At 68.3% G+C, this 57,671-nt stretch carries 42 protein-coding genes and 2 pseudogenes (2 of these 44 running past the window's edge); 15 read left to right on the top strand and 29 right to left on the bottom strand.

Annotated features, from left to right (window positions below; all coding sequences use genetic code 11):
- Both GWK61_RS03050 and GWK61_RS03045 read left to right on the top strand, forming a co-directional pair.
- Window positions 1-1,029, top strand: the final stretch of a protein-coding gene (locus tag GWK61_RS03050; protein ID WP_194904624.1) for an RHS repeat-associated core domain-containing protein. It extends 5,556 nt beyond the left edge of the window; 1,029 of the gene's 6,585 nt are visible here — the last part of the coding sequence; the start codon falls outside the window, past its left edge; it ends in the stop codon at window positions 1,027-1,029.
- Between the two features lie 64 nt (window positions 1,030-1,093).
- Entirely contained in the window at window positions 1,094-5,791 is a 4,698-nt protein-coding gene (locus GWK61_RS03045; RefSeq protein WP_194904621.1) for a beta-sandwich domain-containing protein, read from the top strand.
- Here GWK61_RS03045 and GWK61_RS03040 read toward each other — a convergent pair.
- From GWK61_RS03040 to GWK61_RS03020, 5 genes and pseudogenes are all read right to left on the bottom strand, one after another.
- Window positions 5,766-7,985: a tetratricopeptide repeat protein gene (locus tag GWK61_RS03040; RefSeq protein WP_194904619.1), complete on the bottom strand. Its 2,220-nt coding sequence runs from the start codon at window positions 7,983-7,985 to the stop codon at window positions 5,766-5,768. The two genes, GWK61_RS03045 and GWK61_RS03040, sit on opposite strands and share 26 nt — an antisense overlap.
- 37 nt (window positions 7,986-8,022) lie before the next feature.
- Window positions 8,023-8,262: pseudogene (locus GWK61_RS60540) on the bottom strand (helix-turn-helix domain-containing protein); the annotation flags it as partial.
- A gap of 1,381 nt (window positions 8,263-9,643) precedes the next feature.
- Window positions 9,644-12,211 carry an RICIN domain-containing protein gene (locus tag GWK61_RS03030; RefSeq protein WP_194904618.1) on the bottom strand — a complete coding sequence of 856 codons (2,568 nt, stop codon included), beginning with the start codon at window positions 12,209-12,211 and terminating at the stop codon, window positions 9,644-9,646.
- Between the two features lie 277 nt (window positions 12,212-12,488).
- Window positions 12,489-13,220: a hypothetical protein gene (locus tag GWK61_RS03025; protein ID WP_194904616.1), complete on the bottom strand. Its 732-nt coding sequence runs from the start codon at window positions 13,218-13,220 to the stop codon at window positions 12,489-12,491.
- 151 nt (window positions 13,221-13,371) lie between these two features.
- Window positions 13,372-14,136, bottom strand: a complete 765-nt coding sequence (locus GWK61_RS03020; RefSeq protein ID WP_194904614.1) for a cytochrome P450 — start codon at window positions 14,134-14,136, stop codon at window positions 13,372-13,374.
- On the opposite strand from GWK61_RS03020, the gene GWK61_RS03015 reads away from it, so the two are divergent.
- The 4 genes from GWK61_RS03015 (at window position 14,126) to GWK61_RS03000 (ending at window position 19,535) form a co-directional block, all read left to right on the top strand.
- A complete protein-coding gene (locus GWK61_RS03015; RefSeq protein ID WP_194904612.1) occupies window positions 14,126-14,329 on the top strand; it encodes a hypothetical protein in 204 nt (67 codons plus the stop codon). The genes GWK61_RS03020 and GWK61_RS03015 overlap by 11 nt on opposite strands.
- Window positions 14,330-15,124: 795 nt before the next feature.
- On the top strand, window positions 15,125-16,564 hold the full coding sequence (locus GWK61_RS03010) for a glycosyltransferase family 2 protein (protein ID WP_194904611.1): 1,440 nt from the start codon (window positions 15,125-15,127) through the stop codon (window positions 16,562-16,564).
- A gap of 71 nt (window positions 16,565-16,635) precedes the next feature.
- Window positions 16,636-17,853, top strand: coding sequence for a glycoside hydrolase family 113 (locus GWK61_RS03005; protein ID WP_194904608.1), 1,218 nt, complete (start codon window positions 16,636-16,638; stop codon window positions 17,851-17,853).
- Window positions 17,850-19,535 (top strand): ArnT family glycosyltransferase, encoded by a 1,686-nt coding sequence (locus tag GWK61_RS03000; protein ID WP_194904606.1) that lies wholly within the window; start codon window positions 17,850-17,852, stop codon window positions 19,533-19,535. The genes GWK61_RS03005 and GWK61_RS03000 overlap by 4 nt, the downstream gene beginning before the upstream one ends.
- Window positions 19,536-19,646: 111 nt before the next feature.
- Here GWK61_RS03000 and GWK61_RS02995 read toward each other — a convergent pair whose 3' ends face one another.
- The 4 genes and pseudogenes from GWK61_RS02995 to GWK61_RS02980 form a co-directional block, all read right to left on the bottom strand.
- Complete coding sequence (locus tag GWK61_RS02995) at window positions 19,647-19,910, bottom strand: hypothetical protein (RefSeq protein ID WP_194904604.1); 264 nt, start codon at window positions 19,908-19,910, stop codon at window positions 19,647-19,649.
- An 881-nt stretch (window positions 19,911-20,791) separates the two neighbouring features.
- The gene (locus GWK61_RS02990) at window positions 20,792-21,529 is read right to left on the bottom strand and encodes a hypothetical protein (RefSeq protein WP_194904660.1); all 738 of its coding nucleotides are present in this window, start codon (window positions 21,527-21,529) and stop codon (window positions 20,792-20,794) included.
- A 178-nt stretch (window positions 21,530-21,707) separates the two neighbouring features.
- Window positions 21,708-22,608 (bottom strand): annotated as a pseudogene (locus GWK61_RS61480) (IS5 family transposase); the annotation flags it as partial.
- Between the two features lie 301 nt (window positions 22,609-22,909).
- The gene (locus GWK61_RS02980; RefSeq protein ID WP_194904602.1) at window positions 22,910-23,320 is read right to left on the bottom strand and encodes a hypothetical protein; all 411 of its coding nucleotides are present in this window, start codon (window positions 23,318-23,320) and stop codon (window positions 22,910-22,912) included.
- 501 nt (window positions 23,321-23,821) lie between these two features.
- Here GWK61_RS02980 and GWK61_RS02975 point away from each other — a divergent pair.
- Entirely contained in the window at window positions 23,822-25,288 is a 1,467-nt protein-coding gene (locus GWK61_RS02975; RefSeq protein WP_194904600.1) for an MFS transporter, read from the top strand.
- A 452-nt stretch (window positions 25,289-25,740) separates the two neighbouring features.
- A complete protein-coding gene (locus tag GWK61_RS02970; protein ID WP_194904598.1) occupies window positions 25,741-26,946 on the top strand; it encodes a thiolase family protein in 1,206 nt (401 codons plus the stop codon).
- 40 nt (window positions 26,947-26,986) lie between these two features.
- Here GWK61_RS02970 and GWK61_RS02965 read toward each other — a convergent pair whose 3' ends face one another.
- From GWK61_RS02965 to GWK61_RS02940, 6 genes are all read right to left on the bottom strand, one after another.
- On the bottom strand, window positions 26,987-27,529 hold the full coding sequence (locus tag GWK61_RS02965) for a DUF5134 domain-containing protein (protein ID WP_194904596.1): 543 nt from the start codon (window positions 27,527-27,529) through the stop codon (window positions 26,987-26,989).
- A 15-nt stretch (window positions 27,530-27,544) separates the two neighbouring features.
- Complete coding sequence (locus GWK61_RS02960; protein WP_194904594.1) at window positions 27,545-28,537, bottom strand: MDR family oxidoreductase; 993 nt, start codon at window positions 28,535-28,537, stop codon at window positions 27,545-27,547.
- 65 nt (window positions 28,538-28,602) lie between these two features.
- The gene (locus tag GWK61_RS02955; protein ID WP_194904588.1) at window positions 28,603-30,165 is read right to left on the bottom strand and encodes an AMP-binding protein; all 1,563 of its coding nucleotides are present in this window, start codon (window positions 30,163-30,165) and stop codon (window positions 28,603-28,605) included.
- 105 nt (window positions 30,166-30,270) lie between these two features.
- Complete coding sequence (locus tag GWK61_RS02950) at window positions 30,271-31,125, bottom strand: enoyl-CoA hydratase/isomerase family protein (protein WP_194904586.1); 855 nt, start codon at window positions 31,123-31,125, stop codon at window positions 30,271-30,273.
- Window positions 31,125-33,125 (bottom strand): primary-amine oxidase, encoded by a 2,001-nt coding sequence (locus tag GWK61_RS02945; RefSeq protein WP_194904585.1) that lies wholly within the window; start codon window positions 33,123-33,125, stop codon window positions 31,125-31,127. Before GWK61_RS02945 ends, GWK61_RS02950 begins: the two co-directional genes overlap by 1 nt.
- A gap of 72 nt (window positions 33,126-33,197) precedes the next feature.
- Window positions 33,198-34,613 carry an aldehyde dehydrogenase family protein gene (locus GWK61_RS02940; RefSeq protein WP_194904583.1) on the bottom strand — a complete coding sequence of 472 codons (1,416 nt, stop codon included), beginning with the start codon at window positions 34,611-34,613 and terminating at the stop codon, window positions 33,198-33,200.
- A gap of 101 nt (window positions 34,614-34,714) precedes the next feature.
- Between GWK61_RS02940 and GWK61_RS02935 the strand changes: the two genes are divergently transcribed.
- Both GWK61_RS02935 and GWK61_RS02930 read left to right on the top strand, forming a co-directional pair.
- Window positions 34,715-35,284 (top strand): TetR/AcrR family transcriptional regulator, encoded by a 570-nt coding sequence (locus GWK61_RS02935; RefSeq protein WP_194904580.1) that lies wholly within the window; start codon window positions 34,715-34,717, stop codon window positions 35,282-35,284.
- Between the two features lie 94 nt (window positions 35,285-35,378).
- Window positions 35,379-36,797, top strand: coding sequence for an amidase (locus GWK61_RS02930; protein WP_194904579.1), 1,419 nt, complete (start codon window positions 35,379-35,381; stop codon window positions 36,795-36,797).
- A 120-nt stretch (window positions 36,798-36,917) separates the two neighbouring features.
- Here GWK61_RS02930 and GWK61_RS02925 read toward each other — a convergent pair whose 3' ends face one another.
- The 9 genes from GWK61_RS02925 to GWK61_RS02885 all read right to left on the bottom strand — a co-directional run bounded on the left by GWK61_RS02925 (window position 36,918) and on the right by GWK61_RS02885 (window position 47,539).
- Complete coding sequence (locus GWK61_RS02925) at window positions 36,918-37,514, bottom strand: TetR/AcrR family transcriptional regulator (RefSeq protein WP_194904577.1); 597 nt, start codon at window positions 37,512-37,514, stop codon at window positions 36,918-36,920.
- Window positions 37,515-37,581: 67 nt separating this feature from the next.
- A complete protein-coding gene (locus GWK61_RS02920; protein ID WP_194904575.1) occupies window positions 37,582-38,367 on the bottom strand; it encodes an ABC transporter ATP-binding protein in 786 nt (261 codons plus the stop codon).
- Window positions 38,360-39,346 (bottom strand): ABC transporter ATP-binding protein, encoded by a 987-nt coding sequence (locus tag GWK61_RS02915; RefSeq protein WP_194904573.1) that lies wholly within the window; start codon window positions 39,344-39,346, stop codon window positions 38,360-38,362. Before GWK61_RS02915 ends, GWK61_RS02920 begins: the two co-directional genes overlap by 8 nt.
- On the bottom strand, window positions 39,343-40,203 hold the full coding sequence (locus GWK61_RS02910; RefSeq protein ID WP_194904571.1) for an ABC transporter permease: 861 nt from the start codon (window positions 40,201-40,203) through the stop codon (window positions 39,343-39,345). The genes GWK61_RS02915 and GWK61_RS02910 overlap by 4 nt, the downstream gene beginning before the upstream one ends.
- Complete coding sequence (locus tag GWK61_RS02905) at window positions 40,200-41,150, bottom strand: ABC transporter permease (protein ID WP_323747390.1); 951 nt, start codon at window positions 41,148-41,150, stop codon at window positions 40,200-40,202. The genes GWK61_RS02910 and GWK61_RS02905 overlap by 4 nt, the downstream gene beginning before the upstream one ends.
- A complete protein-coding gene (locus GWK61_RS02900; RefSeq protein ID WP_194904569.1) occupies window positions 41,147-42,817 on the bottom strand; it encodes an ABC transporter substrate-binding protein in 1,671 nt (556 codons plus the stop codon). The genes GWK61_RS02905 and GWK61_RS02900 overlap by 4 nt, the downstream gene beginning before the upstream one ends.
- Window positions 42,818-42,897: 80 nt before the next feature.
- The gene (locus GWK61_RS02895; protein ID WP_323747389.1) at window positions 42,898-44,547 is read right to left on the bottom strand and encodes a CocE/NonD family hydrolase; all 1,650 of its coding nucleotides are present in this window, start codon (window positions 44,545-44,547) and stop codon (window positions 42,898-42,900) included.
- Between the two features lie 303 nt (window positions 44,548-44,850).
- Entirely contained in the window at window positions 44,851-46,245 is a 1,395-nt protein-coding gene (locus tag GWK61_RS02890; protein WP_194904567.1) for an APC family permease, read from the bottom strand.
- A 439-nt stretch (window positions 46,246-46,684) separates the two neighbouring features.
- Window positions 46,685-47,539 carry a PaaX family transcriptional regulator gene (locus GWK61_RS02885; RefSeq protein WP_323747388.1) on the bottom strand — a complete coding sequence of 285 codons (855 nt, stop codon included), beginning with the start codon at window positions 47,537-47,539 and terminating at the stop codon, window positions 46,685-46,687.
- A gap of 130 nt (window positions 47,540-47,669) precedes the next feature.
- On the opposite strand from GWK61_RS02885, the gene GWK61_RS02880 reads away from it, so the two are divergent.
- From GWK61_RS02880 to GWK61_RS02860, 5 genes are all read left to right on the top strand, one after another.
- The gene (locus GWK61_RS02880) at window positions 47,670-48,620 is read left to right on the top strand and encodes an SDR family NAD(P)-dependent oxidoreductase (protein ID WP_323747387.1); all 951 of its coding nucleotides are present in this window, start codon (window positions 47,670-47,672) and stop codon (window positions 48,618-48,620) included.
- Window positions 48,617-49,501: an amidohydrolase family protein gene (locus GWK61_RS02875; RefSeq protein WP_194904564.1), complete on the top strand. Its 885-nt coding sequence runs from the start codon at window positions 48,617-48,619 to the stop codon at window positions 49,499-49,501. The genes GWK61_RS02880 and GWK61_RS02875 overlap by 4 nt, the downstream gene beginning before the upstream one ends.
- Window positions 49,502-49,517: 16 nt before the next feature.
- A complete protein-coding gene (locus GWK61_RS02870) occupies window positions 49,518-51,053 on the top strand; it encodes an acyl-CoA synthetase (protein WP_194904562.1) in 1,536 nt (511 codons plus the stop codon).
- A gap of 39 nt (window positions 51,054-51,092) precedes the next feature.
- Window positions 51,093-51,548: a MaoC family dehydratase gene (locus GWK61_RS02865; protein ID WP_194904560.1), complete on the top strand. Its 456-nt coding sequence runs from the start codon at window positions 51,093-51,095 to the stop codon at window positions 51,546-51,548.
- Between the two features lie 175 nt (window positions 51,549-51,723).
- Window positions 51,724-52,497, top strand: coding sequence for an IclR family transcriptional regulator (locus GWK61_RS02860; RefSeq protein ID WP_194904558.1), 774 nt, complete (start codon window positions 51,724-51,726; stop codon window positions 52,495-52,497).
- A gap of 105 nt (window positions 52,498-52,602) precedes the next feature.
- Here the strand turns inward: GWK61_RS02860 and GWK61_RS02855 are convergent, their stop codons facing one another.
- The 5 genes from GWK61_RS02855 to GWK61_RS02835 form a co-directional block, all read right to left on the bottom strand.
- Window positions 52,603-53,658 (bottom strand): lipase family protein, encoded by a 1,056-nt coding sequence (locus GWK61_RS02855; protein ID WP_194904556.1) that lies wholly within the window; start codon window positions 53,656-53,658, stop codon window positions 52,603-52,605.
- 1,390 nt (window positions 53,659-55,048) lie between these two features.
- Entirely contained in the window at window positions 55,049-55,660 is a 612-nt protein-coding gene (locus GWK61_RS59240) for a TetR/AcrR family transcriptional regulator (RefSeq protein ID WP_194904554.1), read from the bottom strand.
- A 183-nt stretch (window positions 55,661-55,843) separates the two neighbouring features.
- A complete protein-coding gene (locus tag GWK61_RS02845) occupies window positions 55,844-56,698 on the bottom strand; it encodes an alpha/beta fold hydrolase (protein ID WP_194904552.1) in 855 nt (284 codons plus the stop codon).
- Window positions 56,699-56,787: 89 nt separating this feature from the next.
- The gene (locus tag GWK61_RS02840) at window positions 56,788-57,534 is read right to left on the bottom strand and encodes an SDR family NAD(P)-dependent oxidoreductase (protein WP_194904550.1); all 747 of its coding nucleotides are present in this window, start codon (window positions 57,532-57,534) and stop codon (window positions 56,788-56,790) included.
- 43 nt (window positions 57,535-57,577) lie between these two features.
- On the bottom strand, window positions 57,578-57,671 hold the end of the coding sequence (locus GWK61_RS02835) for an SDR family NAD(P)-dependent oxidoreductase (RefSeq protein WP_194904547.1). The gene runs 626 nt beyond the window's last position; only the last 94 of its 720 coding nucleotides appear in the window; its start codon lies off the right edge, out of view — the gene reads right to left on this strand; the stop codon is at window positions 57,578-57,580.

Raw genomic sequence — 57,671 nt, 5'->3', positions numbered from 1 at the left:
GGCGCGCGTGAGTACGACCCGTCGACCGGCCGCTTCCTGAGCATCGACCCGGTGCTGGAGGCCAAGTCGCCGCGGCAGCTCGGCGGCTACGCCTACGCCGCGAACAATCCGGTGACCAGCAGCGACCCGACGGGTCTGGACGACTGGTGGGCCGACCCGCTGCAGAACCCGGGTGTCAGCTACGACGTCGCCCAGAGCCACGGCTATGCGGGCAACTGCCAGTACACATACTGCGACACCATCTTCGACCACCCGTTCTCCCGGTGGGGGAACGACCCCTCGACCTACCACTATCCAAGCTGGTGGCCTGCGCCGTTCAACCCCTCGGCCAACCGGCAGACCTACACCGACGTCCTGAAGAAGTTCTTCGACGGGCAGATCCCGGAGGGAGCACGGCAGGGCTTCATCAGCACCGACGCCTCCGCGCCCGGCAACGGCATCATCCTGGTCCGGTTCTTCATCTCCACGGGCCGGATCCTGGGCGTCGGCCACGGCGACGACCGGGGCTTCACCGACGACCCGGGAGCCAGCAGCCGGGTGGTCATCGCCTGGAACACCGACACCGGACAGGTCAGCATGACCGGCCAGCGGAGCTGTATCGACTTCTACTGCCATGCGGCCCGGGACATCAACGGACCCGGCAGCCTCAACAGCCTGACCGTCACGACCTCGTGGGGGCAGGAGGGCAGCGACGGCGGGCACGCCGGGTTCACCGCGAACGTGCACGCCACCGACGGTGTCGCCAACTTCGGCGGCTCGATTCACGGCCGGGTCGGGCTGGACATCAGCCCGCAGGGCGTCATCTCGTTCCAGTACGCCGGCACGGTCTACCCGTCCATCGAGGCGTATCAGTATCCGTCGAACGGCGAGTCGGTCCAGAATCTGGGCCAGGCCCGGGAGAAGCCCGGCGGCAACCCCTTCGCCGGTGAGATCGGTCCGCTGTTCGGCCTGCACGACGGGTCCCGGCGGATGAGCTACTACGAGGGCGTCGGGTCGCAGGAGCCGAACCTGGTCTTCCTCGCACCCTGATCCCCCCGGCCTTCCCCGCATCTGCCCATCCCCGTCCTTCGAACAGAGAGATCCGCAGACCACTGTGTCCAAGTCCAAGAAACTGAAGAGCCGGGCTGTGGCCGCGGCCGTGCTCGGGCTGGCGCTGACCGGGGTCGCCCCGGCCGCGCCGGCCGGGGCGGCGGCCGGGTGGCAGCTCCAGCCCGGTGCGACGGCCCAGGGCGTCCGACCAGCACCAGCACCCGCACCCGCAGCGCCTGCGATCCCGGCCGTACAGACAGCTCAGAGCCGTGCCTCGGCCGCCGCGCGGGCATCCGGGAAACCGGTCGTCGTCGGCGCCGACACCGACGCCGCCTCGCAGGTGCGGGCGAACCCCGACGGCACCTTCACCCTCACCGAGAGCACCTCGCCGGTCCGGGCCCTGCGCGACGGGGTCTGGGTCGCCATCGACCCGACGCTCTCGCGGCGGCCCGACGGCTCGGTCCAGCCCGCCGCCACCGCGACCGGCGTCGTCTTCTCCGGCGGCGGCAAAGGCCCGATGGCCGAGCTGACACAGGACACGAAGACCCTTTCCTTCAGCTGGCCCACGCCGCTTCCGGCGCCGACTCTGGCCGGTCCGGTCGCCACCTACGCAGACGTGCTGCCCGGCGTGGACCTGCGGTTGACCGCGAACTCCGCGGGCTTCTCCCAACTACTGGTGGTGCACGACGCTCAGGCAGCGAAGAACCCCACGCTGCGGATGCTGACTTTGACGACGTCGGAGTCCGGCGTCAGCGTCGCCGGAACTCCAGACGGCGGTGCGGTCGCCACCGATGCGCAGGGGAACACCGTCTTCCACGCCGATCGGGCGACGATGTGGGACTCCTCGCAGGCGGTTCCCGCAAAGGGCGCCACTACGAACCCGGCGAACGCCGCCGGAGCCGCGGCCGCCGAGCCGGGTTCGGCCGCGGGCGCGGGATCGGCGCGGCGGGCCGAGGTCGGTGTGACCGTGACCGCGCACTCCGAGACGCTCGTCCCGGACCAGGCGCTGCTGACCTCGCCGACCACGAAGTTCCCGGCCTACATCGACCCGGCCTGGTCGGGGAACCCGTCCCAGCAGCACTGGGCCCGGATCTCCGACAACGGCGACAACATCTACGACTCCACCTCGACGGCGACGAACGACCATCCCCGGGAGGGCTACGACAACTGGCCGGACGGCAACGGGGAACGCGCCCGCACGTACTACACGGTGGACACCAGCGGCGTGAAGAACGCGATCATCCTCGGCGCCAACCTTTACGTGAAGGACTACTGGTCGGCGAAGTGGACCACGCCCGAACCGGTGGACATGGAGGCCACCTGCGACCCGGCGGGCTGGTCGTCCAGCGACCTCAACTGGTCGAAGCAACCGTGCTGGCTGTATGTGGTGGACTCTCAGAAGAGTGACGAGGCCGGGTGCCCCAGCGCCTGCTATGTCACTCCCAGCACGCTCCAGTTCACCGCCACCAAGGAGGTCGCCGCGGCGGCCGCCGCCGGGAACTCGCACATGTCGTTCGCTCTGGTGTCCCCCGACGAGAGCAACGCCGACCAGTGGAAGCAGTTCGCCTCCGGCGGCGGGGCCACGCTCTCGGTGACCTACACGGTCCGGCCTCAGCTGCTCGACGGCACCGGCGTTCCGAAGATCAACGGAGCGGTGAAAGACAGCGGCTCGTGGTTCATCAGTGATTCCACCCCGACGTTGTCGGCGCGCGCCTCCGACAGCGACGGCGAGGGTGTGCAGATGCACTACACCCTGAAGAACTCCGCCGGCACCGTCGTCGGCTCCGGCCTGGGCCCGGCCACCGGGACGACGGTCAACGGCACGGACTGGACGACCGGAACGCTCGCGGACGGGGGGTACTCATGGCAGGCCACTGACACCAACGCTTCCGGCTACTGGGACGGCCACTACGACTCCGGCGGCGGGTGGGTGTGCGGCTGCACCGCGGTCCAGTCGTTCACCGTGGACACCACGGCGCCCAACGCGCCCGGCGTCGTCTCGGCGCAGTTCCCGGCCAAGACCTCCGGCGCGGCGTACACCGACGTTGGAAAGTTCACGTTCTTCACCAGCGGTGACAACGTGAAGGGCTACATGTATTCGCTGGACGGCGATCTGAGCGGCACCGTCTACAACAACGGCTCCGGCTCGCCGCCGACGTTGAGCGGTACGGTCATCACGCCGGGGAAGACGTACTGGGCCACGGCCGACAACGGCACGGGTGCCGAGGTGGTGAACGGCTGGGCGCAGCCGGTCTTCGCCCCGGGGACGGTCGGACCGCACCGGGTCTACGTACGAGCCGTCGACCAGGCCGGGAACACCGGCCCGGAGACCACTTACCTGTTCTACGCCGGATTCACCACGCCGGTGTTCGCCTACGGCGACAAGCTGGTCGACGGTGACAGCACGGCCACGCCGCCGATCCCGGCCGGCACGTACTCCGCGGCGAGTTCCGCCAACACCGCCCTGATCGTCCAGAAGGACTGCTGCGGTCTGCACTTCGCGGACGGCGCGCAGGCGATGCTCTCGGGCACGGGACTGGCGGCCGGCGACAGTGCGACCTTCAGCTTCTCCGTGCCCAAGACCGGCGTCTACGACCTCGGCGCCAACCTGACCAGGGCGAACGACTACGGGCAGTACTCGCTCGTGCTGGACAAGGGATCGACCGCTCCGGCCACGCTGGTGCCGTCCTTCGACGCGTACAGCGCGACTGTGATCACGTACTACCGGGACTTCGGCGCGCCCAGGGACGCCTCCGGGAACGTGCTCCAGTTGAGCGCGGGAATCCATACCCTGACGCTCTCGATCACCGGGAAGAACGCCTCAGCGCAGGGCTACCAGGCGGGCATCGACTTCCTGCGGGTCTCGCCGATGAGCGCGACGTGCTCGCTGACCGCGCTGACCGCCTGTCTGGACAACACGGCGATCAGTCAGGACACGAACACCGGTGCCGCGGACGCGGACGGCGGCGGGAGCAGCTTCTCCGCCGCCGACCTGGCCGCCCAGGGCTGGACTCCGGGTGCCGCGGTGACGATCGACGGCGCGCCGATGACCGTGCCGGCGTACGCGGCCGGGTCGGGCGACAACATCGCGGCGTCCGGGCAGACGGTCACCGTGCCCGCAGGGGTCGCCGACGCCGGGAACGCGGTGGTCTTCCTCGTCGCGGCGACCGATGGAGCGGTCACCAACGCCGGCGGCAGCATCACCTACTCAGGATCCTGCGGTGCCCAGTCGTACACTCTGGACACCGTGCCGGACTGGACCGCGGGGCCCGCGACCTCGGCCGTGGTCTCCTTCGCGCATCGCAACCTGCTGGGGAACCAGCAGCAGGCGACGACCACCCGGCTGTACGCGGTGGCGGTCCCGCTGGTCTGCCCCGGCCAGCCGATAGCGTCCGTCTCGCTGCCGGTGGTGAGCAACGGCGTGGTGGCCGGCGTACCGGCGCTGCACGTCTTCGGTATCGGGATCCGCGGGTCGTCGTACGCGAATTCTCCGGCGAACACGGAGAATTGGACCGGCACCTGGTCAGCTCGTCAGGACTTTGCGAACACCGGCACCCTGACCGCGCAGACCGTCCGGATCCCGGTGCACGTCAGCCTCGGGAACGCCACCGGCGGTTCGGTGCGCGTCCATCTGTCCAACGCGCTGGGCACGGCGCCGGTGACGCTGGACGACGTCTCGGTCGCCGTGCAGAGCAGCGGTGCGGTGCCCGTCGCTCCGCCGGCGCGCCTCACGTTCGGCGGCTCCACTGCGGTCACGATGATCGCCGGCGGCGACGCGGTGAGCGATCCGGTGCCGCTGTCGGTGGCGCAGGAGTCGACGCTGTTGGTGAGCCTGCACGCGGCCGGGACCGTCAGCCGGTATCCGGCCCACGCCAGCTCGCAGCAGCCGGTCTATCTGTCGGCGGCGAACACCGACGCGGCGCTGGACGCGACCGGGGCGGCGTTCACCGGAACGGGAGCGGCTACGACCGCGGACATCGCGTATCTGACCGCTGTCGACGTCCTGACGCCGGGGGCGACGACGGGATCGCTGGTGCTCTACGGCGATCAGACCGTGAACGCGGACACCGCCTCGGGCGACGGACAGCACCACCTGTCCGATGTGCTGGCCGCGGATCTGGCCGCCGGCAACGGCGGTGTGGTCCCCTATGGCGTGCTGGGCGAGGGCCGGGACAGTTGGAACGTCTCGAACAACCTGCTGCCGACGGTGACCAGCGGGGGCACCCCGCTGAGCGCGCTGGATCCCGTCGACCGGGATGTGCTGGAACAGGGGAACGTCCGGACAGTGCTCATCTCCACCGGGACCGCCGACATCCTGGCCGGCGCCTCGGCGACGGATGTCGAGAACCGGCTCGTGGCGCTGTCCCAGCAGATCCGGCACTTCACCACCGACGACTCCTCCGACCCGAACGTGGTTACCAACAACGGCTTCGGCCTCACCACGGTCTACGTGGCGACGATCCCGCCGAACGCCGCGTTCGGCGCCGGGCAGGAAGCGGTACGGGAAGCGGTGAACTCGGCGATCAAGGGATCGGCGGGGGCATACCTGAGCGGGAACGCCGACGGCGTCATCGACTTCGCCGCCGCGGTCAGCACGACGGGGACGGACGCGGGCACCGCCGTCAACACGGCCTACCTCTACAACTCCAACGGCACCTACTACCCGAACGACTTGTACTACGCGGCGCTGGCGAACCAGTTCATCGTCAACACGACGTCGCAGAGCACTGTCGGGATCAAGCCGATGGCCCTGCGGCGGTGACGTCCTGGGACAGGTGACGGTTCGGCGGCAGGCCGTGGCGCAGCAGGAGCGCCTCGGCCTGCTCCCGGTATCGGGCCGCGGAGCCGGGCTCACCGGCTTCGCAGAGGGCTGCCGTCGTCTCCAGGGCCCGCGCCTGTTCGTAGGGGTTCCCACTGCCTCGAGCAGCCTCCAGCGCATCGGCGGCGGCCTTCCCGGCCGCTTCCGGACGGCCGGCGTCCAGGAGGGTCCGGGCCAGGCTGTTGAGGATGTCCGCCCGGCTGGGATGGTCCCCGATCTTGTCCAGGACCCGGACCGCCTCCTCGTGGTGGCGCAGCGCGGCCTCCACGTCGCCGACGGCCCGCCGGGCGTTGCCGACACCGGTGTGCGCGTCCGCGAACAGCTCCTGGAAGTCGAGGTTCTCGGCGATCTCCAGGGCCCGCCGATGGTGGGCCAGTGCCGAGGCGTAGTCCCCGCGTTCGTGGTGGGCGTCGCCGACGATGGTCGATCCCGTGCCGATCCCGGCGGTTTCGTTCCCGTCCGCCTCCATGATCGCCAGTCCCGCTTCGCCCTGCGCGACCGCCTCGTCGATCCGCCCCTGGCGGAGCAGGATGTCGGCGAGGTTGGTCATGGCTATGCCCAGACCGCGGGTCCGGCCCTCGGACTGGAAGATCTCGATCGCGCGGGCGAAGTAGTCGGCCGCCTCGGCTAGCCGCCACAGGTCGGCGTGCGTCACTGCCAGGGCGTTGAGGATGTAGCCGGCGTCGGTGACCCGGGGGCCGGCCTGCGCGATCCGGTCGGCCTCGCGCAGGCACGCCACGGCGCGCTGGACGTCGCCGCGGCGACGGTGCGCGGCGGACTGGGCGAGCAGCGCCCAGGCCTGGTCGTCCCGGTTGCCGGTACGCCGCGCCGCGGCCAGCCCCAGTTCGCTCATCTCGATCCACTCGTCGGTGCGGCCCAGGATGATGAAGAAGCGATTGAGCCGACGGACCAGCGCCACCGTCCGCTCGGGCCAGCCGTGGGCGAGCGCGTCGGCGGCGAGGTGGAAGATCGTGCCGATCTGCTCGTCGAACCAGGCCGCCGCCTCGGACCGGTCGGCCAGCACCGGAACGTGGCGCGGTGCGGGTTCGGGCTCTGTGAAGCCGGCACTGCGGGCCTGGTGCGCGTCCAGGAGGAACGCGGCGCGCGTGGCGTAGGCGGTGTAGTAGTCGATCATGCGGGCCCGGGCCGCCTCGCCGTCGGGGACGTGCTCGCCGCGGGCGAAGTCCCGGGTGAGCGCGTGCAGCCGGAAGGCACCGGGTGCGGGCTCCTCGATGAGGTGCACGTCGACCAGGCCGTCCAGCAGGCGCTCGGCCTCGGCCAGGTCGATGTCGGCCAGTGCCGCGGCCAGGTGGGCGTCGACATCGCATCCGGGCGCCAGGCCGAGCAGCGCGAAGAAGCGGAGCCTGGCCTCGTCGAGCTGGTGCGCGGACAGGGCCAGCGCCGCGGCGACGCCTCCGTCGTCGGCTTCCAGCTCGCCCAGGCGCCGCCCGGCGTCCCGCAGCCGTTCGGCCAGCCGGCCGAACGTCCAGGCCGGCCGGTGCTGGAGCCGGGCCGCCGCGATGCGCACGGCCAGCGGCAGATGTCCGCACAGCTCGGCCACCAACGCACAGTCCTCCGGCTCGGCGGCCACCCGTTCGGCGCCGGTCAAGCCCGCGAAGAGCTCATCGGTCTCGGTCCGGCTGAGCACGTCCAGCGACAGCGTCCGCACGCCGTCCAGACCGGTGAGCCGCCGCCGGCTGGTCACCAGTACGGCGCTGCGGCCGGATCCGGGAAGCAGAGGCCTGATCTGCGCGGTGTCCGCCGCGTCGTCCAGCACCACGGCGAGCCGCCGCCGGGCCAGCTCCGAGCGCCACAGCGCGGCCCGCTCGTCCCGGTCCTGGGGAATCCGGTCCGCACCCAGGCCCAGCGCCCGCAGCAGCGCCTCCAGCGCGGTACCGGGATCCAGCGGGCCGCGACCGGAGGTGTGACCGTGCAGATGCAGGAAGATCCGGCCGTCGGGACAGACCGGCGCGAGCGCCCGGGCGGCCCGGACGGCCAACGTCGTCTTGCCGACCCCGGCCATCCCGTCGACGACCCACAGCCCGGGGGCGTCCACCAGCCGTTCCAACTCGGCGGCCCGCCCGACGAAGCACAACGGCGCGCGCGGCATGTCGTCGCGTCCGAGCGCGGCCGGCACGATCTGCGCCGAACCGCGCCTGCGACCACAGCTCCCGCAGCGCACCGGTCTCACGCCCGGTGGCCCGGCACATGGCTTCGACGACGCTCCATGGAGGGATGGAGCGCCCCGACAGGTAGCGCGACAGCGAAGAGTCGCTGGAGTGGACGATCCGCTCCCACTCCTTCAAGCTCAATCCGGCGGCGTCCCGCAGCGCGACCAACTCTCGCGCCAGGTTCTGGAGCGGGCCGGAGTCGGCGGTCGCGGCCCGGTCGGGATCTTGATACTCATCGGACACCACTGACGGCCTCCCGGGGCTGGCGGATCGTGCCGGGACAGTACCAGAGGCCCGAGGCCGGCAGATATCAGTGTCCAGATTCGGCACGGGTCGGTTGACGCACCGTTTGCGCTGGTCGCACAGGTAAGGCCGGTGGCCGGCCCGTCATCCCGGTACGTCTTCGGCGCGCCGTTCGGGCGTGGCGGGGATCGATCGGTGACGATCCCGGTCGCTACCGGCTACCGGCTACGGCTACGGCTACCGGCTACCGGGCAACGTAGCGTTGACGCGACATCGAGAGTGTCAACGCGTACTGGATCATGCGCAGGCGCCCGGTGCGAGCGTGGTTCGCGAGTCGGCCTTCGTCGTGACAAACCTCGGTAGCGAGTGAGTGATGTGGCGGCTGGGTATGCCGAGCTGAGTGTTGTCCCGCTCTCGTCGTGTTGCGAACTCATCCGCGGGCCCGCGAGCGACCTCCAGGCTGTTCCAGGTCACAAACAGACCATGCCGCTGATGACTAGGCGGGAGCTTTCCCGCTGGTGAAGACCGTGCCCATCCTGGCAGCGCCTCTCCTACGGCACCGCCAGGCCGGAGACGGTCCCGGATGGCTGAGCACTTCCAACGTTCAGGGAGTGAGCGTCCGCAGTCGCTGAGCGACCGGCGAGCCCGTCAGCTGGTAACTGCGGTAGCGATGTCATGGCCGGTGGCGTTGCCCTGGAAGGTCACGTCGATCACATGGCAACCGGAGGCTGTGTCACCGGTGCAGTTCGGCGGGACGGCGTAGTCGATGACCCTCAGCTCCTAGGTGTGTCCGACGGTAGCGTTGAACACGAACGTCTGCGGTGTGAAGCCGCCGCCGGTGCCGCACGTCTGCCCCGCAGGCGTACCCTCTAGAGTGTTTTGTTTCGTTTCGGGCGGTTGGGCCGTGTGGTTCATAGGATGTAGGTGAAGCGGCGTCGCAGGAGCCTGGTCGGTGGTGGTGGTCTTCCCGGGTCCAGGGCTTGGCTTGGGCGTTGAGCTGGGCGGTGGCCATCCGGGTGGTCTCGGCGAAGGACACTCCGGCCAGCGCGGTCTTGCGGAAGAGGCGCCACCAGCCTTCCTGCAGGTTCAGCCAGCAGGCCCGGGTCGGGATGAAAAAGCGTGGCGGATCCGCGGGTGCTCGGCCGGCCATTCGCGGGTGGACACGCTGTTGTGCCAGGACAGGTTGTCGGTGACGATCCACAGCTGGCCGCGCGGGTTGGCCTTCGCAACCCTCCGCGAGGGCGGCCACATCACACGCACTTATGCAGTTTCCATCACGAAGCGGGCGGCCGGCCTGGGTCGAACCGGCCGCCCTTCTCCTGGCTGGATTGGCCAGAACATGAAGCCGCGGAAAGTTGCTGGGCTCCGGCTGGCTGTGTTCTTAGCTGATGGTCCAGTGTTGGAGGGCTGAGCCGGTGTTGGCCTGTTGGGTCACCAGTGATCCGTCCGAGGTTGAGGCGGTGGTCAGCAACAGTCCGCCGTTCTGCGAGGCGATCGTGTAGCCGCCGCCTGCGAGCGGTGTGATGATCCATCGCTGGTTGGCGCCGCCATGGCAGGTCCACTGGATCACCTGTGCACCTGGGGACGTGGAGGCTCCTGAGACGTCGATGCACAGGTTCGATTCGCTGTTCACGATCTGATACGAACCGTCGGACTGCTGCGTGAACACCCAACTCTGGTTCCCGCCGCCGGTCGGGGCCCAGGTGATCAGCTGGGTTCCCGTCGCCGTGGAGTGATTCGGATCGTCCAGCGCCTTGCCCGAGGCGATCAGTGTGTGTGAACCGTTCGAGATTCCGCCGCCGGACCCGGTAACAGTCAATGTATAGATAGCTGAATGTGTGGCCGACGCCGCTGAACCAGTGACCGCGACCGTGTATGTGCCGGCCGGAGTCGACGATGACGTGGAGATCGTCAGCGTGCTGGATCCGCCGGCGTTCACCGATGAGGGGCTGAACGAGGCTGTCGCGCCGCTGGGAAGTCCGCTGGCGCTCAGCGATACCGACTGCGCCGAGCCCGACACCACGGCGGTGTTCACCGTCGCAGTAGCCGAAGAGCCAGGCGCCACCGAACCCGACGACGGACTCACCGCCACCGAGAAGTCGTTACTCGCGACGGAGCCGGTCGGGTTGGGGCAGGCGGTGATTCCCGGCGTGGCCGGGCAGATGATGGTGACGAACCCGCCGTTGGCGGCTTCCGGTACCGACAGCGTGCCGGCCGAGGTGACGGTGGCGGTGTCGCGCGTCAGTCCTCCGCTGCTGCCGTCGCGGACGGTTTCGGCGAAGTACTGTCCGGAGCCGAGGAAGCTCAGGCCGGTGGTGAACGTTTTGGCGCCGACGGCGGACAGGCCGCCGAGGTACCAGGTGCTGCCGTATCGCCGGGCCATGTAGACCTCTTGGCCGGGTGTGCCGCCGAGCAGTCGGGATTCGTCCCAGACGGTGGGAGTCCGGTCCAGAACGGACAGGGCCAGGGGCTGGCTGTTGTAGCTGGCCGGGTTGTCGGAGTAGTGCTGCCACCCGGATTCGAAGGCCACGGCCATGCCGACCTGGTGTCCCAGGGTGGTGTTGCCCATGGCGGTGCTGAAGTCGACCGGCGTGAAGTCCATGCTGGCCACCTGGTTGCGGGTGTACGGCAGGATCGTGTCGAAGGAGGCGTTGTCCTGTTTCTGCTCGGCACCGTAGACGGCCTCGTTGGACATGACCTGCGGCCAGGTGCGCTGCATGCCGCGGACCACCTCTGTGCCGTGGAAGTTGACCATCAGGTGCAGGCTCGCGGTGAGGGAGAGGACCTTGTCGTACCACTGCAGGGTGGGTTGGGTGTGGTTGAACACGTAGTCGATCTTGACGCCCGCCACGCCCCAGTTGGCCGCCTGCTGCATGGCCTGCTGCAACGCCGCGTCGGTCTGCAGGGTGCTGGAGTCGTACCACAGGAGGATGTTGACGTTGCGGGCTTTGGCGTAGCTGACCAGGTCGGGGATCCAGCTGGCCGACCAGCCGGCGTCGACCAGGTCGTAGGGCCACCCGTTCTGCGCGGCGAAGTCGACGTACTGCTTCTGCTGGTTCTCGTCACCTGTGCCCTGGGTGAGCCAGGACCAGGCGACTTGGCCGGGCTTGATCCAGGACGTGTCGGAGACCTTCGACGGCGGGGCCAGGTCGAACTCGATCTGGCTGGCGAAGACGGTGTTCAGAGTGCCGACCGCTGCGACCCGCCAGGGTGTGGACAGCGGCCCGGTTGTGGACGGTTGGCTCTCCAGGGTGGTGGTGAACGTGCCGGTGCCGGCGGCGTGGGTCAATGTGGTGGCGCTGTAGCGGCCGTCGAGGTCGGTCTCAGCGACGCTGACATAGGTGCCGCCGACGTTGAACAGCGCCGGGTAGGCGTAGTTGCCGCCCGCGGCCTCTCCGGCGGTGGTGGTCCGCCACTGGCCCTGATAGTCCGAGGCCATGTCGTTGAGCCAGGCCGGGGAACCGGTCGGCACCGTCCACCCCGCGGTGTCGGCGGTGACCTGGATGGCGCCGGATTCCGGCAGCACCCACCGGTACGCCACTCCCTCGGCGCCGGCCACCACCACCAGGTCGACGGCCGCGCCGTTGCTCCCGGTGAACGCCAGGGTCGTCTGGTTGTACGTGGCGCTTCGGGAGCGCTGCTTCCCGGTCGTCATCGTGTAGGACTGGGTCGTCACGGTGTCTGAGCGGCTTGCGAAGTTCAAGCCGCTGCTGAAGTCACCCACGTTCGCGGTGATCCCGATCGGCGCCGACAGTACCGTCGTCCCGCTCCGTTGCGCCGAGAACGTCAACTGGCCGTTGGTCAATGCGATGACCGCGGCGGGGCCGGAGCCCGACGGGTCGTTGACGGTCCAGCTGCCGCTGGAAGCGGCCTTCGCTGGAAGGGGGATCGCGAGCGCCGCCGCGGCCCACAGGGCTACGGCGATGATCACAGGCAGAATGCGTCTCACCAACACTCCTCGATTTCGCAGAAGCTGACGGCGCCACCCGCCCCGACAGAGCGCAGCCTCTGGACGACGGTGTCCTTCGAGGGAGTCCGAGCCGGGCGGCCTTCTCCTCGTTGGGCCGAGCCGATCGCTGGCTACGAGGACGGGTACGAATGTTCCGGTGGCCTGGGCCCGTCGCAATATTCGAATATCCGGACCCTTAAGGGATGTGGACGGTCGCTGCACGACCGTCTACAATCCCCGCCCCTGGCCGGCGTGGCGCCGGGAGGTCTGCAGGACGTCAGTCCCGAAGACGCCACCTGATGCCGTGCAGGCCGGTGAGCAGGGGCGTTCCGATGAGGTGGACCGTGTGGTGGGTGTTGAGCTCGAGCGCGGCCGTGGGGCGGATCGGTTCGTCGTAGTCGGTCTGGGTGAAGGCGTGGCACTCCGCGGGTGGTGCCGCGGGGTCGAAGACGAGCTCCAGGGTGTACAGCTCGAGCCGGTGTCGCACGGCGTGGGCGAGCACGGTGCTGGACTCGCCGGTGGGATTCGTCCAACGGTATTCCAGCAGCCAGGTCTCACCGGCCCTCAGACGTTGCCCGAAGCAGAGTTCGGCGACGATCACCGGGGCGTCGGCGCGCCAGCGAACCTGCCCGACGGTGCAGTTGGCGACGGCTTCGACGTCGATCCTGCTCAGGACCGAGCCGGCGTCGGCGAAGTACCGAAGGATGTACCGGTCGACGCCGTCGCGCCTGGCCCGTAGCACCACCCGCGAGGTGATCCGCCAGATCCGGCCAGCTTCGTCGGCCCACGCCCGGTCCTGTCGCGACAGCACGTCGACATTACGGTCGCGCGCACCCGGAACTTGGTCGAGGAGTTCGCCCAGTGCTCCGGAACGTTCGCTGAGTTCGATACGCGGTATGAGTTCGCTCAGTGCTTGATGGGGAAGGCCGAGCATCTTCTCCAGCGCGTGCACGGCGGGGACCGAGGCGGGTCGGGCGTTACCGTGCTGCCAGTCGCCCAGAGTGGACACCCCGACTGGATACCCGAGTGCACCAAGGCGTCTGGAGACGACCTGCAGAGTCAGGCGTTGGCGGCGGATGGCCGTACGAAGCGTGTCATGGAACGTCACCGTCGCGGGAGCCGGAATTCTTCCGGAGTCATCGCCGACCGTGTCATCGCGGCTAGGCATAGATCGATTCCGTTTCTTGAAAAAGACGGCGTTTCACGCTGTCGTCGACCCGAAGCCGTTCCCTGACTATTGCTAGCCTAGCCCCCGTAAGCTGCGTGTTCTTGGGATCGGAGGCGCGGGTGCAGGTGACGCTTCGGCAGGTGGAGACGTTTCTCACGGTGGCGGAGGAGCAGCATTTCGGGAAGCGCCGGATCGAATTGAGCGCCGGACCGTCGCGACGCAGCAGTTCCTCGACGAGCGCGGCCATGCGGGGCGTGTGCGGGTCGGGCTCCGCGCGGACGAGCTCTGCGAGCCGTGGTTCGCTGAGCAGGGCGGCGATGCCGTTGGAGATGAGGTGCACGGTGGTCTCGAAGCCGGGCCACAGGATGAGGAAGACCAACGACATCAGCTCGTTCTCGGTCAGCCGGTCCTCCCCGTCACGCGCGGCGATCATCGCGCTGAGCAAGTCGTCGGCCGGCTCGGCACGCTTGCGCTCGATCAGACCCACCAAGCACATGTACATGCCGGTCACGGCGTCGCGCATGGACGGCCGATTCGGGTCGTTCGGCGTCATCAGCGATCGGGTGTAGTCCTGGAAGGCGGCGCCGTCCGACTCCGGGATCCCGAGCAGCTCGCAGATGACGACCATGGGAGCCGACGCGGCGAGTTCGCTGAGCAGGTCGGCCTGGCCGTTCGGAGCGATCCCGGTGATCAGCCGGTCGATGACTGCCTGCACACGTTCCTGCAGACCTTCGACGCGTCGCGGGGTGTCCAGCAAGCTCCTCGACGACCTGAAACTGACGGACCACAAGAGCCCTGACTTCCACCGGCTCGGCGCCTCGCTGACCGACTTCGACCCCGAGCCCGGGGGCCTACTGCTTCGCGAGCTGCCCGAAAATCGTCGAGTGGTATATCTGTGCGCCCACCACGCCGCCGCCCTGCACCACCCCGCGCAGATCCCTGGCCCCTGATACCCGGACGTATCGCCTCTCACGGGCAATGATCAATTGGCGTGCAGAAGCCCCACCGACGGCGGAGGTTGCAACGCAGGTCAGCAGGTTTCGTCGATAACCGGTGAGCGCTACGACCTGCCGCCGGTCGTGTCCTTCACGCCCCGATTGCGCATCGGTCGCTCGTCGTGCCTTGCAGGACAACGGACACAACGGAACGAGTCCAAGTTGTTGGTGCACGGCGTGCAGATTGGCTGGGGCTCGCGCGGCCTCTGGAAGCCGGAGGCCACGTCGTGTTGGTTGCGCCGGGCCCGGCCGGCCTTGGTTCCAGCTGCCGTCTGCCAAGGCGATAGAGGTCGCGTGCGCCGCCGAGCCGCCGGCGCCGAGCAGAGTCTTCCTTATCACGTCTGCATACCCGGCGATCACATCCGCGCTGCCCGTATGGAAACCACCGTATTCGCTTTCCAATGGCCGTTCCCGTGTGCTGAAAATTTGGAAGAGTCTGGTGGAACTCTACTGGGGAGTCACAAGGTGGGGCCGATTTGTCAATGGCCTGGCGAGTCAGGATACTGAGTGGTGCGGGAGCCCAAGCACGAGGGGAACAGTCGGGACTCGGTCCCATCTGTCTCACATCGGCGTGGGCTCCATTGTTTTTGGTTTCATGTTTCGCTGGAGATCCAAGCGCTCGCCGCGCGCGGGAATCCCCAATGAGAAAGCGATGCGAGCGTGGTCGGTAATCGCGTCCGCCGAAATACCATTAACAGGCGTGGCGGTAAGACCGCCGCACGCCTGCTCAGCCGCCGTCAGACATTATTCGTGGCGGCGTTGGCGGCCCTCATCGTGATCGGGGCGCTCACCCGGCCGATGGCCGCGCTGACTGTCGTCGTTGCGGCCTGCATCTTGTTCTACACGGTGTTCGCGGTGCTGAAGTTCGTGGTGACGCTGGCCGGGCAGAAGCACCAGTGGCTGCCACGGCGGATGGTCGAGGCCGACGATCCGGGGCTGCCGCGGTACGGGGTCCTGCTTCCCGTGCACAAGGAAGCGAACATGCTGCCGTACTTGGTAGCCCGGGTCGAACGCCTGGAGTACCCGCGGGAAAAGCTGCGGATCCTGCTGCTGATCGAGTCGGACGACGAGGAGACGCTGCAGGCGGCGGAGCGGCTGGGCCTTCCGTTCCGGCGGGGTGGCGAGACGGACGGCGGGGGACTGGGCCACCTGACCGTGGTGGTCATCCCGCCCGGCGGGCCGAAGACCAAGCCGAACGCCATGAACGTGGCCTTCGATCTGCTGGCCACAGCGCAGTGCCAGTTCTGCACCATCTACGACGCCGAGGACCGTCCGGCGTCCGACCAGCTGCTGCGCGCGCTCGGCACCTTCCGGGCCGCCGGGCCGGACCTGGCCTGCCTACAGGCTGAGCTGGCGTTCTGGAACGACGACACCAACTGGGTCACCGCGCTCTACTGGATCAGCTACAAGATTCATTTCCGGCGCTTCCTGCCGGGCCTGGCGCGCCTGGGCATGACGATCCCGCTCGGCGGCACTTCCAACCACTTCCGGATGGCCGCGTTGACCGCCGTCGCGCTGCCCAACGGCGACATCTGGGATGCGCACAACCTCACCGAGGACGCCGACCTGGGCGCCCGCCTGGTGGCCGGCGGCTATCGGATAGACCTGCTGCACTCGGTGACCTTGGAGGAGGCGCCGGCCCATTTGCGGATCGTCGACAAGCAGCAGCGCCGCTGGAAGGGCGGCTACCTGCAGACCGGTCTGGTCCATACCCGCAGGCCGCTGTCCAGTGCGCGACGGATGGGTCCGGTGCGGTGGGTCTGTTTCAACCTGCTGATGATCGGGACGCCGTTGTCGTTCCTGCTCAACCCGCTGTTCTGGGGGATGACGGTGGTGTACTTCGTCACCCGTTCTCCGGTGGTCTGGCAGCTGTTCCCGCCGTCCGTGTACTACCCGAGCCTGGCGCTGCTGCTGATCGGCAACTTCGGTCTGCTCTGCGAGTTGGTCCTGACATGCGTCCAGGAGGCTGAGCACACACGCGGGCGTTACGGGCTCATCAAGTACATGTTCCTTGCGCCGGTCATGTGGCTGTGGATAAGCCGGTCGACGTACATCGCCGTCTGGGAGATGGCGATCGGGAAGCGGGCCTGGCACAAGACACCGCACGGGCATGAGATCGGCGACGACACGGCCGACCTGGTCCCGCCGTCGGTGGAAGCAGCAGCAGCCTGCGCGGGGAGCGGGCGGTGACCGGGCGAATACGAGGTCGGAGACCGGCTCGACCGGAGGTGTTCCGTCCCCGCCGGCTCCTCTGCTTTGCCGTGGCGGTCGCGGCGACGTCCTTGCTGGGCGTAGCAGGTTGCGGACGTCTGGCGCCCGCCCTGCCCGCGGGCTCCGCACAGGTGCAGGCCTTTCCGGAGACCGGGGATCCGGGGCGCCCCGACGGTGGTGCTGGCAACAGCCTGGTGCCGTCAGGAACACCTGGTGCGTTCGATACGGGGAGCGCCCCGGGCTCGTCGACCGCTCCGGGATCGGCCACGCCGAGCATCCCCGCGCCCGGCGTTCGCGTCTCCTCCGGCGTCCAGTCGATCAACGCCGACCTGGGCGTCGAAGTGTACTGGCACACCATCGGCGATCCGGCCTCCGTCGACAAGCAGGCTGCCAGGATCCTCGACTACGTGGTCGGGCTGGGCGCCAACGCCGTGGCCGTGACCTTCCCGATCTTCACAGACGGAGCCAAGCCGACCCGGGCCTACGGCACCCCGGACGCCACCCCGGATCCGACCGCTCTGGGCCGGGTCGTCGCCGCCTCCAAAGCGCGCGGGCTGCGGGTGACGGTGCGCCCGCTCATCGACGAAGCCGACATCATCTCCTCGGGCGGCTGGCGTGGATCGCTTCAGCCGGCCGACGTGAACAGCTGGTTCGCCAGCTACCGCGCCCTGCTCGGCCCCTACTTCACGATGGCCCGAGCTCAACGCGCCGACGAGTTCGTCGTCGGCACCGAGCTGAACTCGCTCATCGACGCCGACGCGCAGTGGCGGGGCGTCATGGCCGACGGGACCGCAAAGTACGGCGGGGAACTCACCTACGCCAGCAACTGGGACTCCTGGGCGCACGACCAGGTGCCCTCGGCCGTCCCGGACGTCGGAGTGGACGCCTACCCGCCGCTCAAGCTGCCCGACACGGCCAGTGTGGACCAACTCTCCGCCGCGTGGACGGCGTGGCTGCGCCACCGGTCCGGGGCCACACTCGAGAAGACCGCCATCCAGGAGCTCGGGATCCCGGCGCAGGCTGGCGCATACACCAAGCCCAACAGTTGGGGCAGCGCCTCGGCCGCGATCAAACCCCAGATCCAGATCAACTGGTTCGCCGCCGCCTGCCAGAGCGCCCGGGCCCTGCACCTGCGCGGGCTCTACTTCTGGATGGTCGACAGCAACGCCGTGCCGGACCACGCGCAGAACGACCCCTCGGGGTCGTTCATCGGGCGCGGCGACTCGGCCATCAAGTCCTGCTTCGCCGAGCCCTGGAGTCACTCGTGACCGCCGTCGCCGATTCCGAGTCCCCGGAATCCGAGCGCGAAGCGGGGGCGCCGCCGCGCCGGCCGATCCCGGCCGCGCCACAGCTGGACGAGACCACGCTTATCCCGATGGTCGTGCGGCCCACCGTCAGACAGGAGCACCGGCCCCAGCCGGCGCCGCCGACGGAGCGGCGGGCCGTCCTCGCGGTCGCGGCCGTCGCGACGATGCTGTCGGTCGGGGCGTACGTCTACTTCTCGCGTCGGCATCTGGTGCTGGCGCTCAAGGACAGCTACTCGCACCTGGAGATCGGCCGACGCGTGGTTACGGGGCCGACGCCGGGCATCGCGCAGCTCGGCGGCGTGTGGCTGCCGCTTCCGCACGTGCTGCAGATGCCGTTCGCGTGGAACTCGACGCTCTACACCTCGGGTCTGTCCGGATCGCTGGTCTCCATGGGCTGCTTCGTGGCCGCCGCGGTGCTCATCTACCGCACCGTTCGCATCTTCTCGCCCGACCGGGTCTGGCCGGGCATCATCGCGGCGAGCGTCTTCATGGCCAACCCCAACGTTCTGTATCTACAGAGCACCGCCATGGACGAGATGCCGTTCTACGCCTGCACCCTCGCAGCCGTGTACTTCCTCGTCCGGTGGGCCGACACAGGCCGGCCGACCGGCCTGCTGGCCGCGGGGCTGGCGAGCATGGCGGCGATGCTGTGCCGCTACGAGGCGTGGTTCCTGGCCTGCGTCTATGTGCTCTGCGTGGCTCTCATTTCCCGCAAGCTCGGCTACCGGGGTCGCGACGCACGCGGCCTGGCACTGATCCCGACCGTGTTCGGGCTGCTCAGCGCCGCCTCCGGCTGGGTGTTCTACAACTGGGCCATCTTCGGCAGCCCGCTGAACTTCCTCACCGGCGAGGGCTCCTCGGCCCAGCAGATGGCGCACCGCACGGACCCGGAGATCGGCAGCATCACGACGACGCTGCATGCCTACGGCATAGCAGTGACCGCCAACCTGGGCATGGTGATGGTGGCGGTCGCCATCGCCGCCCTGGGAGCATTCCTGCTCCATGAGCGGCTCTCCGCGCGCTCCCTGCCCATCACGGGCCTGCTCCTCCTGCCGGCGTTCCACATCGCTTCGATCGAGCGCGGCCAGTTCCCCATCGGCGTGCCGCAGATCAACGGCGACCTCGACAACCTCCGCTTCGGCCTCGCTCCGATCCTTCCGGCCGCGCTGCTGATCGGCTGTCTCGCGGCCCGATGGCCGCGCAGGTGGCCGGCGTTGCCGGTGACGGTCACTGCTGTCGTCCTGATCGCGGCACTGTCCACGACCACCTTCGCGCGCAACGAGGTGGTGATCGCGGCCGAGGCACGGAACGCCAACACCTACCTTGAACTCCAGGCCCAGACCGCCGACGTCCTGGTCCACCAGACCGGCGGGCCGATCCTCATGAACGGGTACGGCAACGAGAAGGTGCTGTTCCCCGTACTGCAGCGGACCATCTACGAAGGCAGCAAAACCAAGACGACGAACCTCTGGCTCAACGACCTGAAAGACCCCGCAGAGAACGGAATCCAGGTCGTGGTCATGCGATTCACTGGACCGACTCCCGACGACGTGTACCACGCGCTGTACAAGTCCCCGATTCTCGCGGACCGCTACCGACTGTCGTTCCAGAACGGGCAGTACCTCGTGTACGTACGGAAGTAGCGACAGCTGCCGGATGACCTGTAGTTCTCGCAGGACGTGGTAGACGGTCGGGTCGGTGTCTGCTGGGAGGGTGCTGAGCCAGTAGTCGGAGGGTTCTGGGGCGTCTTCGTCTCACTGGGCGAGGAGCCACTGGGCCGGGAGCGTGCCGTCGGCGCCGCGGGGTATGGCGTTGTTGACCGGACGTACCCGCAACGCGAGGAACTCGCCGGTCATCAAGGCTTGCGGGTTATCGCGTGTGGTCCGGGTGCCGGTGCGCCGGCCCGCTTCGGTGAATGACTCGCGTCCGGCTTCGACGGCCAGGGCCTTGATACTCGTGGGCTTGTCCGGATAATGCGGTTGACCGGCCGGGGCGGCCATTCCGTTCCGATCTTGCATGTGAAGACGCTGGTGCCCCGTGGTCGGTGATGATCATCAGTCCGACCGTCGGCGGGCTTCGGGCTGCTTCCCGTGCTGCTTGCGTTGAGACGCGCGATACCGAGGCCGATCTGGTCGTTTCGTTGCGTGTCGCCGACTGGGGGGGGTGGATCTGCGGCCGAACAGGTCCGATGAGCGCCCGTGGGCGACCCGTGCGGATCGCAGGCGCTATGTGGTCAGGGTGCCCGGAAGGACAGGAGGTCATGCCAGCGAGTGGTATATCCAGGGCGATGGCCTCGATGTGAACGCCGGCGGTGCTACTCCGTATGCCGTCTTGGCTGCCCTGGCTCTGTCTTGACCCCGCGGTATGGCCTGCAGCCCGGCACGGATGGTGTCGGAGGCTCGAGCGGAGATCCACATGCCGACTGGCCTGCAGCACTCTTCAAGATCGTGTGCCGCGTATGTACCGCGGACAGCCGTAAACGACCGTCAGATCGCGTGCCTGCTCGGCTTCGCGGCGGTGTCGGCGAAGATCGAAGGGGTTCGCTGGAAGGCGAAGCGGCTGGCCGAGCGTGGCTGGGTCACGCGTTTGGGCTCCGGGGCGTTCGCGGCTTGTTCGGTTTCGTCAGTCGGTGTGCCATGAGCGGGATCATCGCCCAGCGCACCATCGTCTGGTGGGGGCGATATGCCGCTTCGCGCCGTTGATCTTCTTCCCGCCGTCGTAGCCACGCTGGTGCGGGACGGGTTCGAGCCTGAGGCTTGCTCTGCTGGCGGGCGTGTCCCGCCACGGTGCAGTTCAATCGTCCAAATGCGGATTACCCCTATAGAACTCGCTACGGTGACAACCGCTGAACTGGTAGCCGAGGGGCCGGCTTCGGCTGCGCAGCGGTCCTCGCGTTGTGCTACATGACCGCTTCAACCTCCTGGAAGTGCATGATCCGGCCTCGTTCCGTCATGTCCGACCCGGGCGGCGCCGCTGGATCGAGGGCGTATCGCGTCCCGTCGCTCAGCCTCAGCCCCTTGCGGACATACGGCGCCCAGGCCTCGTGCACCTCGCCGTCATGCGGGCCGCCGGCCAGCACCACCGGGATGAAGGCCAGCTCCGTGGCCGACGTGTCGGTGATCGGACCCTCCCGCTCGTCCTTACCCTTGTGCTGCACGAACACCTCGCCGTCGGCGACGATGAGGCTCCACCGGTCGTCCGGCGAGTCGCCCAGGGCCTTGAGCGCACCGTCGCACGCGTGGTCGAATGTGAAGTGCTCGAACTCGGGGGCGTAGTAGAAGTCCCGGACCGGGTCGGCCAGTTCGTCCTGGAGCGCGGCTCCCGGCATCAGGAAGGTCCGGATCAGGTAGGCCATCCACTTGGCGGAGTCGTAGAACTTCTCGGCCTTGTTCCAGCGGATGTACCGGCCGTCGTCCGTCGGCTCCCAGTTGCACCACAGGCCGGGCTGGTCGGGCCCGGGCTCGTTGTAGTCGAGGACGTCGGACTCGTCGTCGTCCCAGTCGGCACCGCAGCAGTAAGGACCCTTGTCCCGGTCCATGTGTCGGCTGTCCGCGAACCGGCGCAGGTAAGCGATCTCGTGCTCGTTCAGCCGCGGCCTGACGGCGATCTTGCCGGTGAACTTCGTGCTGTAACCCATGACCCGACACCATAGACGGGAACCCCGACTGGGCGGCGCCCGTGCCCGTTACAGGACTCTGACAACCGCCCATGCGGCCGCAGCCCGCTCCACCGATCTTCGCCGGCACCGCCGCGAAGCCGAGCGTGGCTGGATCACGTGTTTGGGCTCCGGGCGTTCGCGGTTTGTTCGGTTTCGTCAGTCGGTGTGCCATGAGCGGGATCATCGCCCAGCGCACCATCGTCTCGTGGGTGTGTGCCAGCCGTTCGTAGTCGCGCACCAGGCGGCGTCTGCGGGTGAGCCAGGCCAAGGTCCGCTCCACGACCCAGCGGCGGGGCAGGACGGCGAACCCGGCTTGTGATTCGGTGCGGCGTACGACTTCGATGCGTGGGCGCAGGTGTTGTGCGGCCCAGTCGATCAGCGCGCCGGCGTAGCCGCCGTCGGCCCACACGTGTCGCACGCGCGGGCACAGCATCCGCATGCGGCGCAGCAGCGGCTGTGCGCCGTCGCGGTCGAACACCGAGGCGGCGGTGACCAGCACGGTCAGCAGCAGACCGAGCGTGTCGACGGCGATATGCCGCTTCGTGCCGTTGATCTTCTACCCGGCGTCGTAGCCACGCTGCTCGGTGCCGACAGTCTCGGCGGCGCGCAGCGACTGGGAATCGATGACCGCAGCGGAGGGTTCGGGCTCGCGGCCGTCGGCGACGCGGACCGCGCGGCGCTGCCGGTCGTGCGGCAGGGCGGTCAGACCCTGGTCGCGCCAGCGACGGAAGAACCGGTAAACCGCGTCCCACGCCGGAAAGTCGACCGGCAGCGCCCGCCATTTGATCCCGTTTGATCCCGTTGTCCACGACGTACAGGATCGCGTCGACTATCACCCGATGGCAGTAGCCCTCCGGGCGTCCGCCCCGGCCGACCATCCACGCCGGCACCGGGATCAGTTGCCTGACCTGCGCCCACGCCGCGTCAGTCTGATCCGTCGGGTACGTCGCTGACCGCCGCGGCTGATCGGCTGCGTTGCCGAAACGGCACGGCAGACACTCGCACGACACGCCCACCGCACCCAGGCCGGTGGCATCGGCAGCGACAGCGTCCAGCATGGGCACAGGGCCTCCTTCGCGCTCTGGTCTCGACAACCAGGAGCTACGCAGGAGGCCCTGCTTTCATGTGCGGAACACCGCCGGATCACTCAAAAACGTGAACAGTCACACCGACCGTTCGGAAAGACAACGGGCTCTTAAGTTAGAAGTGGGGCGTGAGGGACTCGAACCCACGACCAAGGGACTATGAGTCCCCTGCTCTACTGCGTCCCTCATCGCCTTTGACCTGCGGCTAAGCGGTTGAGCGGGTTGCGCGCGGGTGAGCTGTGCCGCGTATTTGCCGTGACACTGTCAGCAGCGTCTAGGGGCGGTCGAGCGGGGGCAGCCAGTGTTCATCGTCCCAGCGTTGCTCCAGCTGGGAGATCTCGACTCGTTGCAGCGTGTACTGCAGCAGTTCAGGACTCCAGGTCGTCAGATGCCGCCCCAGTGATGCGAGTGCGGCCGCTGCTTCTTCGAAGTCCAAGCCGTCGCCGTCCAGAACGGCTGTGACTGTCGCTCCGCCGGAGTAGCAGATGACATGGTGTTCGAGTCCCTTGCGGACGGGTGGGACCCGGTCTGCCGCTGAACCGATTACGTCGGCCGTGCTGAGAGCGACCGCGAAGACCGATGTCCATCCCTCGGTCATGGCTGCGGACAATGCGTCAACGAAATGTTGTCGGCGTTCCACTTCGGGTTCCGGTCCGGTGATGTTGATCCGACCCAGGTATGGCACGTCGTTCCCTCTCGTTGCCGGCGCCGCGGGCGCATGACCGGATCGTAGCGGTGGCAGGCCTGGGCCGACGGATATAGCGGCATGCCGCCGACAGCCTTCACCTCACAGGCGGTTGGGCTGTCGGTTGACGTCCTCAACGTTGTTTGTGTGCGGCGGACGCCGATGAGCGCTCCGGTCCGCGGTGTGATCGGTAGCGGAGGTAGGTCTCGCTAGCCAAGAGGCAGCCTGCGCTTGTGATCCTCGGCTGGCCAGGAGCGACTGCCGTTGAGGCGAACCCGAGGAGAGCGACCGTCATGGGATCGCGCCTCGCGGAGCGCTGGCTAGGCCGAGCGGCATGACACCAGATTCCCTCGTCAAAAGCTCGTCGTGAGACCCGGTTGTACGCAGGGCGGACTCCTGATGTGGGCATGGCTACCGACGGCGTCCTGGACGGAATGTACTGCCACTGAAGTACTCTGATTTGGGCTGCTGATGGGTGCCAGATGCGACTTGGATATGGGTGTGCCGAAGACCCAGCGCTCGGGCCGGGGTCTCCATAGGTACGCGCTGGCGGTGTGCATGGCCGGCGGGTTCGTCGTCTTCCTGGACGTCACGATCGTCAACGTGGCCCTGCCCACGATCAAGCAGCACATGCACGCCTCCGGCAGCCTCCAGCAGTGGATGCTCTCCGGATACACCCTGGCGTTCGGGCTGATGCTGGTTCCGGCCGGCCGGGTCGGTGACGTGCTGGGTCGCCGTCGGTTGTTCGTGGCCGGCCTGATCGGCTTCGTCGCGGCCAGCGCCGTGTGCGCGCTGGCACCGACGATGGCCGTCCTGGTCGCGGCGCGTATCGCGCAGGGCGCCGCCGGCGGGGTGCTGACCCCGCAGATCAGCGCCACGATCCAGCAACTGTTCCAGGGTGCTGACCGTGCCCGGGCCTTCGGCTACTTTGCCTCGGTCGTTTCGGTGTCCTCGGCGGTCGGCCCGGTCGCGGGCGGAGCCTTGATCAGCGGCTTCGGGGCCGACCTTGGCTGGCGGGCGGTGTTCTTCGTCAACGTGCCCATTGGGGCCGTGCTCACTCCGTTGGCCCTGCGATGGCTGCCGCGGCGCGGCCCTGCTCCAGGCCGACGATCGAGTCTGGACCTTCCCGGATCGCTGCTGATCGGAACAGCGGTGGTCCTGGTGCTGCTGCCCTTCATCCAGAGCAGCTGGGCACTGTGGCGCTGGTGGCTGCTGGCCGCCGCCGCAGCCGTGATCGGCGGATTCGTGGCCAGGGAACGACGCGTCGCCGACCCGGTGCTCGACCTGAAGCTGTTCCGCAACGGCTCATACACGATCGGCGTGATCGCGGTGACGTTGTACTTCGCGGCGCTCACCCCGTTCTTCTTCATCTACACCTTTACTCTCCAACTCGGCCATCACTACAGCGCCGTGGAGGCAGGGCTGGCACTGACTCCCTTCGCCCTCGGGGCCGCCGCGACAGGCCCGGTGGCCGGGCGATGGGCCGCCCGGTACGGCCGGGAACTGGTGATAGCCGGGCTCCTGCTGCTCGGCGCCGGGATGCTGGGCGGCATATGGGCCGTCGACGCAACCCACGGCGGCGGCACCGGCTGGGCGACGATCGCGCCGTTCGTGATCGGCGGCATCGGCGGCATCGGCGGTGGCATGTTCCTGGCCCCCAACCAGTCGCTGACCCTGTCGGCGGTGCCGGTGTCCCAAGCCGGCTCAGCCGGCGGGCTGTACCAAACCGGGCAGCGCCTCGGCGCTTCGACCGGCGTCGCGGCGGTGGTGTGGCAGTTCTACGCGGGCCTCACGCAAGGTGGGTCGTACGAAGAGGCCTATCGGCGTGGAGGGCTACTGATCGTGGCTGTGATCGCGCTCGCCCTCGTGCTCGCCATCTTCGACTGGCGGCGAGCACGCAGCCGAGAGCTGTCCCGGACCGGAGTTCGAGGTCGCATTGGGACTAAGGCGGAGAAAACTCCGACGTGACCCTCACCAGTATCGCCGCCACGGGCCAGCTCGGCTTGAGTGGAGGTATCCGAGCCAGCTGAGAGTCGTGGCGATGCGGTCGACCGGTGAGCGAGCAAGGCCGGTTGCCCGGACCAGATCGCTGCTGCGCGACCGTTCGCGGGAAGTCGGCGCGCGGGCCCGTCGGGGCGTCGGCGGTATTGGCAGCCCGGGGTTTCGGGCGCGCCGCCGGACTTCAGGGGCATCCGTCGTCCTCGCGAGTCGGGGAGGGGCCGAAACCGTGCCGGTGTGCCGTTGACAGGTGCGGTGCTGCGGAGCAGACTCTCCGTGCCACGATCTGTGAATGATAGTTCATCAGGCGAACGCATGAGTCGCAACCGAAGAGGCGGGCGAATGGACAAGGTGGTGAGCTCGGCTGATGCCGACGAGATCGTGCACCACACGGCGGCTCCCCTCCAACTGGGAACGTCGCTGTGAGCGCGGGCGTCTACATCGTCGACGCTGTCCGCACACCGTTCGGTAAGTACAACGGCGCGCTCGCGCCAGTCCGGCCCGACGACCTCGCCGCCCACGCGATCCGCGAACTGCTGGCGCGCACCCCGCCGTTGGATCCGGGAGGTATCGACGACGTCTACTTCGGTAACGCCAACGGTGCCGGTGAGGAGAACCGCAACGTCGGACGCATGGCGGCACTGCTGGCGGGCCTTCCGGTCACCGTGCCTGGGGTCACGGTCAACCGGCTGTGCGCCTCCGGGCTGGAAGCGGTGGTGCAGGCGGGGCGGGCGATCGCGACGGGTGACGCCTCGGTCGTCGTGGCCGGCGGCGTCGAGTCGATGACCCGCGCGCCCTATGTGCTTCTCAAAAGCGAGAGCGCTTTTCCCGCCGGGCATGCCGAGCTGTACTCCACGGCCTTGGGCTGGCGCATGGTCAATCCGAGCATGGAGCCGCAATGGACAGTCCCCCTGGGCGAATCCGCAGAGCTCATCGCGGACAAGCACGGCATCACTCGCGAGCAGCAGGACGTCTTCGCTCTCGCCAGTCACGGCAAGGCCGCAGAAGCCCAGGAGAAGGGCCTGTTCGACGCCGAGATCGTGCCGATCACGGTCCCGCGCCGCAAGGGTGACCCGGTGCGTGTGGACCGCGACGAATGTGTGCGCCCCGAAGCCTCGCTTGTCGCGATGGCCAGACTGGAGCCCTCATTCCGTGACCACGGCGGAACCGTTACGGCCGGCAACGCCTCTCCGCTCAACGACGGTGCCGCCGCCCTGCTGCTGGCTGACGAGGCTGGGTTGCGGCGGCTGGGCCGGGAGCCGCTTGCACGCATCGTCGCAGGCGCTGTCACCGGTATCGAACCGCACTACTTCGGCTTGGCGCCGGTCGAAGCCGTCAACCGGGCCCTGGTCAAAGCGGGACGCGGCATGTCCGATCTGACCACCTTGGAGCTCAACGAAGCCTTCGCTGCGCAGGTTCTCGGTTGCCTGGCCGAGTGGCCGGCCCTCGATCCGGCGGTGCTCAACCCGCGCGGCGGCGCCATCGCCATCGGCCACCCGCTCGGCGCGTCCGGTGCTCGCCTGGCCGGAACCGTCGCCCATCAACTTCAGGCCGTCGGAGGTGGGGTCGGCGTCGCTTCCCTGTGCATCGGCGTCGGCCAGGGGATCGCCCTCGTCCTGGAAAGGTGAGGTCCGTGTCACTGACGCAGCCATGACCACGACCTTTCGGTCAGCCCGCTGCCACCATCGCTGCCATGGCCAACGTCATGACCAACTCGCTCGCATGAGGTGCCACGACCAGAACCCGGTCCCAGTCGGTGTCTGCCTGCTCGGACCGTTGCTTCCCGACTCGGGTCAGCTGTCGGCCCTGGGCAATCGCACAGATGGTCAGGGCAGCTGACATCGCGATCGCCACCGGTGCCGGCCGGTATTGCGACCCGGCAGACATCAAGGCCATCGCGGACAAGCCCAGCGCGATCACCGCGTTCGAAATGTGATGGCCACGCTGCGCTCGTGCGCAACGGACCACGAACACCACTGCCACAGCGGCGAATACGCCCACTGACACGCTCGTGATCGCGGACGTGAGGCCGAGCACCATCGCCGTCATCCCAACGCCCATCACCAGATGGCCCGCGTCGGTCGCCAGGTCTGGATCCGGTAGCCGGTCGACTGCCACGATCCGCAGCATGTGCAGCGTCGGCACGGCCCAGAACACCGCGAGCTGGGCCAGCAGGAGAACCGGCGATCCCCTGCCGGCCGTCATGTCCATTCCCGGCACGACTGCTCAGGCGGAGACGTCGATGACGACGCGGCCGCGAACCTCGCCCCGCAGGATCGCTTCCGCCAACTCGGGCAGCTTCGACATCGGTTCCGTCGAGGTCAGCGTGAGCAGCTTCTCGGGGTCGAGATCGCGGGCAAGCCGCCGCCAAGCCGCCTCCCGCTTCTCGACAGGTGCCATCACCGAATCGACGCCGATCAGCGCGACGCCCCGCAGGATGTGTGGCAGCACTGTCGCATCCGGCATGGTGTTGCCGCCGGCCAGCCCGCACGCGGCTACGGCCGAGCCGTAGCGCGCTTGCGACAGGACATTGACGAGAATGCGTCCGCCCACGGCGTCGATGGCCCCGGACCACTGCTCCTTCTGCAAAGGGGCGCCGGCAGTTGCCAACTCGTCGCGCTCGATGATCCGCGCGGCGCCGAGGCCGAGCAGGTAGTCATGTGTCGACTCCCGGCCAGTCGCCGCGACTACTCGCGCGCCGAGGGCCGACAGAAGAGCCACCGACACCGAACCGACCCCGCCGGCGGCGCCGGTGACCAGGACCTCTCCGTCAAGGGGACGTCCCCACGCCTCGAGCGCGTCGACGCACAGTGCCGCGGTGTACCCGGCTGTGCCGATCGCCATCGCCTGCTGCGTGGTGAACTGCTCGGGGATGCGCACCAGCCATTCGGGCTTGACCCGCTGGTAGCGGGTGTATCCGCCGGCCTGTGTCTCCGACAGGCCCCAGCCGTTGACGACCACGCGGTCGCCCGGCGCCCAATCCGGATCCAGGCTTTCCACGACGGTGCCGGCCAGGTCGGCGCCGGCGATCAGCGAAGGCCTGCGGGCGATCTTCTGCCTGCCGGACACCGCGAGGCCGTCCTTGTAGTTCAGCGACGAGTACTCGACCTGCACGAGCACGTCGTGCTCCGGCAGGTCGGCGAGGGTCAGCTCGGTGAAGCTCGCGGTCGGCGCGCCGTCGACGGTGTCGAGGACGATGGCCGTGAAAGTGTCGGTCATTCCTACGTTTCTCCGGTTCCATAGACGACGCCTGCAGGGTGTTCTGGATGCCGCATGAGTCCCGACTACCCGATCGGCGTCGCGTGTCCTTCCCAGTAGCGGTCGCGCAGGGCCCGCTTGTAGAGCTTGCCGGTCGCCAGCCGTGGGAGTTCGTCCACGAAATCGACGCTGCGCGGGCACTTGAAGTGCGCCAGCCGCTCGCGGCAGAACGCGATGAGCTCGTCGGCGAGGGCCGGGTCGGGCACGCGGCCGGGCGCCACCTGGACGACCGCCTTCACCTCCTCGCCCATGTCCTCGTGGGGAACGCCGATCACTGCCACGTCCGCCACCGCGGGGTGGGTGGCCAGCAGGTTCTCGGCCTCGGCGGGGTACACGTTGACCCCGCCGGTGATGATCAGGTACGACTTGCGGTCGGTGAGGTACAGTCGGCCGCCCTCGTCGACGTGCCCCACGTCGCCGACCGTGCTCGTCCGCCCGTCCTCGTCACGGCTGGCCCGGGTCTTGTCCGGGTCCCCGAAGTACTCGAAGTTGGTCGCCCCGCGGAACCAGATCGTCCCGTCGACGCCTGCCGGGCACTCGTGTCCTGCCTCGTCGCGGATGACGATCTCGCCGCGCACGGCGCGCCCGACCGTGCCGGGGTGCGCCAGCCACTCCCGGGATGTGCAGTGGGTGAAGCCGTAGGCCTCGGTCGCGGCGTAGGACTCGTTCACGATCGGGCCCAGCCACTCGATCATCGCCCGCTTCACCGGCGCGGGGCACGGCGCGGCGCTGTGGAACACGCTCTCCAGCGACGACACGTCGTAGCGGCTGCGAACCTCCACGGGGAGCGCGAGCAGCCGGTGGAACATGGTCGGCACCAGGTAGCAGTGCGTGACGCGGTGGCGTTCGACCAGGGCGAGCCACTGCTCGGGCTCGAAGTGCTCCATCACCACGACCGTTCCCCCGGTCCGCAGGGCCGTGGAGACGGCGACCTCTGGCGCAGAGTGGTACAGGGGCGCCGGGTTCAGGTATGTCATGCCCTTGCGGAAGCCGAACAGCTGCTGTCTGAAGGCGACGGTGGTGAGGGAGTCCACGGGGCTCATCTCGGGCGGCGGGCGCAGGATGCCTTTGGGCCGCCCGGTCGTTCCTGATGAGTAGTGCATTGTGGCCCCGAGCTGCTCGTCGTCGATCGGCGTGGTGGGGAGCCCCGCGACGAGTGCGTCCAGGGACTCCCAGCCGCCCGACGGCGCCGGGTCGGCCGGATCGATTCCGATGACGACCTTGTGCCCGAGTCGCGGACAGCGCTCGGCCACCACCTGTGCGACTTGCGAGAGAGACGCGCCGGCGAAGAACGCCTTTGCCTGACAGTTGTCGACGATGTAGGTCATCTCGTCAGGGTTGAGGTGGGCGTTCACGAGCGTGTAGTACAAGCCGGTGCGCCCGGCCGCCGCCTCGACGAGGAGCATCGCGGGCGTGTTCCGGTCCAGGACCGCGATGTGGTCGCCGCGGCGCAGGCCCAGGCGGCGCAGGAGATGGGCGATCTGGTTGGCCCGCTGTTCGTAGGAGCGGTAGGTCACCACCTCGCCGCTGGGGGACATGATGAGTGCCGCCTGGTCCGGATGCTCGGCGGCGTGCTGGGTTGCGTACATCGGCTCTGCCTTCCTTGTCGTGGTTCGGAGCGGACCGCAGAGTCTGGCTCCGTGGTCTTGGGATCGGGCTGACCGGCCCTGCGCGGGGATCGTGACCTCGAAACGTCAGACTCGCGCGACGTCCTCGTCGAAACCCGCGTCGCGCGCCCGGACCGCCTGTCGCAGACCCTGCTCCTCCAGCACCTTGCCGAAGTCCACGCGCGGCGCACTGTCCGGTGGTCGCAGCCGTGACAGCGAGGCCGGGATCGCCGCGAGGCCGAGCAGTTCGTAGGCGCGCCGGATCTGGTCCTTGGAATGCCCGAACGTCGCCGACGGGATCAGCGCGGCCTGTTCGGCCCAGCGCCGGGTCTCCTTCGCGAGTCCGTCTTCGGGGACGACGCGCTGGACGAACTGGAACTGCAGGGCCTGTTCGGCGTCCATCCAGCCGCCGAGCAGGAACAGCTTCTCCACGACCCGCATCGGAAGCTGCACGTACAGCGGCAGCCACTCCATCGCCGGGCGGGCGCCGCGTCCGCGGTACATCTCGCATCCGAAGCGCGTGCCGGTGGCCGCGATGATGAAGTCGGAGCAGGCGACCAATCCGATCGCCGCCGGGCCCACGTATCCGTGGACGCCGCTGATCAGTGGTTTGCGGAAGTACCACGCTCGCGGGAGCGTGGGCGGGATCGAGGGGCTGGCCTCGGGGAAGCCCTCCTCGGTGAACGGCCGGCCGCCGTATTGCTCCTTCAGATCGTGGCCTGCGGAGAAGATCTCTCCGTCGCCGCGAACCATGACGGCCGCGACGTCGGGATCGAGTTCCGCGCGGTCCAGAGCGGCGCTGATCTCGCGCTCCATCTCGTGACTCATCGCATTGCGGGTGCCTGGGCGGCTCAAGACGATCTCGAGGATGCCGTCTGCCAGTGCGGTGCGCAGCGTGTTGAACTCGTAGGCACTGGTTGGATGCTTCTGGCCGCTGCTCATCAGTGACCTGCCTCGGCCGGGCAGCAGCCGGACGCGCTGGGCTGGTCGGAGCGCGCGTGGCTCGCGGACGCGGGCACGTCCAGGGCCGGGTTGCCGTCGAAGAATCCGTCGGGGCGGAGCATGAACCCGACGGTGCTCACCGGCATCACCGGCCAGTCCTCGGGACGCACCACGTGGTGCGCGGTGAAGGTGTGCCACACCACGAGGTCGGTGTCTTCCAGCGGCCGGTCGGCCTGCACCCACTCGGGCAGGCCGGCGCCGCCTGGATGCTGGTTCGGGTAGGCGCCGGCTGCGAACAGTTCGTCGGGGTCGTAGGCGGTCACCCACAGGTTCTTCGTCGCGAACTGGGCCCGGTTGAGCGCGTGCGTGCCGGACGGCTGGGGCGGCGGGGTGCTGGCTCCGGGCTCCAGGCGGTAGGCGACGGGGTCACCGACGGCGTTGCGGCGGGCGGAGTTCTCGATCCGCCAGAAGCGGGCAGTGGCGGTGTTGGCGGGCCGCTGGGCTTCGGATTCCCGTCGCAGGAGTGTGCGCGAGACTTCCCAGGCGTTGCCGTAGGGGTTGTCCGGGCCGGTCTCGACGGGGACCGAGTCGCATTCGACGACCGAGTTGTGCGGACCGTCCACGGTCATGTCCAGACGTGCGCAGAAGATGTGCTGGTGGTTGGGGCCGTAAACGCCCGGCGCGACCAGCGTGCCGAACCGTGGCCGTTCGCCCGCCGGCACGGACCCGTTGGTGATGATGCCGGTCAGCTTCACCTCGTACTCGATGGTCCCGTCCTGGTAGAGGTACCAGAAGAAGCCGTAGTCGTAGTTCCCGACGGTGGTGAACATCGAGATCACCAGGCGGCGGGAGCGCCGGACCTCGGCATGCCCGGACCGCAGATCGGTGTGCTTCCACAGCACGCCGCCGTCCTCCTCGTGCATGCAGATCGCGTTGGGGATCCGCACGGCCCGACCCTGGTTGTCGTTGACGAAGCCGTCGAAGTAGTGGATCTCCCCGAGACAGTCGCAGCCGAGTTCGAGGCTGTTGGCCAGGATCCCGAGGCCGAACTCGCCGACGTCGAAGACGTTCTTGCGGAACTGCATGGGCGACGGGTCGCCGTAGGGGACGAACATCTCCGACAGCGACGCGCGGTGCAGGATCGGGCGGACCTCGCCCTTGTCCTCGTAGCAGACGTCGTGCAGGACCAGGCCCTCACGCGGCGTGAAGCCCACCCGAAGCCGCCAGCGCTGCCAGCGGACTTCGTGCCTGGAGACCTGGAAGCTCGGGCCCTCCGGCTGGGCGATGTCGACCGGACGCAGATCGGTCCTGGGACCCTGGGGAAAGGTCGGGACGTTGTCCGCGGCCTTGATACCTTCGGCCGTGTAGTTCGCGGACCGGGGCGCCAGGGGGACGGTGCCATGGTCCTCGACGTCGACCACCTGCATCCGGTCGAGGTCGAACCGGACGATCAGCCCGTCGACCGGCCGGGCGTAGGCGTTGTCGCCGTCTTCTCCGTTGCCCACCCAAGTCAGGGCGTGCAGGAACCGTCCCTGCTCGGGGGCGTCCTGCGGTCCGTGGTAGCCGACCGGCCACGGGTCCATCCGCACCCGGTCGAATTCGGTGACACCGCGCTGGCGCATCGCTTCCTGCCAGCGCGGGTCGTTCTTCACGATGTCGCGGTAGGCGGAGATCTCGTCGGGTGTGAGTGGTGCCTGGACCCCGGGGACCTCGCGCCACGATCGAGTCTCGCGACGGCTCAGCGATACGACGGCTTCGTGCACGGTGCCCGCATCGCGGTCACGCAGGACGACGAACGCCTGCCGGTCGACGACGGCGCCGTCGCGGTGGTCCCGCAGCACGGCCTTGGTCGGCTCCATCAGCGTGATGTAGACGAACTGGACGCTCGCCCCCAGCCCACGTTCTGCTCTCAAAAGAGCGGCCGCCGCCTCGATCTCGTCGGCCGACAGCGGTTCAAGGGGGTGGCAGGCGACGGCGGCCGTGTGCTCGATGGGCTGCATCGGTGGAGTCCTTCCGTCCACATTAAATAACATCTGTTTTTATAACACCCGTGATCGATTGCGTCAACGGGCCTAGGCGGCGAAGACGGCCTTGACCTCGAGGAATTCCTCCAAGCCGTAGCGGCCGTGCTCGCGACCGAGCCCGGACTGCTTGTAGCCGCCGAACGGCGCGTCCCAGGAGGGCCGTTCACCGTTGACCCGCACCTGGCCGGCCCGGATCCGTCGGGCGACGCGGTGCGCCCGCTGCTCGCTGCCGGACACGCCGGCCGCCAGTCCGTAGACGGTGTCGTTGGCGATCTCGACGGCTTCGTCCTCGGTGTCGTAGGCGATGATGACCAACACCGGCCCGAAGATCTCCTCTCGGGCGATCGTCATGTCCGGCGTGACGTCGGAGAACACCGTCGGCCGCACGAAGTAGCCGCGGTCGAGCCCGTCGGGTGCCTCGGCTCCGCCGGTGATGAGGCGGGCTCCTTCCGCGAGGCCCCTGACGATGTAGCCGCGTACCCTGTCGCGCTGCACCGCGCTGATCAGCGGCCCCAAGCGGGTTCTCGCGTCGAAAGGATCTCCGACGGTGAACGACTCGGCCGCGCTCCGGGCCAGCCGCTCGACTTCGGCCAGGTGCGCGCGGGGCACGATCATGCGGGTCAGAGCGCTGCACGTCTGTCCGGAGTTGAGGAAGGCGGACGCCACGCCGCCGGCGACAGCCGTCGGCAGGTCGGCATCGTCGAGGATGACGTTGGGGGACTTGCCGCCCAACTCCAGCGCGACCCGCTTCACCGTCGGCCCGGCCAGTTCAGCGACTCGCCGCCCGGCCCCGTTCGACCCGGTGAAGGACACCATGTCCACGTCGGGGTGCGCGGCGAGGGCTTCGCCGACGACCGGGCCGACCCCGGTGACCAGGTTGAACGCGCCGGCGGTGAATCCGCACTCGTCGATGATCTCGGCGAGCACGAAGGCGCTGAGCGGGGCGACCTCCGAGGGTTTCAAGACCACCGTGCAGCCGGCAGCCAGAGCGTAGGCGACTTTCGCGCCGATCTGGTTGAGCGGGTAGTTCCACGGCGTGATGGCGCCGACGACGCCGATCGGCTCCCGGAGGACCCAGTTGTCGCCGCGGTCCTCGAACGGGAAGGTCTCGGCGACGTCGGCGGCGGTGGCGAACGCGCGGATCCCCATCTCGACCTGCATCGCCGCCGACAACGGCCGCGGCATCCCGATCTCGCGGGTCTCGATGTCGGCGATCTCTTCCCGCCGGGCCTTGAGCCTTGCGGCCACTTGCCGCAGATGCCCGGCGCGGTCGGCCGGAGCCACCGCGGACCAGGAGCCGAAGGCGCTCTCGGCCGCGGCCACCGCACGGTCGATGTCGGCCGCGGCCCCGGCCGGGATCGTCGCGAAGGCGTCCTCGGTGGTCGAATCGATCACGTCGAGGCGCTCCGTGCCGACCGGATCGACCCACGACCCGCCTATGTAGAGCTTGGCGTACTCGGCCACGTTCCCTCCTCGTCTCAGCGGGCCGCACCGGCTGTAGCGGTGCGGTATCGTTGTGATAACGAATGTTTTTATAACGCTTGTTTTTATTATGGTCAAGAGAGGTGGAGGTCGAAGGAGTGGCGCAGCGCGGACGCAAGCCGTTGGCGACCCGGGAGGAACTTCTGCAGCGGGTCATCGACCACCTGGCCGAACACGGGATCGCGAAGGCGACGTTCAGATCGCTGGCGGCCGCGCTCGACATGAGCACGAACCCGCTGGTCACCAACTTCGGGTCGAAGGAGCAGCTGCTGGACGCCGTGGTGACCGAGGTCGAACAGCGGCTGCGGGACCAGGTCGAGAAGCGGTTCGCCGAAGGGGACCTGTTCTCGCCGTGGCGGTGGTGCCTGGACAACCGGGACCTGCTGCGGCTCGACTTCGAGATCCTGCTGGAACGGGGGCGCGGCTCGACGGACGCGCTGCTGGCCGACCGGGTGTTCCGGGACTGGCACCAGGCCTTCATCGATCGCTACGCGGCCGCGGGGCTCTCCGCCGAGGAGGCCGAGGTCGAGGCGACGCTGTTCATCGGCGGTGTGGTGGGCCTGCAGTTCGATCTCGTCGCTACCGGCGACGTCGAACGCACGACCCGCGCCTACCGCACGCTCGTCGAGCGCCGAGCCGAGCGAATGGCCTGATCGGGGCTGCGGTGGCGGTGTCGACATGTTTTAGATAACGTGTGTTTTTAAATTGACTCGGCGTTCGCCGGGAGCTCCGGCCACAGGAGGACACATGCAGTTCTGGGAGATGTCGGCGACCGAGATCACCGCGGGGGTCCGCGATCGGACGTTCTCCGCCGAGGAAGTGATGCGCTCCTGCCTCGACCGGATCGAGGCCGTCAACCCTGTTCTCAATGCGCTGATAGACGTGCGGCCCGAGGAGGCGCTGGCCGACGCGCGCCGTGCCGACCAGGCGGTCGCGGCCGGCGAGCGCCTCGGCCCGCTGCACGGGGTCCCGGTCTCCACCAAGATCGACACCGATCAAGCGGGGCGGATCTGCAGCCTGGGGTTGGTCTCCCAGGCCGACGCCGTCGCCGACGGCGACGCGGCCTGCGTCGCGGCTCTGCGCGACGCCGGCGCGGTGTTCGTCGGCAAGAGCAACGCCCCGGCCTGGTCGCTGCGCTGGTTCGCGACCAACGACGCGCACGGCCGTACCCTCAACCCCTGGGACGCCGACCGCACCCCGGGCGGCTCAAGCGGCGGCGCCGCATCGTCTGTGGCCTCCGGTATGACGCCGGTCGCCCACGGCAACGACATCGGCGGCTCCATCCGATACCCCGCTGCCTGCTGCGGGATCGTCGGCATCCGTCCCACCGTCGGCCTGGTCCCGAATCTGGACGCCCCGGGGGCGCCGGAGATGGACATGCCGCTGACCGTCCAGACCTGGGTCACCCACGGTCCGCTCGCCCGGAACGTCGCCGACGTCCGGGCCGCGCTGTACGCCATGGCCGTCCCCGACCTGCGGGATCCGTTCGGCGCCGCCGCGGTGCGCCGGATCGGCGCCGCTCCGGGTCCGACGCGCGTCATCGTCGTCCGGGACGTCGGCATGGCCAAGCCGCACGCGGCGGTGAACACCGCGATCGACCGGGCCGCCGCCTGGCTGGCCGACGCCGGGTACGAGATCGAGGAGACCGACGTGCCGCAGCTGGCCGAGGCGGCCCGACTCTGGCACCTGCTCCTCGGGGAGGACATGAGGACGGCCGGGCCGATGTTCGACGAGCTGGGAGATGAGGCGTTCCGTGTGAGCTCGGAATACGGGCGTCAGAAGGCTGCCGAGTACTGGGGCGAAACGCCTGATCTGGAGGCCTACATCAACGGCTGGGCGCGTCGCGGAACCCTTGTCACGCAGCTGCAGACCATGCTCGGCGCCAACACGATGGTGCTGACCCCGGCCTCCGCCGAACCGCCGCTCGAGCAGGACGCTGACATCCTCGACCCGCAGCGCGCGCTGGAGGCGTTCGACGCCATGTGGCCGATGATCTCAGTGCCCGCGCTCGGCTTTCCCGCAGTCACGGTCCCTGCCGGGGAGGCCGACGGGCTGCCGCTGTCGGTGCAGCTCATCGGCGGGAAGTTCACCGAGGACGTCATCCTCGACGCCGCCCAGGCCATCGAGGACCGTGCGCCTCGGCTCACCCCCGTCATGCGGCTGTGAGCTTTGATCCGACGGGCGTCGTCGCCTGTGGATCGCCAAGCAGAACGGCGGGCTGCTGGTCATTGATGACCAGCAGCCCGCCGTTTCCCGTCACACCGACTGGCAATGAATGGGCAGCCGTCATTCGGCCCGCACATCGGGCCGGGTGCGTGCGAACTGATCGATGACCGCGACGGCGGCGCGCGCCCCCGCATCGCCCGGCCAGGATTCCGGATCCTCCAGAGACGACAGCCAGAACCCGCGGAAGAGCAGGTGCAGGACGTCGGCGGCGACCTCCGGATCCTGAATGCCGGCTTCGGCGACGATTTCGCCGAGCTCACGGCGGTCGTCGCGCGCGTCAAGAGGCAGGAGCCGCTCGACCTCCGGGGCGGTGCCGGGGTTGATGCTGAGGAACTCCATCAGCAGGCGCCGCATCACCTCGTCGACAGCGGTGGTGCTGCACATCCAACGAGCATAGGCGCGCAGCCGCTCGATGCCGGTCAGGCCGGCTATCACCTCGCTGGCCTCTGTCTCCCAGTCCCGCTCCACATGGCGCAGCGCATTGATCAACAGAGCGGGGCGATTGGGGATGTAGTTCGTGACGACGCTGGTGGAGCCACCGAGGCGTTCGGCGACGGCGCGGACGGTAACCGCGCTCACGCCGCGCTCCTGAGCGATGGCGATGGTGGCATCGGCGATCTCGTCGAGCCGACGGTCCTCGTCGACTTCGATCGGCATGTCAGGTTCCCCCGGTTCGAGCGGGTGCGGTCCGGCGGGGACCGCAGAGGCTGATGATGCAATGTTGTCACATGACGTCGTGCAGGGCGTCCGCCCTCTTCGGGCGCCAGCCGGGCCGCGGTACGGCGTCCAGGAGGCGTCGGGTGTACGGTGCGTCCGGGTCGGTGAGCACACGTTCGACGGTTCCCCGTTCGACGATCCGCCCCTTGCACATGACCAGCACGTCGTCGCAGACATAGGGCACGATCGCGAGGTCGTGGGTGATGAACAGCATGGTGACGCCGGCTGCGGCCCGGAGTTTCGCCAACAGGGTCAGCACCTGGGCCTGGATGGACACGTCCAGTGCGGCGACCGCCTCGTCCAGGATCAGGATCCTGGGCTCGGCGGCGAGCGCCCGGGCGATGGCGACCCGTTGGCGTTGCCCGCCGGACAAGGTGCCGGGCCGGGCGTCGGCCTGGCGGGAGTCCAGGCCGACCAGGTCCAGCAGTTCCTCGACGCGGGCCTGTAGCGCGGTCCCGCGGGCCGGGCTGTGGAGTTGCACTGCCTCGGCCAGGCAGGAGCGGACCCGTTGCCGGCGGTCCAGGGAGGAGTACGGGTCCTGGAACACCATCTGGATCTGCCGAGCCCGTTCTGCCAGCTTGCGGGCAGGCGGAGCGCCATCGACGGTGAAGGAGCCGGTCGTGGCCCGTTCCAGCCCGGCGATCATCCGAGCCGTGGTGGTCTTGCCGGAGCCGGATTCACCGACGAGGGCGAGTGATCCGCCGGCCTGGATGTCGAAGGACACCGACTCGACGGCGGTGAAATCGCCGTACGTCTTGCCCAGCGCGTGGACACTGAGGGCGGGTTCAGCCACGGGAAGCCTGCCTGGATTCGGGGACGTGGGGGAAGAAGCAGGCCGTGAGACTGTCGCCCATCGGGGTCGGCGTGGGCCGCTCGACGCGACATCGGTCGCGGGCCCGTGGACAGCGGTCGGCGAACGCGCAACCGTCGCCGACCTCGAACCCTGACAGCGGCCGTCCGGCGATCGCGTGCAGTTCCCCGCGCTCGCCCAGCGCGGGCCGCGAAGCCAGCAGGGCACGGGTATAGGGGTGGGTGCTGGCGGAGTGCAGCCGCTCGGCGGGCAACTCCTCGACCAGTGAACCGGCGTACATCACGGCGACCCGGTCGCAGACGGCGGCGGCCAGCTGCAGGTCGTGGCTGATGAACAGCATCGCCAGCCCGCGCCCGGCCCGCGCCTCGTCGATGATCGCCATGACTTCGGCCTGGGTGGTGACGTCCAGCGCGGTGGTCGGTTCGTCGGCCAGCAGCAGCTTCGGCTCGGCGGCCAGGGCGGCGGCGATCATCACGCGTTGCAGCAGGCCGCCGGACAGCTCGTGCGGGTGCTGGCGCATTCGGCGGGCCGCGTCGTGGATGCCGACCTCGTCGAGCAGCTTGATCGCCGTCGCCGTCGCGTCCGCGCGCCGGACGCCGCGAGTCCGGATGAGCCCCTCGGTGAGGAAGTCACCGACTGAGCGCACGGGGTTGATGTGGGCTCGCGGGTCCTGGAAGATCATCGCGATCTCGGTCGCCCGCAGCCTGCGCAGCGCGGTCGAGCGCGGCGGCGGCAGCGGCACCCCGTCGATCAGGAGGCTGCCGCGGGCGCGGGCGCCGTGTGGCAGCAACCCGATCACGGCGCGCGCGGTCAGCGACTTTCCGGATCCGGACTCCCCGACCAGCGCCACCGCCTGACCGGCCTCGATCGTGAGGGAGACGTCGTGGACGACGGTCTGCAGCGTGCCGTCGACACGCAGGTCCAGGCCGAAGTGGTCGAGGGCGAGCAGCGGCGGGTTCACAGGTCCTCCCCGAGCAGGCGCCGGGACAGCCCGGATCCCAGCAGGTTGCACGCCACGACGACGATCACGATCGCGGCCCCGGCGAAGATGACCTGTCCGGCCTGGCCGGACAGGATCTGGGCGTAGCCGCTGGAGACCATCAGGCCCCACTCGGCCTGCGGCGGCTGCGCCCCGAGCCCGATGAAGGAGATCGAGGCGACGTCCAGCAGCGCGTAGCCGAAGGTCACGGTGGCCTGGACGACGATGACCGGCATGAGGTTCGGCAGCAGATGCCGCAGCCAGATCCGATGCGTCGGAAGGCCCAGCAGTTTGAGGGCCGCCATATACGGAAGGCTCAACTCCTTCTGCGCAGCCGCGCGCAGCACGCGGGCCAGGAACGGCAGGTACGCGATCGAGATCGCGGCGACCGGCACCGGCAGGCCGGGACCGAACACGGCGGCCGCGACCACGGCCATGATCAGGCCGGGGAAGCAGAACACCAGGTCCAGCAGCCCGCCGACCAGCCGGTCGGCCCAACCGCCCCACCAGGCGCCGGCCACGGCGAGCAGCGTTCCGGCTCCGGTCGAGGCGACGACGACCACGGCCGGGGCGATCAGGCTGGGCCGGCTCCCGTACAGCAGCCGCGACAGGATGTCCCGGCCGGTGTCGTCGGTGCCGAGCCAGTGTGCCGCCGAGGGCCCGGACAGGACGTTCATCGGGTCGACGGCGTTCGGATCGTACGGCGCCAGCAGCGGCGCGAACACAGCGACTGCGATGACCAGGGCGAGAACGACAGCCGCCACGGCCATCACCGGGTCGGAGACGACCCTGCGGCGGGTCCGGGCGCGCAGCGACGACGTGATCTGATAGACGCTCACAGGGTCCTCCCGGTCGCGATCCGCGGGTCGAGCATCGCTGTGACGAGGTCGATGACCGTGTTGAGGACGATGAACGCGGCGACCATCAGCAGCGAGACCGCCTGGACGGTCGCCAGGTCCTGCTTGGCCGACGCCTCGATCAGCAGCGATCCGATCCCGCTGATCCCGAAGGTCTGCTCGACCACCGACGTGGTGGCGATCAGCCCGGCCACCGCGACTCCGGAGATGGCGAAGATGGGGCCCGCGGCGTTGCGCATCACGTGCCGGCGGATCAGGCCCGGGCGCGGCAGACCGCGGGCCTCGGCGGTGACCACGTGCTCCGAGCGCAGTTCGGCGCCGACCGCGGCCCGCGTGACCTGGGCGACGTACCCGACCCAGGACAGCGCCAAAGCGATCGCGGGCAACGTGAACGACGGGATCAACGCCCCGAATCCGCCGCCGCCGTCACCCGAGGCGTCGAACCAGCCCAGCTTCACCCCGAACACGAACGCCAGCACCGCTCCGACGACGAACGTCGGCACCGCCATGGCCGCTGCTGAGACGCCGGTGGCGACGGCATCCACCAGACCTCCGCGCAGCGCCGAGACCGTCCCCACCACGATCCCGATGACGATGATCAGAACGGCGGAGTAGCCGACGAGCAGCAGAGTGTCGCCGATCCGCGTTGAGATCAGGGTGCTGACATCAGCCCGGTAAGCCAACGACATCCCGAAGTCGCCATGCAGCGCACCGGTCAGCCAGCGCCAATAGCGGGAGAAGAACGGGTCGTCCAGGTGGTACTGCTTGTGGATCGCGGCCACCACAGCCGGCGCCGGCGGCTTTCCGCCACCCACCAGCAGTGTCGCCGGATCCCCGGACGTCAGGAACATCGCGCCGTAGATGGTCACGCTGGCCACGGCGAGCGTGGTGACCAGCATCGCCAGTCGGCCGAGCAGAAACCGTGTCACTTGCCCGTACCGCCGATCATCGCGGCCCACGGGATGTTGAGGTAGGCGAGCGACGCCGGGGCGCCGCTGATCCGCTTGTTCATGAACATCTGCTCGTTCGGTGCGGCGTCGAAGATCCCGGGCATGTCCTTGGTGTAGATCGCCTGAGCCTGGACGAACAGCTGCGCGGACTTCGCCGGGTCCAGGCTGGACTGGGCCTGCCGCAGCAGCGAGGTGACGGTGTCGTTGCTGTACTTGTTCCAGTTGAACGTTCCGTCCGGGGTGACCAGCGCGGGCGCGCTGGCCAGCGGATCGGGCACCTCGACGTAGCCGTTGGCGACGACCAGGTCCAGCCCGGCACGCTTGGAGGCGTCGTAGAAGAGATTGGAGAAGTCCACCGCTTGGAACTGTTTGATCGTGAAGTCGAGGCCGATCTGCTTGGCGCCGGCCTGCAGGAAGGTGAGCAGCTGCAGGCTCGCCTGGTCGCCCGCGGCCATCGCGACCGTGAAGGTCCGGCGGCTGGGCGCGGCCTGGGCGACCAGCGCCTTGGCCTTGGCGATGTCGGGGGAGGCCGGTACGTCGGGCAGGGCGTCGTAGCCCTGCTTGTAGATCGACGCCTGATCGGATCCCTGCCACACAGTCGGCGGGACGGCCGTCTTCAGCATGGCCGCCGACCCGCCGTAGACATCCTTGATCAGCGCGTTGTCGTCCAGGGTCAGGGCCAGGGCCTGGTCGAGCCGCTGGTCGGCCAGCGGGGTGTCGGGGTTGGCCAACGCCAGCGCGGTGGACTGGGTGCTGATCCCGTAGTGCCGGGTCCCGATCTTGCTGTTCGCCAGCGCCTTCATCGTCGTCAGCGGCACCTCGTACGAGCCGTCGATCTGCCCGGACAGCAGGCCCGTGGACAGGGCTGAGGCGTCGGGAACGAACTTGAACTGCACCTGGTGAATCTTCGGCTGCAGCGTGGGGTCCCAGTAGTGCGGATTCGCGGTGATGGTGACCGACTGCCCGGACGACCAGGATCCGAACTCGTACGGGCCGCTGCACATCAGGCCCCCGGCTGCCTGACCGTAGTTCGCGCCCTGCTTCTTGACGTACGCCTGTTCACTGACCGCGCCGGCTTCAGTGGACAGCACCTTGAAGAACAATTCGTCCGGCTGGGAGAACTTCAGCGTGACCTCGTGCGACCCCGTGGCCGCGATGGACGCGACGGATGCGAAATAGGGGGCGTTCACGCTCTGGTTTGCTGGATCAATCTCCCGGTTGAGGCTGAATGCGACATCGTCGGCGGTCAGCGGGTTGCCGTCCCAGAAGGTGACGTCAGGTCGGATCTCCAACACCAGGGTCTTGTCGTCCGACCACTTCCAGCTCTGGGCCAGGCCCGGACCGTAGGAGTAGTCCGGCTTGACGCGCAGCAGGGAGTCGCACATGTTGGCCTCGACTGTGTTCGGCGAATAGTCCCCGGACTTGGCCGGATCCAGCGTCGTCGGCTCACCCATCGGCAATGCCCACGTGATCGAATCCAAAACACCCGAGGCGGCCTGTGTCGTGGTCGTCGGCTTCGTGGAATCCGCCGTCGGGGCGGTGGAACCCGGCCCCTGGGCGTGATGGTTCGAGGTGCATCCGGAAGCGGTCGCGAGCAGGCCGAATGCAGCCAGTGCGGCGAGGCGGACGCGGGTTGTGTTCGGCACTGCGGTTCTCCTTCGAGGAGGCGGTGCGGGAATCGGATGACAGCGGCAGCCGGGGCCGTCGCTGCGGCGAGCGCGAGGCGTCAGGACAGCACGGTGATGTTCAGGACGCCCGAGCGCAGGGTCTGGGTACTGGGCTTGGGTGCGACGGTCAGCCACGGGTTCTCCGTGCTGCCGGAGTTCGGTACATACAGCGGGAAGTCGCTGCTGGTGACGGTGAGGGCGAGCCGATGCCCGGGCCGCAGTCGATAACCGGTGTGGCCGAGGTCCAACCGCAGGACACCGCCTACTGCTTCGCCCTGCGCATCGCCACGGACGATCATGTGGGTCGATCCGTCCGGAGCGACGTCGAAGAGTTTGGCGAACACGTCGAAGGTGGGCGCCGTGGAGGAGACTTCGACCAGCAGCCCGACGGGGCCGGCCAGATCCAGCGGCTCCGCGGCGGGCTCGCCGGTGAACACCAGCACGTCTTCGCGGTCGGCGGTGGCGCGCTCGTCGGGGTAGGTGCGCAGGAAATCGAACGTGTTGGCGACCGCCGACGGCACCAGGTCGTCGGGGTCATAGTGCCACCGCACGCTGCCTGCGGCCACCGGACCCTGGCCGGTGAGGAGTCCGCCGGGCACGGTTCCGGCCGCCGCACTCAGGTCGGTGAGGTGCAGTTCGACGCTCCGGGCCCCGGTCGGGGGCCACTGCTCGGCGGTGTGCCATCCGACGTGCCCGAGTTTCCAGCGCACCCGCGGCAGCGTCTGTACGCCGGCAATGCCCTTGAGGAAGACGTCGAAGAAATCCAGGGCCGGGCCGGTATAGCCGTCGAGCAGCCGCTCGAGCGCCGCTTCATCGGCGGCGTGGTCGGTCTCCGCGCCCAGCGGCGCGTCCTCCAGTGCCGTGTTCTCGTGGTCGGTGGCGTCGGCGTAAAGGAACTGCACTGCGTCCCATCCCGGCCGCATCGAAAGCTGCGTGTAGTCCCACATGTGGGCCGTGCCGACGTTGTCGAACCAGCCGACGCAGTGCAGCACCGGAACCGGCCGGGCGTCATAGGGGTGCTTCGCGTTGTAGGAGTCCAGTTCGATCCCCTTCGGCACCATCAAGTCGAAGCCCTTCGATCGCGCCCCGATCGCCTCGAAGACCTCCTCGAAAGCCGCGACCAGCGGCCGCACCGAGAGGTCGGGCTCGAACTCGTAGCTGTCGTTGTCGACCCAGTAGCCGGCCAGATAGGACGTGCCCTCCAGCCACGGCACCCGCCGGATCGACGGATCCCCCGAGCGCTCGCGGCCCGGCGCGATGTCGGTCGACGTCACGCGCGGCACGATCGCCCGCAGCGCCGGATGCTCGGAGGCCACCGCGGACCACTGTGTGAACCCGTAGTACGAGTCGCCGAACATGCCGACGATCCCGTTCGACCACTCCTGGTTCACGACCCAGTCGATGGTGTCGTAGCCGTCGTTGACCTCCCCGGTCCACGCCAGCGTCTCGCCTTCCGAACGGAACTTTCCGCGTACGTCCTGCACGACGAGCACGTAGCCGCGGGCGGTAAACCGCTCGGCCACCTTGTCCATGAAGACGTACCGGCTGTTCTTGTCGTATGGCAGCCGCACCAGGACCGCCGGCAGCGGGCCCTCGGCGTCCGGGACCGGATAGACGTCGGTCGCCAGACGCACCCCGTCACGCATCCGGACCATGTGCTGCCGGGCGGTGTCCGGTACGGGCTCGGCGACGACTCGATGTATTTCCACGCGAAGACTCCCCATAAATCGCGGATGCGCGGCGCTGCGTGGCACGGATGTCCCGACCGGTCGCCGAGCACGTGATAAAACGCTGTTGTGTGACAACGTTTCATCATGATGGGCGCGCGTGTCAAGAGGTCGGAGCGATCTTTCTTTGCGGCCACGGCACCCGGCGTTTGTGCGCGGGCTGCGCGCCGTTTCAATTGGCGGTCACAGCCGACCACGCCGCAGGCTGCACGCATGTCCGGCTGGCGCGCCCAGAAAGGTCGCGGTGCCGCTCGGGGAAGGCGGCATCCCCCGAACGGGCTACCGTCATGGCCCGGTTGGGACGCCTTCAGTGAGTCCCGGCGCAGATGATGCATCCGATCCGTTTTGTGCTTCGTCGGCCCCGATCTCGGGTGCCGGCCTGCGAAACCCGCCGGTGAGAACGCCGAGGTAGACAAGCCCGATGGCAAGCCAGGCCAAACCGAGGTTGCGTGCCGAGTCGTCCAGCTTGGTGAGCAAGTAGATATCCACGGCAGCCGCCGCGGCGGGCAGCACGAGGTAGGACCATGACGAGTGTCGCAAACCGGAGTGCCGTTGCCTGATGGCATAGGCGATCACACACACGTTGACCAGGGTGAAGCCGAAGATGGCACCGAAGTTGACGAATGAGGTGGCGTCGGAAAGGGTCATGGCGGTGCCTCCAAGGCCGATTGCGCCGACCAGTAGCACGTTGAACAGAGGTATGCGGCCCTTGCCGGAAAGCCGTCCGAAGAAGGCGCGCGGCAGCACGCCATCGCGGCCCATCACGAACATCAGCCGGCTGGTGCTGGCCTGAATGGCCACACCGCCCGAGACCATCGCGCCGATCAAGGTGATCACGTTGGTGACATCGGCGAAGGTCTTTCCTCCTATCTGGACCGAGAGCAGATACCCGGCGGATGATTCGTCCGCGAACGAGCCCCCCGGGTGGACCCACTGCAGAAGGAAGGACAGGACGACGAAGACGGTCCCGCCGGCGAGGACGGTGAGCACGATGCCCCGCGGGATGGTTCGCTGCGGGTCTCGGGCCTCTTCGCTGAGCGTGCTGACCGCGTCGAATCCGAGGAACGAGAATGCGGCGAGTGCCGCGCCCGAGGTGATCGCCGACACCGATGTCCCGTGGTTCCAGAGAGCGTGGGCCGGACTGCCGGTACCGTGTCCCGCGCTCACGTAGCGCACGCAGAGCACGGCGATCACCAACAGGGTTGCGATGACCATCAACAGCAGGATCTTGGTGACCCGATCGATCACGGTGATCCCGACCGAGTTGATCGCAGTGGTGACCGCCACCGTGATCGCGATCCAGGCCCACACCGGGAGCTGCGGGAACTGGGCGTTCAGGTAGGTGCCCCCGATCAGCCAGACCACCATGGGCAGAAACAGGTAGTCCAGAAGCATCATCCAACCCGCGATGAAGCCGACCCTGCTGTCGAGCATCTTGCGGGCGTAGGTGTAGACCGAGCCGGAGTTCGGCAGCACGCGAGCCATTTTCGCGTAGCTGAATCCAGTCAGCAGCATGGCCGCCGTCGCAACGAGGTAGGCGGTCGGCGCGGCACCCCCGCTGACTGAGGCGACCACGCCGAAGGTGGCGATCACCACCGGCAGCCCCATGTAGGCGACGCCGAAGGCGACGACGGAAAGCAGACCGAGATTGCCGTTCAGGCGAGTCGGCTGGTTGGACATCAAGTTCTCCTCAATGAATTGACACAGTGCGGCCCGACCGGATGGCCGGATGGATCCGGACGGCATGGGTGGGAACTCGAAAGTCGTGCGAACTCGGCGAAGAGTGGGCAACCGCCACGGTGAGGATTCGCCGGCCGCTGCTCGCAGCGTGCCGGGAGGCTCTCACCGCTGCCGTCCGAACTGCACCCCGTCCTCTCATTCATTGAGAGACATTTCCGTAGGGCAGATGAGCTCTCGGCGTCTACCGGATGACCGTGGTCGCCCAGCCAGTACAACCCGAACGGGACGGTGCGGCGCCCCGCGTTCCTGGTACGGCTGCGAGACTGACCTCGATGGGCCATCTCCATACATGCCTGGTTAGCGCGGCGGTCTCGGTAGCGGGGCCGGCGGTGACCAGGGCCAGGCCGTAGTTGCTGTCAGAGCTGTCGTCGTCGCGGGTCTATGGCGTCGTGACCGGGCGTACGTCAAGGACCTGCCGTGCGATCTCGTCGGCGGCCTGTCCCAACTCGCCGTCCAATCGCACGAACAACGCCTCGGCCTCGGCGGCGGGCCAGTCGCCCGGCAGGTGCACGGCGGGCAACTGCGGATCGGCTCGGATCACCTGCAGCCAGTCGCAGCCGAGCAACAATTCGGCGGCGAGCGGGTCGCCACGGCGCGATGGCGCGTCAGGGCTCTGCCAGCGGGTCAGGAAGCCGTGGTAGCGGGCTGCGATGGTGTTCAGGTCCCACGTCTCCCGCACCATCTCACCCACCTCCATCCCCGGAACCGCCGCCGCGTAGAAGGCCTTGACGTGGGACTCCAAGCCCAGGCTGCCGACCAGGTCGCCGACATCCACGCGCCCCGGTGCGATCCACAGGCCGCTGAACAACGGGCCGAAGCCGGCCCAGATCAACTGGGAGCGCAGTTCGTGGCGCTGCCGCTGCCAGGACTCCGGCAGCGAGAAGCCCAGCAGCGTCCAGATCCCGTCCCAGTCCTGCCTGAACGCCCCGGAGTTCTGGATGCGGTCCTCGCCGTCTTTCAGGATCCGCTCCGCCTGTTCGGTCAGTCCGAAGTACATCGCGCGGCCGTGCCTGTGCCGGGTCAGCATGCCCCGGTTGACCATGCGGGCCAGCGTGGAGCGGGCGGCGTGCTCGCCGACGCCGACCCGGGCGAAGACCTCGATGACGCTCGCCGCGGACACGGCGACCCCGCGCCCGAGCAAGTAGCGGCCGAGCAGGTTCAGCATCAACGTCTGCGGCCGGACGCCGCCGTCCTCGTCCTCGTCCTCGCCGGGTTCCCGCTGATCGGCCTGCACGGCTGTCACGATACCCGACCATCGCCCGACGTCCGCGGCAATGTTAGGCGATTCATTGACTGCCGTTGACAGACTGCCTAATGTCTTGACCGTCGGGCGAACCCGCCCGCAGCCGACAGGGAGGTGCCTGATGGCCGAAGCCATCGATCTGACGGGGAAGACGGCGGTGGTCACCGGTGCCGGCCGGGGTCTCGGCCTGGCCTACGCCACGGCGCTGGCCGCGGCGGGCGCCGCCGTGGTCGTCAATGACGTGGACGAGGCCGCAGCCGCTGAGGCCGTGCGATCAGTGCGGGATGTCGGCGGCCGGGCGGTGGCCGTCGTCGGCCCCGTCGGGCCCACCGACACCGCCCAACGTCTCGTCGCGACGGCGTTCGACGAGTTCGACGGCCTCGACGTGCTGGTCACCAATGCGGGTGTGCTGCGTGACAGCGTCTTGTGGAAGATGTCGGACGAGGACTTCGACACGGTGCTGGACGTCCACGTGCGTGGCACCTTCACCTGCGTGCGCGCTGCCGCGATCGCAATGCGCGCCCAGGGTCGGGGTGGACGCGTCATCGTCGCCGGCTCACCCACCGGGCAGCGCGGCACCTTCGGCCAGACCAACTACGCCGCGGCCAAGGCCGCCATCGTCGGGATGATGCGGACCTGGGCCCTTGAACTGGCTCGCGCTGAAATCACCGTCAACGCCCTCGTTCCGGTCGCCGCGACCGCGATGACGAAGACGATCCCCTTCTTCGCGCCACACGTCGAGGCGTACGAGCGCGACGGCGTGCCGCTGCCCGAGGCGCTGCGCAAGGGCGAGGGGTTCGGGACCGTCGAGGACGTCGCGGGTCTGGTGGTCTACCTCGCGTCGGACGCCGCCCGTGACGTGAACGGGCAGGCGATCGGGATCGGAGGCGACCGACTCGCGCTGTGGTCGCACCCGCGCGAAACCGCCACCGCCTACACCGACGGCGGCTGGACCTCGGACGCGATCGCTACCGCCTGGCCGTCGACGCTCGGCCGGGTGCCGGAATCGGTCGGTATCCCCGCGCCGCGTCCGCTCGACGAGCCCGTCCGGTCGGAGGCTGCGGCACGATGACGAGTGAACCAAGGCTCGACGTGGACCGGCTTGTCGCGATAGATGTGCACACCCATGCCGAAGTATCGGCGTCCGGAGCAGGTTCCCTGTCAGCCGAGCTCGAATCGGCCTCCTCGGAGTACTTCAAGGTCGCTGACGGCAGACGTAAGCCGACGCTCGACGAGATCGGCGCCTACTACCGCGACCTGCGCATGGCCGCGATCGTTTTCACCGTGGACGCGGAGGCGGCCACCGGAGTCCCGGCCGTACCGAACGAGGAGATCGCCGAGGCTGCGCACCGCTATCCGGACGTGATCATCCCGTTCGCCTCGATCGATCCGGCGAAGGGCCGATCTGGAGTCCGTCAGGTGCGTCGGCTCGTCGAAGAGTACGGGGTGCGCGGCTTCAAGTTCCATCCGAATCTGCAGGCCTTCTTCCCGAACGACCGTACGGCCTATCCGCTCTACGAGGCGATCGAGGACGCCGGCGCGATCGCCGTGTTCCACACCGGGCAGACCGGTATAGGCGCCGGGGCGCCGGGCGGCGGCGGGATCCGGCTGAAGTACTCCAACCCGATGCACGTCGACGACGTCGCCGCGGACTTCCCCGCGATGCCGATCATCCTGGCCCATCCCTCGTTCCCCTGGCAGGACGAGGCACTGGCGGTCGCGACGCACAAGCCGCAGGTCTACATCGACCTTTCCGGCTGGTCGCCCAAATACTTCCCGCCGCAGTTGGTGCAGTACGCCAACACCCTGCTGAAGGACAAGGTCCTGTTCGGTACCGACTACCCGCTGCTCACCCCGGAACGGTGGCTCGCCGACTTCGACAAGCTGCCGATCAAGGACGAGGTACGTCCGAAGATCCTCAAGGACAACGCCGCCCGGCTGCTGGGGTTCTGACAAGGAGCCATCGACGATGCGCAACGAAGGCCTCGGTTCGTGGACCGCACGACGTGCGCGCAAGTGCCCGCAGGCGACAGCCGTCATCCATCAGGACCGGCAGTACAGCTACCGTGAACTGCACGACCGCACACTGGCAGCAGCCCATCGGCTGCGCGAAGCGGGTCTGCGGGCCGGCGACCGCGTGGCGTACCTCGGCCCGAACCACCCCGCGTATCTGGAGACGCTGTTCGCGGCAGGGATGCTCGGCGCGGTGTTCGTACCGCTCAACACCCGGCTGACCGCAGCGGAGCTCGGCTACTGCCTGACCGACAGCGAAAGCACGTTGGTGGTGCACACAGACGGCTACGGCGATTCGGCGCAGGCCGCGATCGCCGAGTCCGGTGTCGCGATCACGCTGCTCTCGGCGCTCACCACCGCGGCCGACGATTCCGCGCCGCAACTGCCTGACCTGCCGGTGACGCTGGACGACCCCTGCATGATTCTCTACACATCCGGCACGACCGGCCGCCCCAAGGGCGTGGTGCTCACCCACGGCAACCTCACGTGGAACGCGATCAACGTGATCGTCGACACCGATCTCGCGCACGACGAAGTAACGCTCGTCAGCGCGCCGCTGTTCCATACCGCCGCGCTCGGCATGACCTGCCTTCCGACCCTGGTCAAGGGCGGCACCGTGGTGTTGGAGGAAGCCTTCGACGAGGTGCGCACGATCGAGCTGGTCGCGCGGCACCAGGTCACGCTGCTGTTCGGGGTGCCCGCGATGTTCCAGCGGCTCGCGGACACGCCGGCTTTCGCCGAGGCCGATCTCAGCAGCATCCGTACCCTGATGTGCGGGGGAGCGCCCGTGCCGCGCCCGCTCATCGAGCGCTATCTCGCGCTCGGCCTCAGCTTCGTCCAGGGCTACGGCCTGACCGAGGCGTCCCCGGGCACGCTGCTGTTGGACGCCGAGCACGCGGTGAGTAAGGCCGGCAGCGCAGGGGTGCCGATGTTCTTCACCGATGTGCGTCTTGTCCGAACCGGACTTGATGGCGCCGGCGAAGCGCCGGCCGGAGTCGGAGAGGTGGGGGAGCTGCGTGTCGAGGGGCCGAACGTCATGCCCGGCTACTGGCGGTGTCCCCAGGAGACGGACCAAACACTGGTCGACGGATGGTTGCGGACCGGAGACCTGGCCACCGCCGACGCCGACGGCTACATACGGATCGTCGACCGGTTGAAGGACCTGATCATCTCCGGCGGCGAGAACATCTCCCCGGCGGAGGTGGAGGAGGCCCTGCTCGCACACCCGGCGGTGTCGGAGTGCGCCGTGATCGGCGTTCCGGACGCGCGCTGGGGAGAGGTGGGCCGTGCAGTCGTAGTGGTGCGTTCCGCGCACCAGACACAGGACGACGCGGCCAGGACGGATCTGGCCCGCGAACTGCTGGAGTTCGCCGCAGCCCGCCTGGCGAAATACAAGGTGCCGAAAGGCGTCGTCTTCACCGATTTCCTGCCGCGCAGCGGCGCGGGCAAGACGCTCAAGGCCGAACTCCGGAAGCGATACGGCGGCTCCTGATTCGTTCTGGCAGAAAGACACGAGAGGAAACACATACTCATGGCAGTGACCGCGACCGGCCTCGACGAGATCAGGGCCCTGGCAGGAACCGACCTCGGTGCGAGCGACTGGTTCCCCGTCACCCAGGACCGCGTGGATCTGTTCGCCGAGGCGGCCGAAGACCGTCAGTGGATCCACGTGGATCCGGTGCGCGCGGCCGAAGGACCCTTCGGCGGCACCATCGCCCACGGATACCTCACCCTCTCCCTGCTGATCCCGCTCTTCAACGAGTTGCTCCACGTACGGGGCGTGACGATGAGCGTCAACTACGGACTCGACAAGGTCCGCTTCCCGAGCCCGGTCAAGGTCGGCAGCAAGATCCGCCTTCTGGGACGCGTCGAAAGCGTGGAGGACGTCGCCAGCGGCGTGCAGATGGCGCTCGCCTTCACCGTCGAGTGCGAAGGCTCGGACAAGCCGGCTTGCGTCGCTCGCGCGCTCTACCGGCACAACGGGTGAATCGACCCTCAGACGCTGATAGCACCGCCGCCCACCGCATGCCCGCAGGGCCTCGGTGGCGGCCTCAGCTTCCGAACCCGGCTCTGAGGCCACTGCGCATCGTTCCTGCGAAACTCCAGGTGGTACATATACGCGTTGATATCGGCGAAGCCGGTAATCGGAAATGGTAGTCGTGATGGCCAGATCCACCAGCGGCGAGTCCTTGCTGTCCCGCGTAGTCCGCATCTATGAGGTGTTCGGCCCCGACCTTCGCGCCATCACCCTCTCCGAACTGGCCCGTCGCAGCGACCTGCCACTCGCCACTGCCTCCCGCCTGGTCAACGAGCTCATCGAATACGGCTGGCTGCGTCGCGACTCGAAGCGCCGGATCTGCGTGGGAGTACGCATGTGGGAGCTGACCTCTCGTGCCGCGCCGACCCTCGGCCTGCAGGAAGCGGCCATGCCCTTCATGGTGGACCTGCACGCCGCAGTGGGACACCACGTGCAGTTGGGCGTTCTCCAGGACAGCGAGGTGCTCTATATAGGGCGGCTGTCCGCACCGCGCGCCGTCCACAATCGCGCGCGGGTCGGGGCGCGGCTGCCGCTGCACGCCACCTCCGGCGGCTTGGTGCTGCTCGCCCACAGCTCTGTGGCTTGTCAGGAAATGGTGCTGGCCCGCCCGCTGGTCGCGCTGACGCGCCTCACCGTCACCGATCCGGCCGTGTTGCGCAGCACCCTGAGCGAGATCCGGCAAACGGAAGTCGCCTACTGCCCCGGATACGTCGACGAATGCGCCACCGGTATTGCGGTTCCCGTGTGCGCTGCCGGCGGCCGTGTCGTCGCCGCATTGTCGATTCTGGTTCCCCATGAACCGGCCGCTCGCAGCTTGATTCCTGCCGTGCGGGCGGCGGGTCGCGGAATCTCGCGAATTCTCGGCGGCGATTCACCGCGAGTCGGTCGCATCGTCTGAACGATATCGCAGGGGGCTATTTCTGGCACCGATGAACAGGGCTGTCGCCTGTCTGACGCCGAAGAAGGTCGGCGTCAGACAGGCGACACTGGTGTCAGTCGGGCGTTATGCCGGGCAGTTGCTCGGCGCCGGCTTGCCAGCGAACCGGTCGGCGATCCACTGCGGCAGCGCGGCGGCGGCGACCGGGACGATCGTGGTGTGGTCCTTCCCGGCCATTTCGTTGTACTGGACCGGCGATCCGGCCTTGCATAGAACTGTCCGCTCGGCCTGCGTCAGCGACGGCGGGACCGTGGTGTCGTCAGAACCCTGGAAGATCGTGTACGGCATCGTCCCGCCGGGCTGGAAGTTGTCGATCGCGGTCATCGCGTTCGACCACGGGCTTCCGGGAGCCATCGCGCCCGGCTGGTGCCAGTTCGCCATCGCGGTGGCGCCCCAGGGGTCGTAGCAGCCGTCGGCGATCAGCGGCATCTCCTCCATGGCCGCCGGTGTCAGGAAGTCGCTGAACTTCAGCTGCGGGTAGGCGGCCTGGATGCCGCGCAGCGTCATGAGCATGTAGCCGTCCGGGCCGGGCAGCGGCATGGAGATCTGGGTGAGCGCCTTGATCCGGGTGGCCGGAGCGATCAGCGCCGTGGCAACAGGGTGCAGCTCGGGAGCGTAGCTCTTGGCCAGGGCGTCCAGGTGCTCGGACGTCTGGCCGCCCTGGGACCAGCCGTACTGAACGAAGTTGGCCGACGCGCTCAGGGCAGGCACACTCCGCACCGCGCGGATCAGATCGAGCGACGCCCGCGCGTTCGGGTCACCCGTCATGTAGTACGCGGGCCCGTAAAGGCCCAGCCCCGGGTAGTCGCTGGCAACGACCAGATCGCCCGCGTTGATCAGATCCTGGACCGCGGGCACCGCGTTGTTGCCGTTTTCGTCGCCGAGGGTCTCGCGAGACGGCGCGCAGTCGTCAGTCATCCCAGCGGTGGGGTGGTTCCACAGCACCACGTTGCGCGCCTGCGAATTCTGGGCGTTCGGCACGAACACTTCGCCGGAGACATACGACATCACACCCGGCTGAATCTGCGATACATAAATGACGTTCCAGCCGCTGGCCCCCGTCGGCGCGTCAGAACGCTGCTGTACCCACAGGATGTCTCCCGCCTTGGCAGTGGCGGGCACCGTATAGGGCACATCTACCCAGAACGATGCACCCGCCGGGCCTTGCGTCACGGACTGCATCGACGCTGGGGCGGCGTGGCCGGCGGGTGCGCCAACCAGGATCGCCGCCGCCGCGACAGCGCCTGCGAACGTTGTGGCGGCAGCCTTCTTCCTCATCCTCATGAACACTGTTTGTGTACCCTCCTCGAGGCATTCACCGCTATACCGCTATCGGCACAGCCAGTCGATCCCGTGTGTGAATTCAGCGCTATTACTTACATCAGGATCGGTGCTACGGACGATACTGAGCGATGTCCACCACGACTGAGTTGTTTCCATTCAATGGATACATGGAGGCGATCGGTGAAGCTATCGAAACGCCCCTCGGGCGCGACTACGCCGACATCGTGAGTCGAGGCTTTGGGCTCTGAAGGGGCGTCCGGGGCGGCATCTGGCTTCGGCAGTGTCGCGGCGTCCTGCGAAGCGGAGCGTGCCGGTCGCGAGGTTTCGCAGGCCCTCCGTGAGGTGTGGTCCAGTACCTGTGCAGGGCTTGTGGCGTCGTTTTGGTACGAGGCGCAGCGGATCCGATGTCGGACTTCCACTTCCCAGTGCCCTGGCACGGGGTGCCCAGGTCGGCGCGGCCGAGATACAGGCTCGTGATGCCGAGTTTGGCAGCGGCTGAATTCGTGGCGGTCTTTGCTTCGCTGGTCACGGGATCCAAGCTCGATGACCAGGAATTCGATCTCGTCGCAGAATTTGGCGGACCCCAACGATGTCCTGGCCTTCGGGGCCGGGACTGTCCAGCCCCGGTAGCGTTTGCCGGGCAGGACAGGGCTGACATGTCGCCGCAGCCCGTGGTGATGATGACGTCGGAGGCGAAGGCAGGCTCGTCGGTGAGGACCTTGGTGGTCTCGGCGGCCAGACGGCCGGCTTTGAAACCATCGATGCCGACGAGGACCTCGCCGGCATCGCGTCAGCTTTCACGATCTTGGCGCGGAGCTCCGACGGTGCGGGAGCGGCGGCCGGGCCCGTGCGGTCCGGGACGGTCACGCCGGCGCTGCCGGTCATCTGGTTCTGGCTTCAGGCTTGTAACACCGGCCCGGTCCATGCCGGCAAGTGCTATCTCAACCGGCCCTGCCCGACTCCGCCAGCCGGGGTGTCGAAACCGTCCGGCCCATCCGCGATGAGCCCAAGAATCTACTTCCCGGCCCGCAACCGATCCTCATTGGAACCTAGTGCGATCCTGGCCCATGCTCCTGATGAATCGTCAAGGCTTGAACGGAGCGTACTGGCCGCAGCTGCGCAGTTGGGCTGATGGCCGCCGGATCGTCCAGGTGGAGGGCTTGCTGCTCGGTGTGTAGCTGTCGCATCACTGACCAGCACGCCAACAGCTTCGGGCGTCACCGGGCTTTTACTTGGTGCCGGCTTCGCTGTGATTCTTGACCGCCGCGTCGAACAGCGCGGCAGCCGCCGCTCGGGCGGTCGTGGCCGCCGAAGGGTCCCGGTCCATGCGGGCTGAGACCCCCGCGCCGTCGTACAGGAGGTGTAGCTGCCGCGCGAGCTCTTCGTAGTCGGTGACGCCGGCTTCCCGCGCCAGGTCCGTGAACAGCGTCCTGACCCACTTGCGGTATCGGTCTGTGGCGCATTCGACCGGGCCGCCGGGTACCGCCTCGGCGCTGGCCGTGATGTGTGCGCAGCCGTTGAAGTCGGGTTCGGTGAAGATCTGGCCTTGGGCGTCGAAGACGCCCAACAGGCGCTCGCGGGGTGTGCGGAAGCGGGTCAGGGTGCGCTCGACGCCCTGGCGGGTCCGGTCCGTGCGGGCGTCCAGGTAGGCCTGCACCAGTTCGTCTTTGCTGCCGAACACGTTGTAGAGCGAGGCTTTGGCGACGCCGGCCTTCTGGACGACGCGGTCGATGCCGACGGTCTGGATGCCTTCGCTGTAGAACAGTTCGTCGGCGGCGGCCAGCAGGCGTTCACGTACGGATGGTTTCTGGCTGTTGACCGTGTTGACCTTGGCGGGCATCGGGGTTTCCTTCTTTCAGACTGTCGGTACAGTCTACTGCCCCATTCGGGGTCCCGTTCGACTTCTACCCGCACTAACAAGGCTAGACAGGACAGTCTTCCCGGTCGACGTGCCAGAAGGCGGCCACCGTGCTCCGGTGACCGCCTTCGCCCTGCAGGCCCCGTTGTCTGGCTGGCGCGTCTCCTAGCGGTCGAGGAACAGCTTGGTGTGGGTGACGAACCGCTGCGGGTACTGGAAGTGGGCCCCGTGGTTCGCGTCGGGGTAGAGGATCAGCTCGGCGTCCGGCAGGAACTGCTGGAGGATGTAGGAGTTGATCGTCGCGATGATGATGTCGTCGGTGCCGTTGACGACCAGGACCGGGATCTTGATGTTCTTCAGGTTCGCGTATGCGGGGTCCTTGGCTGCGCCGTAGGTGTGGATGGCGGTGCCCTGGCCGGCGTAGACCTGCTCGCCGAAGGGGGAGGCGTCGCGGTCCTTGCGGGCCACGATCCGCTCGACGTACTCCCGGCCCAGCTTCTGGCTGGTCTCGGTCGGGGAGAACAGGATCGGCAGCCACATGTCTTCCTGCCTGGGCAGCTTGACGCTGAACAGCGCGCCGATCTCCGGCGGTGTCTCGCCGATGCCGACGCCCCCGCGCGGGCCGGTACCGACCAGGACGAGCTTGCGGGCCAGGTCGGGCCGCTGGATGGCGACTTGCTGCGCGACCAGGCCGCCCATGGAGTGGCCGACCAGGTCCACGGTCGTCAGGCCGAGGGCGTCGATGAAGGCCGCGGCGTCGGTGGCCATCTGCTCGATGGTGTCCGGGACTTCGCCGCTGGTGGAGGCGACTCCGGTGTTGTTGAACAGGATGACCTCGCGGTCGGTGGCGAACCCGTCGCCGATGGCTGGGTCGTGGTCGTCGAGGTTGCCGATGAAGTGCTGGAAGAACACGATCGGGGTCCGGCCGGCGGCCGGGTCGCCGAAGCGGCGGTAGGCGAAGCGGATGCCTCCGGCCTCGACGAACTGGGTGGGAACGGTGTCGTGGGTGTGGTCGCTCATGGTGGCACGTCTCCGTGTTGGGTGGCTCGCTCGGCTGGTAGGGGGCGCGTGCACGTGATCCAGGTGCTGTGCGCCGGTTCTGGCAACGGTCAGTTGGTGGTCATGCCGCCGTCGACGTTGAGGACGTGGCCGGTGATGTAAGAGGCCTCGGCCGAGGTGATGAACACGATCGCGTCGGCGAGTTCTTCGGACAGGCCCAGGCGCCCCATCGCTGTTTCCGCCGCCAGGACCGCTTTGTTCTCCGGAGTGCCGGTGAAGCGGGTCAGCATGCCGGTGTCCGTGGGGCCGGGAGCTACCGCGTTGACCCGGATTCCGTCCTTCGCGACCTCCAGCGCCACCGACTTGGTGATGCCTTCGACGGCGTGCTTGCTGCCGACGTAGACCGAGGCGCCCGCCGCGCCCTCGTGCCCGTAGGTCGAGGAGATGTTGACGATGCTGCCGCTGCCCTTTTCCTGCATGGCGCGAACCTGGTGCTTCATGCTCAGGACGACGCCCAGGACGTTCGTGTCGAACGTCGCGTTGAAGGTCTCCGCGCTTTGATCGGTGATCGGGCCGGGCTGGCCTTCGGTGCCGGCGTTGTTGACGGCCACGTCCAGACGTCCGAATCGCGCGACGGTCCGGTCGACCATGGCGCGCACGTCGTCCTCGTTGCGAACGTCGGCGTTGACGAACTCGGCCTGCGCGCCGAAGGCGCGCAGCTCTTCGACGAGCTCACTTCCGGCTTCGTCGCGCCGTCCGGTGACGACCACGTTCGCTCCCTTCTTGGCGAAGGCGACGGCGGCTGCGCGGCCGATGCCGGTGAGCGCCCCGGTGATCAGAACGACAGGCTGGTCCATGTTTTGTGCTCCGGTTGTCGGTGGGTTGTGTGGCTGTGCGGAGTCAGATGGCGGTTCGTCCGCCGTCGACGGGGATGACGGCGCCGGTGATGTAGCCGGCGGCTGGTGAGGCCAGGAAGGCGATGGCGTCCGCGATC

The organism is Catenulispora rubra (assembly GCF_015356825.1).
GTDB classification, from domain to species: Bacteria; Actinomycetota; Actinomycetes; order Streptomycetales; family Catenulisporaceae; genus Catenulispora; species Catenulispora rubra.
The sequence above is the reverse complement of the archived record's forward strand: the minus strand, read 5'-3'. Positions and strand labels throughout refer to the sequence as shown.

Excerpts from the sequence above, each read along its gene's own strand:
- GWK61_RS02990 (WP_194904660.1), bottom strand. The coding sequence starts at position 21,529 with ATGGGTTACAGCACGAAGTTCACCGGCAAGATCGCCGTCAGGCCGCGG.
- GWK61_RS59240 (WP_194904554.1), bottom strand. The coding sequence starts at position 55,660 with ATGCCCGCCAAGGTCAACACGGTCAACAGCCAGAAACCATCCGTACGT.
- GWK61_RS02995 (WP_194904604.1), bottom strand. The coding sequence starts at position 19,910 with ATGCAAGATCGGAACGGAATGGCCGCCCCGGCCGGTCAACCGCATTAT.
- GWK61_RS02950 (WP_194904586.1), bottom strand. The coding sequence starts at position 31,125 with ATGAGCAGCGGCCAGAAGCATCCAACCAGTGCCTACGAGTTCAACACG.
- GWK61_RS02890 (WP_194904567.1), bottom strand. The coding sequence starts at position 46,245 with ATGTCCAACCAGCCGACTCGCCTGAACGGCAATCTCGGTCTGCTTTCC.
- GWK61_RS02845 (WP_194904552.1), bottom strand. The coding sequence starts at position 56,698 with ATGAGCGACCACACCCACGACACCGTTCCCACCCAGTTCGTCGAGGCC.
- GWK61_RS02860 (WP_194904558.1), top strand. The coding sequence starts at position 51,724 with ATGGCCAGATCCACCAGCGGCGAGTCCTTGCTGTCCCGCGTAGTCCGC.
- GWK61_RS02930 (WP_194904579.1), top strand. The coding sequence starts at position 35,379 with ATGCAGTTCTGGGAGATGTCGGCGACCGAGATCACCGCGGGGGTCCGC.
- GWK61_RS02965 (WP_194904596.1), bottom strand. The coding sequence starts at position 27,529 with ATGGACATGACGGCCGGCAGGGGATCGCCGGTTCTCCTGCTGGCCCAG.
- GWK61_RS02960 (WP_194904594.1), bottom strand. The coding sequence starts at position 28,537 with ATGACCGACACTTTCACGGCCATCGTCCTCGACACCGTCGACGGCGCG.
- GWK61_RS02840 (WP_194904550.1), bottom strand. The coding sequence starts at position 57,534 with ATGGACCAGCCTGTCGTTCTGATCACCGGGGCGCTCACCGGCATCGGC.
- GWK61_RS02875 (WP_194904564.1), top strand. The coding sequence starts at position 48,617 with ATGACGAGTGAACCAAGGCTCGACGTGGACCGGCTTGTCGCGATAGAT.
- GWK61_RS02870 (WP_194904562.1), top strand. The coding sequence starts at position 49,518 with ATGCGCAACGAAGGCCTCGGTTCGTGGACCGCACGACGTGCGCGCAAG.
- GWK61_RS02880 (WP_323747387.1), top strand. The coding sequence starts at position 47,670 with ATGGCCGAAGCCATCGATCTGACGGGGAAGACGGCGGTGGTCACCGGT.
- GWK61_RS02865 (WP_194904560.1), top strand. The coding sequence starts at position 51,093 with ATGGCAGTGACCGCGACCGGCCTCGACGAGATCAGGGCCCTGGCAGGA.
- GWK61_RS02945 (WP_194904585.1), bottom strand. The coding sequence starts at position 33,125 with ATGCAGCCCATCGAGCACACGGCCGCCGTCGCCTGCCACCCCCTTGAA.
- GWK61_RS02955 (WP_194904588.1), bottom strand. The coding sequence starts at position 30,165 with ATGTACGCAACCCAGCACGCCGCCGAGCATCCGGACCAGGCGGCACTC.
- GWK61_RS02925 (WP_194904577.1), bottom strand. The coding sequence starts at position 37,514 with ATGCCGATCGAAGTCGACGAGGACCGTCGGCTCGACGAGATCGCCGAT.